The sequence below is a fragment of the Lacisediminihabitans sp. genome (assembly GCF_043726815.1).
Classification (GTDB): Bacteria; Actinomycetota; Actinomycetes; order Actinomycetales; family Microbacteriaceae; genus Lacisediminihabitans.
This window is the reverse complement of record NZ_JAYSJZ010000046.1, coordinates 1-55732: the sequence shown is the minus strand read 5'-3', so window position 1 is coordinate 55732 and position 55732 is coordinate 1. Positions and strand designations below refer to the sequence as shown.

General features: G+C 71.4%; 54 protein-coding genes (2 of these 54 running past the window's edge). 23 read left to right on the top strand and 31 right to left on the bottom strand.

Features of this window, described 5'->3' with window-relative positions; all coding sequences use genetic code 11:
• Positions 1-5: the start of a uroporphyrinogen-III synthase gene (locus tag ACHZD8_RS05480; RefSeq protein WP_394769156.1), read on the bottom strand. The gene continues 1231 nt to the left of window position 1, outside the view; only the first 5 of its 1236 coding nucleotides appear in the window; it begins with the start codon at positions 3-5; its stop codon lies beyond the left edge, outside the window.
• Positions 1-1029, bottom strand: the 5' portion of a protein-coding gene (gene cobA, locus ACHZD8_RS05475) for a uroporphyrinogen-III C-methyltransferase (RefSeq protein ID WP_394769155.1). It extends 45 nt beyond the left edge of the window; 1029 of the gene's 1074 nt are visible here — the first part of the coding sequence; its start codon is at positions 1027-1029; its stop codon lies off the left edge, out of view. The genes ACHZD8_RS05480 and cobA overlap by 50 nt, the downstream gene beginning before the upstream one ends.
• A gap of 2 nt (positions 1030-1031) precedes the next feature.
• Complete coding sequence (gene nirB / locus ACHZD8_RS05470) at positions 1032-3659, bottom strand: nitrite reductase large subunit NirB (protein WP_394769154.1); 2628 nt, start codon at positions 3657-3659, stop codon at positions 1032-1034.
• Between the two features lie 181 nt (positions 3660-3840).
• Between nirB and nirD the strand changes: the two genes are divergently transcribed.
• The 7 genes from nirD to ACHZD8_RS05435 all read left to right on the top strand — a co-directional run bounded on the left by nirD (position 3841) and on the right by ACHZD8_RS05435 (position 11546).
• The gene (gene nirD, locus ACHZD8_RS05465; RefSeq protein WP_394769153.1) at positions 3841-4182 is read left to right on the top strand and encodes a nitrite reductase small subunit NirD; all 342 of its coding nucleotides are present in this window, start codon (positions 3841-3843) and stop codon (positions 4180-4182) included.
• Positions 4179-4922, top strand: a complete 744-nt coding sequence (locus tag ACHZD8_RS05460) for a sirohydrochlorin chelatase (protein ID WP_394769152.1) — start codon at positions 4179-4181, stop codon at positions 4920-4922. The genes nirD and ACHZD8_RS05460 overlap by 4 nt, the downstream gene beginning before the upstream one ends.
• Before the next feature lie 132 nt (positions 4923-5054).
• Positions 5055-6464 (top strand): MFS transporter, encoded by a 1410-nt coding sequence (locus ACHZD8_RS05455; RefSeq protein ID WP_394769151.1) that lies wholly within the window; start codon positions 5055-5057, stop codon positions 6462-6464.
• 23 nt (positions 6465-6487) lie between these two features.
• Positions 6488-8590, top strand: coding sequence for a molybdopterin oxidoreductase family protein (locus ACHZD8_RS05450; RefSeq protein ID WP_394769150.1), 2103 nt, complete (start codon positions 6488-6490; stop codon positions 8588-8590).
• Positions 8583-10181 carry an FAD-dependent oxidoreductase gene (locus ACHZD8_RS05445; protein WP_394769149.1) on the top strand — a complete coding sequence of 533 codons (1599 nt, stop codon included), beginning with the start codon at positions 8583-8585 and terminating at the stop codon, positions 10179-10181. The genes ACHZD8_RS05450 and ACHZD8_RS05445 overlap by 8 nt, the downstream gene beginning before the upstream one ends.
• A 44-nt stretch (positions 10182-10225) precedes the next feature.
• Positions 10226-11308 (top strand): GTP 3',8-cyclase MoaA, encoded by a 1083-nt coding sequence (gene moaA / locus ACHZD8_RS05440; protein WP_394769148.1) that lies wholly within the window; start codon positions 10226-10228, stop codon positions 11306-11308.
• Complete coding sequence (locus ACHZD8_RS05435) at positions 11301-11546, top strand: MoaD/ThiS family protein (RefSeq protein ID WP_394769147.1); 246 nt, start codon at positions 11301-11303, stop codon at positions 11544-11546. The genes moaA and ACHZD8_RS05435 overlap by 8 nt, the downstream gene beginning before the upstream one ends.
• Before the next feature lie 485 nt (positions 11547-12031).
• Here the strand turns inward: ACHZD8_RS05435 and ACHZD8_RS05430 are convergent, their stop codons facing one another.
• The 4 genes from ACHZD8_RS05430 to ACHZD8_RS05415 are packed head-to-tail and all read right to left on the bottom strand — an operon-like array spanning position 12032 to position 15735.
• A complete protein-coding gene (locus tag ACHZD8_RS05430; protein ID WP_394769146.1) occupies positions 12032-12445 on the bottom strand; it encodes a molybdenum cofactor biosynthesis protein MoaE in 414 nt (137 codons plus the stop codon).
• Positions 12438-13421, bottom strand: a complete 984-nt coding sequence (gene moaCB, locus ACHZD8_RS05425) for a bifunctional molybdenum cofactor biosynthesis protein MoaC/MoaB (RefSeq protein ID WP_394769145.1) — start codon at positions 13419-13421, stop codon at positions 12438-12440. Before moaCB ends, ACHZD8_RS05430 begins: the two co-directional genes overlap by 8 nt.
• Positions 13418-14623 (bottom strand): gephyrin-like molybdotransferase Glp, encoded by a 1206-nt coding sequence (gene glp / locus ACHZD8_RS05420; RefSeq protein WP_394769144.1) that lies wholly within the window; start codon positions 14621-14623, stop codon positions 13418-13420. Before glp ends, moaCB begins: the two co-directional genes overlap by 4 nt.
• A 2-nt stretch (positions 14624-14625) precedes the next feature.
• Positions 14626-15735 (bottom strand): ThiF family adenylyltransferase, encoded by a 1110-nt coding sequence (locus tag ACHZD8_RS05415; RefSeq protein ID WP_394769142.1) that lies wholly within the window; start codon positions 15733-15735, stop codon positions 14626-14628.
• Between the two features lie 69 nt (positions 15736-15804).
• Between ACHZD8_RS05415 and ACHZD8_RS05410 the strand changes: the two genes are divergently transcribed.
• Genes ACHZD8_RS05410 through ACHZD8_RS05385 form a run of 6 tightly spaced genes read left to right on the top strand, consistent with a single transcriptional unit; the run spans position 15805 to position 21571 of the window.
• Positions 15805-16209, top strand: a complete 405-nt coding sequence (locus tag ACHZD8_RS05410; protein WP_394769141.1) for a molybdopterin-binding protein — start codon at positions 15805-15807, stop codon at positions 16207-16209.
• Position 16210: 1 nt separating this feature from the next.
• Positions 16211-17011 carry a molybdate ABC transporter substrate-binding protein gene (modA, locus tag ACHZD8_RS05405; protein WP_394769140.1) on the top strand — a complete coding sequence of 267 codons (801 nt, stop codon included), beginning with the start codon at positions 16211-16213 and terminating at the stop codon, positions 17009-17011.
• Positions 16998-17825, top strand: a complete 828-nt coding sequence (locus ACHZD8_RS05400) for an ABC transporter permease (protein WP_394769138.1) — start codon at positions 16998-17000, stop codon at positions 17823-17825. Before modA ends, ACHZD8_RS05400 begins: the two co-directional genes overlap by 14 nt.
• Entirely contained in the window at positions 17822-18886 is a 1065-nt protein-coding gene (locus tag ACHZD8_RS05395; protein ID WP_394769137.1) for a sulfate/molybdate ABC transporter ATP-binding protein, read from the top strand. Before ACHZD8_RS05400 ends, ACHZD8_RS05395 begins: the two co-directional genes overlap by 4 nt.
• Positions 18887-18930: 44 nt before the next feature.
• Complete coding sequence (locus ACHZD8_RS05390; protein ID WP_394769135.1) at positions 18931-20004, top strand: acetamidase/formamidase family protein; 1074 nt, start codon at positions 18931-18933, stop codon at positions 20002-20004.
• Positions 19997-21571 carry an AtzH-like domain-containing protein gene (locus ACHZD8_RS05385; RefSeq protein WP_394769134.1) on the top strand — a complete coding sequence of 525 codons (1575 nt, stop codon included), beginning with the start codon at positions 19997-19999 and terminating at the stop codon, positions 21569-21571. Before ACHZD8_RS05390 ends, ACHZD8_RS05385 begins: the two co-directional genes overlap by 8 nt.
• A gap of 235 nt (positions 21572-21806) precedes the next feature.
• Here the strand turns inward: ACHZD8_RS05385 and ACHZD8_RS05380 are convergent, their stop codons facing one another.
• Complete coding sequence (locus tag ACHZD8_RS05380; protein WP_394769133.1) at positions 21807-22235, bottom strand: YybH family protein; 429 nt, start codon at positions 22233-22235, stop codon at positions 21807-21809.
• A gap of 616 nt (positions 22236-22851) precedes the next feature.
• Here ACHZD8_RS05380 and ACHZD8_RS05375 point away from each other — a divergent pair.
• Genes ACHZD8_RS05375 through ACHZD8_RS05365 form a run of 3 tightly spaced genes read left to right on the top strand, consistent with a single transcriptional unit; the run spans position 22852 to position 26135 of the window.
• On the top strand, positions 22852-24057 hold the full coding sequence (locus tag ACHZD8_RS05375) for a pyridoxal-phosphate-dependent aminotransferase family protein (RefSeq protein ID WP_394769178.1): 1206 nt from the start codon (positions 22852-22854) through the stop codon (positions 24055-24057).
• A complete protein-coding gene (locus ACHZD8_RS05370; protein ID WP_394769132.1) occupies positions 24054-25292 on the top strand; it encodes an allantoate amidohydrolase in 1239 nt (412 codons plus the stop codon). Before ACHZD8_RS05375 ends, ACHZD8_RS05370 begins: the two co-directional genes overlap by 4 nt.
• Before the next feature lie 24 nt (positions 25293-25316).
• A complete protein-coding gene (locus tag ACHZD8_RS05365; RefSeq protein WP_394769131.1) occupies positions 25317-26135 on the top strand; it encodes a MurR/RpiR family transcriptional regulator in 819 nt (272 codons plus the stop codon).
• 49 nt (positions 26136-26184) lie between these two features.
• Here the strand turns inward: ACHZD8_RS05365 and ACHZD8_RS05360 are convergent, their stop codons facing one another.
• Positions 26185-26757, bottom strand: coding sequence for an NTP transferase domain-containing protein (locus ACHZD8_RS05360; protein WP_394769130.1), 573 nt, complete (start codon positions 26755-26757; stop codon positions 26185-26187).
• Positions 26758-26776: 19 nt separating this feature from the next.
• Between ACHZD8_RS05360 and uraD the strand changes: the two genes are divergently transcribed.
• Together uraD and uraH are read left to right on the top strand one after the other, a co-directional pair.
• Positions 26777-27268 carry a 2-oxo-4-hydroxy-4-carboxy-5-ureidoimidazoline decarboxylase gene (gene uraD, locus ACHZD8_RS05355; protein WP_394769129.1) on the top strand — a complete coding sequence of 164 codons (492 nt, stop codon included), beginning with the start codon at positions 26777-26779 and terminating at the stop codon, positions 27266-27268.
• On the top strand, positions 27265-27591 hold the full coding sequence (uraH, locus tag ACHZD8_RS05350; RefSeq protein ID WP_394769128.1) for a hydroxyisourate hydrolase: 327 nt from the start codon (positions 27265-27267) through the stop codon (positions 27589-27591). Before uraD ends, uraH begins: the two co-directional genes overlap by 4 nt.
• 6 nt (positions 27592-27597) lie before the next feature.
• On the opposite strand, the gene ACHZD8_RS05345 is transcribed toward uraH, so the two are convergent.
• From ACHZD8_RS05345 to allB, 4 genes are all read right to left on the bottom strand, one after another.
• A complete protein-coding gene (locus ACHZD8_RS05345) occupies positions 27598-27930 on the bottom strand; it encodes a cupin domain-containing protein (protein WP_394769127.1) in 333 nt (110 codons plus the stop codon).
• Between the two features lie 63 nt (positions 27931-27993).
• Positions 27994-28473 carry a nucleoside deaminase gene (locus tag ACHZD8_RS05340; protein WP_394769126.1) on the bottom strand — a complete coding sequence of 160 codons (480 nt, stop codon included), beginning with the start codon at positions 28471-28473 and terminating at the stop codon, positions 27994-27996.
• On the bottom strand, positions 28470-29363 hold the full coding sequence (gene pucL, locus ACHZD8_RS05335; protein ID WP_394769125.1) for a factor-independent urate hydroxylase: 894 nt from the start codon (positions 29361-29363) through the stop codon (positions 28470-28472). The genes ACHZD8_RS05340 and pucL overlap by 4 nt, the downstream gene beginning before the upstream one ends.
• A 56-nt stretch (positions 29364-29419) precedes the next feature.
• Positions 29420-30766: an allantoinase AllB gene (gene allB, locus ACHZD8_RS05330; RefSeq protein WP_394769124.1), complete on the bottom strand. Its 1347-nt coding sequence runs from the start codon at positions 30764-30766 to the stop codon at positions 29420-29422.
• Positions 30767-30916: 150 nt separating this feature from the next.
• Here allB and ACHZD8_RS05325 point away from each other — a divergent pair, with 150 nt between their 5' ends.
• The 3 genes from ACHZD8_RS05325 (at position 30917) to ACHZD8_RS05315 (ending at position 33529) form a co-directional block, all read left to right on the top strand.
• Entirely contained in the window at positions 30917-31759 is an 843-nt protein-coding gene (locus ACHZD8_RS05325) for an alpha/beta fold hydrolase (RefSeq protein ID WP_394769123.1), read from the top strand.
• Positions 31760-31886: 127 nt separating this feature from the next.
• Positions 31887-32909 carry a methylenetetrahydrofolate reductase C-terminal domain-containing protein gene (locus ACHZD8_RS05320; protein ID WP_394769122.1) on the top strand — a complete coding sequence of 341 codons (1023 nt, stop codon included), beginning with the start codon at positions 31887-31889 and terminating at the stop codon, positions 32907-32909.
• On the top strand, positions 32906-33529 hold the full coding sequence (locus ACHZD8_RS05315) for a class I SAM-dependent methyltransferase (RefSeq protein ID WP_394769121.1): 624 nt from the start codon (positions 32906-32908) through the stop codon (positions 33527-33529). Before ACHZD8_RS05320 ends, ACHZD8_RS05315 begins: the two co-directional genes overlap by 4 nt.
• Here ACHZD8_RS05315 and ACHZD8_RS05310 read toward each other — a convergent pair.
• From ACHZD8_RS05310 to ACHZD8_RS05275, 8 genes are all read right to left on the bottom strand, one after another.
• Positions 33526-34098, bottom strand: a complete 573-nt coding sequence (locus tag ACHZD8_RS05310; RefSeq protein ID WP_394769120.1) for a pyridoxamine 5'-phosphate oxidase family protein — start codon at positions 34096-34098, stop codon at positions 33526-33528. The genes ACHZD8_RS05315 and ACHZD8_RS05310 overlap by 4 nt on opposite strands.
• Positions 34095-34871 carry a creatininase family protein gene (locus ACHZD8_RS05305; RefSeq protein ID WP_394769119.1) on the bottom strand — a complete coding sequence of 259 codons (777 nt, stop codon included), beginning with the start codon at positions 34869-34871 and terminating at the stop codon, positions 34095-34097. Before ACHZD8_RS05305 ends, ACHZD8_RS05310 begins: the two co-directional genes overlap by 4 nt.
• Positions 34868-36187, bottom strand: a complete 1320-nt coding sequence (locus ACHZD8_RS05300) for an FAD-binding oxidoreductase (RefSeq protein WP_394769118.1) — start codon at positions 36185-36187, stop codon at positions 34868-34870. Before ACHZD8_RS05300 ends, ACHZD8_RS05305 begins: the two co-directional genes overlap by 4 nt.
• Positions 36188-36210: 23 nt before the next feature.
• Entirely contained in the window at positions 36211-36972 is a 762-nt protein-coding gene (locus ACHZD8_RS05295; RefSeq protein ID WP_394769117.1) for an SDR family NAD(P)-dependent oxidoreductase, read from the bottom strand.
• Between the two features lie 7 nt (positions 36973-36979).
• Positions 36980-38158, bottom strand: coding sequence for an ABC transporter substrate-binding protein (locus ACHZD8_RS05290; RefSeq protein WP_394769116.1), 1179 nt, complete (start codon positions 38156-38158; stop codon positions 36980-36982).
• Between the two features lie 64 nt (positions 38159-38222).
• Complete coding sequence (locus ACHZD8_RS05285) at positions 38223-39077, bottom strand: ABC transporter permease (RefSeq protein WP_394769115.1); 855 nt, start codon at positions 39075-39077, stop codon at positions 38223-38225.
• Positions 39077-39856, bottom strand: a complete 780-nt coding sequence (locus ACHZD8_RS05280; protein ID WP_394769114.1) for an ABC transporter ATP-binding protein — start codon at positions 39854-39856, stop codon at positions 39077-39079. Before ACHZD8_RS05280 ends, ACHZD8_RS05285 begins: the two co-directional genes overlap by 1 nt.
• On the bottom strand, positions 39857-41125 hold the full coding sequence (locus tag ACHZD8_RS05275; protein WP_394769113.1) for an amidohydrolase family protein: 1269 nt from the start codon (positions 41123-41125) through the stop codon (positions 39857-39859).
• A gap of 205 nt (positions 41126-41330) precedes the next feature.
• Here ACHZD8_RS05275 and ACHZD8_RS05270 point away from each other — a divergent pair, with 205 nt between their 5' ends.
• Both ACHZD8_RS05270 and ACHZD8_RS05265 read left to right on the top strand, forming a co-directional pair.
• Positions 41331-41984 carry a helix-turn-helix domain-containing protein gene (locus tag ACHZD8_RS05270; RefSeq protein ID WP_394769112.1) on the top strand — a complete coding sequence of 218 codons (654 nt, stop codon included), beginning with the start codon at positions 41331-41333 and terminating at the stop codon, positions 41982-41984.
• Entirely contained in the window at positions 41981-42931 is a 951-nt protein-coding gene (locus ACHZD8_RS05265) for a PDR/VanB family oxidoreductase (protein ID WP_394769111.1), read from the top strand. Before ACHZD8_RS05270 ends, ACHZD8_RS05265 begins: the two co-directional genes overlap by 4 nt.
• A 452-nt stretch (positions 42932-43383) precedes the next feature.
• Here ACHZD8_RS05265 and ACHZD8_RS05260 read toward each other — a convergent pair whose 3' ends face one another.
• The 10 genes from ACHZD8_RS05260 to ACHZD8_RS05215 all read right to left on the bottom strand — a co-directional run bounded on the left by ACHZD8_RS05260 (position 43384) and on the right by ACHZD8_RS05215 (position 55495).
• Complete coding sequence (locus tag ACHZD8_RS05260) at positions 43384-44673, bottom strand: amidohydrolase family protein (RefSeq protein WP_394769110.1); 1290 nt, start codon at positions 44671-44673, stop codon at positions 43384-43386.
• Between the two features lie 82 nt (positions 44674-44755).
• On the bottom strand, positions 44756-45859 hold the full coding sequence (locus ACHZD8_RS05255; RefSeq protein WP_394769109.1) for a MinD/ParA family protein: 1104 nt from the start codon (positions 45857-45859) through the stop codon (positions 44756-44758).
• A gap of 32 nt (positions 45860-45891) precedes the next feature.
• A complete protein-coding gene (locus ACHZD8_RS05250) occupies positions 45892-50229 on the bottom strand; it encodes an FtsK/SpoIIIE domain-containing protein (RefSeq protein ID WP_394769108.1) in 4338 nt (1445 codons plus the stop codon).
• Positions 50226-50873, bottom strand: coding sequence for a hypothetical protein (locus tag ACHZD8_RS05245; protein ID WP_394769107.1), 648 nt, complete (start codon positions 50871-50873; stop codon positions 50226-50228). The genes ACHZD8_RS05250 and ACHZD8_RS05245 overlap by 4 nt, the downstream gene beginning before the upstream one ends.
• Positions 50874-51054: 181 nt before the next feature.
• A complete protein-coding gene (locus ACHZD8_RS05240) occupies positions 51055-51741 on the bottom strand; it encodes a hypothetical protein (protein ID WP_394769106.1) in 687 nt (228 codons plus the stop codon).
• Positions 51738-52316, bottom strand: coding sequence for a hypothetical protein (locus tag ACHZD8_RS05235; protein ID WP_394769105.1), 579 nt, complete (start codon positions 52314-52316; stop codon positions 51738-51740). The genes ACHZD8_RS05240 and ACHZD8_RS05235 overlap by 4 nt, the downstream gene beginning before the upstream one ends.
• Positions 52317-52330: 14 nt before the next feature.
• Entirely contained in the window at positions 52331-53779 is a 1449-nt protein-coding gene (locus tag ACHZD8_RS05230) for a hypothetical protein (RefSeq protein WP_394769104.1), read from the bottom strand.
• 41 nt (positions 53780-53820) lie between these two features.
• Complete coding sequence (locus ACHZD8_RS05225; protein ID WP_394769103.1) at positions 53821-54117, bottom strand: hypothetical protein; 297 nt, start codon at positions 54115-54117, stop codon at positions 53821-53823.
• Between the two features lie 83 nt (positions 54118-54200).
• Positions 54201-54497, bottom strand: a complete 297-nt coding sequence (locus ACHZD8_RS05220; protein WP_394769102.1) for a WXG100 family type VII secretion target — start codon at positions 54495-54497, stop codon at positions 54201-54203.
• A gap of 143 nt (positions 54498-54640) precedes the next feature.
• On the bottom strand, positions 54641-55495 hold the full coding sequence (locus ACHZD8_RS05215) for a LuxR C-terminal-related transcriptional regulator (RefSeq protein WP_394769101.1): 855 nt from the start codon (positions 55493-55495) through the stop codon (positions 54641-54643).
• Between the last annotated feature and the right edge of the window lie 237 nt (positions 55496-55732).

Here is a 55732-nt window from a genome sequence, read left to right as displayed (position 1 = left end):
GACATCGGCGTCGTGCGCCAATCGTACGACCTCGCCGATCACGATGACAGCGGGGGAGCGGATGCCGGCCTGCGTCGAACTGGCGACCACCGTGCCGATCGAGGCGACGGTGGTGCGCTGGCTGTCGGTGAAGGCCCGCTCGATGATCGCCACCGGCATCGCGGCATCCATGCCATGTCTGGCGAGCCCCGCCGAGAGGTGTGGCAGGGTGCCGATGCCCATCAGCACGACGATCGTGCCGCCGAGACCGACGAGGTGGGCGAGTTGCTCCTCGGTGAACGGGGCGTGGCCCGAGACGACGGTGAACAGGCGGCTCACCTCGCGATGAGTCACCGGGATGCCCGCGATTCCCGGCGCCGCGATGGCGCTCGAGACTCCCGAGATGACGCTGACCGGCACGCCGGCCACCCGGCAGGCGAGCACCTCTTCCCCGCCTCGCCCGAACACGAAGGGATCTCCGCCCTTGAGCCGCACGACGGTCCGGCCGGCGAGGGCGCTGGCCACGATTGCCCGTTCGATCTCGGCCTGGGGCACGGTGTGGTGGCCCGGGAGTTTTCCGACGTCGACGAACTCGGCACCGGGCGCCCAGTCGGCGAGCCGATCGTGCGGCCCGAGGCGGTCGAAGTAGACGATGTCCGCGTCACGGAGGGCGCGCAGGGCGGCGACGGTCATGAGGCCCTCGTCCCCGGGTCCGCCGCCGACGAGGGTGACGTGCCCGACCGGTCCCGTCGCCGCCGCGCGCTCGCGGGTGAGCCAGACCCTCGACTCGGTCGCCAGCGCCGCGACCATGGCGTCGACGGCCGGCGTCGCGCCGACGAGAACGACGAGGTCCATCGTGCTGAGGAGTCCGCGCCAGCCGTCGGCCGACCGCGGCCATTCCACCGGTTTGGCAGCGGAGGGTGCCGGCGTCTCGGTCGCGAGGTGCACCGCCGCCCCGGCCGCCCGGTAGCGGGCGATCGATCGCCGGGAGGCGTGAGCGCCGCCGATGATGAGAATGCTGCGATGGGAGAGGTCGAGAGTGAGGTCCACGGTCAGCGTCCTTCTGTCGGGGCGGTGGCGGTCTGCCGGGGCGCCGCCGCACCCGGCCGGAGGGGAATGCTGAGACCGAGCGGAACCGCGGTGTCGCGTTCGTCGGCGCGGGCGGGGCGAGGTTGGCCGCGCTCGGTCACCTGCACCACGGCGGGGTCCGGGGTGGTCGGGGCGTTGACGAAGGAACGGAATCGGCGCAGTCGCTCCGGATCCTTGAGGGTGGCGGCCCACTCGTCCTCGTAGTTGCCCACGTGGGTGGCCATCGCCGCCTCGAGCTCCTCGGCGATGCCGAGGCTGTCGTCGCACACGACGTCGCGCACGTGGTCCAGCCCGCCCTCCAGCTCCTCCTGCCAGCGCGCGGTGCGCTGCAGCCGATCGGCCGTGCGGATGTAGTACATCAGGTAACGGTCGATGTAGCGGATCAGCGTCTCGTCGTCCAGGTCCTGGGCGAGGAGCTGGGCATGGGCGGGCTGGTAGCCGCCGTTGCCGCCGACATAGAGGTTCCAGCCCAGCTCCGAGGCGATGATGCCGATGTCCTTGCCGCGGGCCTCTGCGCACTCGCGGGCGCAGCCGGAGACTCCGAGCTTGAACTTGTGCGGCGAGCGCAGGCCGCGGTAGCGCAGCTCGAGCTGGATGGCCATGGCCACGGCATCCTGCACGCCGTAGCGGCACCAGGTCGACCCGACGCAGGACTTCACCGTGCGCAGGCTCTTGCCGTAGGCCTGCCCGGATTCGAAGCCGGCGTCGACGAGGATCTTCCAGATGTCGGGCAGCTGTTCCAGTCGCGCCCCGAACAGGTCGATGCGCTGGCCGCCGGTGATCTTCGTGTAGAGGTTGAAGTCGGCGGCGACCTCGGCGATCACCTTGAGTTTCTGCGGGGTGATCTCGCCTCCGGGGATGCGGGGGACCACCGAGTATGTGCCGTCCTTCTGCATGTTGGCGAGGGCGCGGTCGTTGGTGTCCTGCAGGGCCCCGCGTCCGGAGTCGAGGATGTACCCGGAGGTCTGGGTGGCGAGGATCGACGCGATCACCGGCTTGCAGATGTCGCAGCCGAGGCCGTGCCCGAAGCGCTCCATGATCGCGTCGAAGGAGGCGAGCTGGAGGATGCGCGCCGATTCGAAGAGTTCGCTTCGACTGAGCTCGATGTGCTCGCAGAGCGCCCGGGAGACCTCGACGCCCGCCTTGGTCAGCTCGGTCTCGAGGATCTTCTTGACCAGGGGCACGCACGACCCGCACTGGGTGCCGGCGCGGGTGCAGGCCTTGAGCGCGCCGAGCTCGGTGCAGGCCTCGTCGTGGTCGCCCCGCACGGCCGAGCGGACCGTGCCGACGGAGACGTTGTTGCACGAGCAGAGCTGCACGTCGTCCGGCAGCTCGCCGCCGGCCGGGGGCTCGGCGCCCGCCGCGGAGAGGTAGGCGCCCGGTTCGCCGGGCAGCTCTCGACCGAGCAGCGGTCGCAGGGAGGTGTACGGGGCGGCGTCGCCCACGAAGATGCCGCCGAGCAGGGTCTTGGCGTCGCCGGTCACCACGATCTTCTGGTACAGCCCTCGCGCCGGATCGGCGTAGACCACCTCGAGCGAGTGCTCGGTGACCGCGAGGGCGTCGCCGAAGCTCGCCACCTCGACCCCCGAGAGCTTGAGCTTGGTGGCGTCGTCGATGCCCGGGAAGACGGCCTCGCCGCCGTGGATGCGGTCGGCCGCCACCTCGGCCATGGCGTTGGCCGGCGCGACCAGGCCGACGCACAGTCCGCCGACGGCGGCGACCTCGCCGATGGCCCAGATGCCCGGATGCGAGCTCGAGCAGTCGTCGCCGATCGCGATGCCTCCGCGCGGCCCGATGTCGAGCCCTGCGTCCCTGGCGAGTTCGTCGCGCGGGGTGATGCCGATCGAGAACACGACGAGGTCGGCGTTGAGCTGGCGACCGTCGCCGAGCGCGACGCCCAGCACCCTGCCGGAGGGCGAGCAGAGGATCTCGCTCGGCCGCGTGCCGAGGGCGAGGGCGATGCCCTGGGCCTCGATCAGGCGACCGAGCGCCTGGCCGGCGCCCTCGTCGAGCTGCGCCGACATCAGCCAACGGCCCGAATGGACGATGGTGGAGTTTCCGCCGAGGCGCTGCAGGCCGCCGGCGGCCTCCAGGCCGAGGAGTCCGCCGCCCACGACGACGACGTTCGCCGGTCGCCTCAGGGCCACTCGAAGCCGGGCGACCTCGGCGACGAGGAAGTCGACGTCTTCGATCGTGCGATAGACGTAGCCCCGTTCGGCGCCGGGAATGGGAGGCACTGAGGCGGACGATCCGGTCGCGAAGACGAGCTCGTCCCAGGGCAGTCGCTCGCCGCCCTCGATGGTCACGGTCCTCGCCGCCGGGTCGATGGCGGTCGCACGCTGGGCCGACCGGTAGCGGATGCCCGGAGCGTCCCACAGGGAGCGGTCGCCGAGAGTGAGGTCTTCCGAGTCGACGAGGCGACGGGAGAGCGCGACGCGGTCGTACGGCAGGTGCGGTTCTTCGCCGAGGACGGTGACGACGAACCCGGGGTTCGCGGCGGAGCGCGCCGCCATCGCCTCGGTGAACCGGTGCGCGGCCGGGCCGCCGCCGATCACCACGACGTGGCGAGTGGTTGCGTCGGCCTCGGCCATGGCGGCACCTTTCGAGTGGGAGTGGCCCCAGCGTATGAGCCGGGCGTTTCCTCGCCGTTGCGCCCGCGTAACGATGTGTGACATCGACCTCACTCCGCGCGCCGAGTGGTGTGAGGTCTTCGTTACGCGATCGTCACGGCTTTCGCCTGCCCTCGAAATCCGGCCCTCGTACCGTGAGGCCATGACGAACGATGACTGGGTGCCGCTCTGCTCGCTCGACGAGCTCGAACCGCTCTGGGGCGAGGCCGCGCTCGTCGGCGACCGCCAGGTGGCGCTGTTCCTGCTTCCCGACGGCAGCCTGCACGCCGTGAGCAATCGGTGCCCGGCCACCGGCTCCTACGTGATGTCGCGGGGCATCGTCGGGTCGAAGGGGGCCCGCAGCACCATCGCGTCGCCCCTGCACAAGCAGGTCTACGACCTCGCGACCGGCGAGTGCCTGAGCTCGCCCGACTACCTCCTGCCCACCTATCCCGTGCGGGTGCAGGCCGGAATCGTGCAGGTCGTGCTGGCCGAGGCAGCGTGAGCGCACCCGTGCTGCTGGCCGCCTCGCACGGCACGAGCGACCCGGCCGGGCAGGCCGCGGTCGCGGCCCTCGTGCGCGCGGTGGCGGATGCGCGCCCGGACACCGCCGTGCGCGGCAGCTTCGTCGACGTGCAGCAGCCGAGCGTGCCGCGCACCCTCGACGCGCTCGCCGTCGGCGTGCCGGCTGTGGTGGTGCCCCTGCTCCTCTCGGCGGGGTACCACGTTCACGTCGACCTGGCGGATGCCGCCCGCGAGGCCCTGCCGAGGCGGGTGACGGTCACCGGCGCGCTGGGTCCCGACGCCCGGATCACCCGAGTGCTCGCCGACCGCCTGTACGAGGCCGGGCTGTGCGACGGTGACCGGATCGTGCTCGCCGCGGCGGGCTCGAGCGACGCGGACGCCGTGGCCGACTGCCACGCGGTGGGGCGCGAGCTGTCGGTGCTGCTCGGCCGACCGGTGACGGTGGCCTTCATCTCGGCCGCCCAGCCCCGGCTCTCCTGCGCGGTCGCGGGCGCCAGGATCTCCGCGGGCGGAGCGCGCGTCATCGTGGCGACCTACCTGCTCGCGCCCGGCTATTTCGCCGGTCTCGCGCGCACCGCCGGGGCCGACCTGGTGACGGCACCGCTTCTGGCCGCCGGGGAGCAACCCCCGGACGGGCTCGTCGAGACGGTCATCGATCTCTACGAACGAGCCGTGGGCGGGAGCGCGGTGCTTTGTGACGAGCAGGTTACGGCGGCCTAACACCGGCCGCGCTCGCCGGTGACGACGCGGTGACCGAACGGTAACCGCAACGGCGGTCTCCCCGAAACACGGCCTCGCTAGCGTCGGAATCACTCACCGTCCGAAGTATCCCCTCTCCCCAAGGAGCGATCGATGACCACGACCACCGCCGCAACTCCCACAGCGACCACCGGCCAGACCGGGGCATCCGCCCTCGTGCACCGGCCGGGGCGCTGGATCGACAACTGGAACCCCGAGAACACCGAACAGTGGAACTCGGTGGGCAAGGCGATCGCCTCCCGCAACCTCCGGTGGTCGATCTTCGCCGAGTTTCTCGGCTTCATCGTCTGGCAGCTCTGGAGCATCGTCGTCGTGCAGCTGCCCGCCGCCGGATTCACCTTCGACACCGGCCAGATCTTCTGGCTCATCTCCATCCCGAGCCTCGTCGGCGCCACGCTCCGCTTCCCGTACACCTTCATGGTGCCGAGGTTCGGCGGCCGCAACTGGACGATGATCTCGGCGGCCCTGCTGCTCATCCCCGCGATCGCCCTCGGCATCGCGGTGGGCAACCCGTCGACTCCGTTCCCCGTCATGCTGCTCATCGCCGCGCTCGGCGGCTTCGGCGGAGGCAACTTCGCCAGCTCGATGTCGAACATCACGTTCTTCTACCCCCAGCGGGAGAAGGGCTACGCTCTCGGCCTCAACGCGGCCGGCGGCAACCTGGGAGTCTCGGTCGCCCAGATCGTGGTTCCGCTCGCGATCACCCTCGGCGCGGTCGGCACACTGAACCTGCCGCTCGCGGGCTGGATCTGGATCCCGTTCATCCTGCTGGCCATCTTCGGCGCGTACAAGTACATGGACAACCTGTCGAACGCGAAGTCGGACTTCGCCGCCTCCCTCGCCGCCGTGCGGGAACCCCACCTCTGGATCCTCGCCCTGCTCTACATCGGCACGTTCGGCTCCTTCATCGGCTTCGCGAGCGTGTTCCCCAAGCTCATCGCCGACCAGTTCCCGGCTTACTCCGCCCTGCACGTGGGTGCAGCCGCCATCTCTCTCGCCTTCCTCGGAGCTCTCGTCGGCTCCGTCTCGCGCCCCTTCGGCGGCAAGCTCGCCGACCGCTTCGGCGGAGCCGTCGTCACGGTCGCCGCCTTCGGCGTGATGGCGGTCGGCGCGCTCGCCGTGGTGTGGGTGCTCCCGGTGGGCAACTTCTGGGCCTTCCTCGGGGCGTTCCTGGTGATCTTCGTCGCCACCGGCGTGGGCAACGGATCCACCTACCGCATGATCCCGAGCGTGTTCGCCGCCCGAAGCGGGGTGCGGGACGCCCACCGCAACTCCGGCAGCGTCGACACCCAGCGCAAGACGGCGGCGGCCCTCGGCATCATCTCGGCCGTGGGAGCCTACGGCGGGTTCATCATCCCGCAGGTGCTCGGGCTGTCGAAGACCTCCACGGGGGACTACTCCAGCGCGATCTTCGGCTTCGTCGTGGCCTACCTCGTGCTCATGTCCATCACGGCGTTCTTCTACCTGCGTCGCGGCTCGTCGGTCGCCGGCCAGCGCGTCTGACCCCGACCGAGAGAGACACCACCATGAGCATCGCCCCGGCCGAGACCGCCACCGCGTCGCACTGCCCGTACTGCGCCCTGCAGTGCGCGATGACGCTCACGGACACGGCCGGGGCCATCTCGGTGGGTGCTCGCGACTTTCCCACCAACCGGGGCGGACTGTGCAAGAAGGGCTGGACATCCGCCGAGTTGCTCTCCTCTCCCGACCGCATCGTCGAACCGATGCTGCGCCATCCGGACGGTGGATTCGCCGCGGCGTCGTGGGAGGACGCCCTCGACCTCGTGGCCGACCGCCTCGCCGCCCTGCGCGCCGAGCACGGGGCAGACTCGGTCGGGGTGTTCGGCGGCGGCGGTCTCACCAACGAGAAGGCGTATCAGCTCGGCAAGTTCACCCGCGTCGCCCTGGGCTCGTCGCGGATCGACTACAACGGCAGGTTCTGCATGTCCTCCGCCGCGGCCGCCGGCAACCGCGCGTTCGGCCTCGACCGAGGCCTGCCCTTCCGGGTGGAGGACCTCGGCGCCGCGGAGACGATCCTCCTGCTCGGCAGCAACGTCGCCCAGACCATGCCGCCGTTCGTCGCGCACCTTGAGGGGGCGCGTGCCGCCGGCGGCCTCATCGTGGTGGACCCGCGGAGATCCGCGACCGCCAGGCTCACCGAGGACGGGGCCGGGATGCACGTCCAGCCCGCTGCGGGCACCGACCTCGCGCTGCTGCTCGGGCTCACACATCTCGTGATCGCGGAGAGGCTCGCCGACCGCGAGTACCTGGCCGCGCGCACGATCGGATTCGAGGCCCTGCGCCGCAGCGTCGGCGAGTGGTGGCCGGAGCGCACGCAGGAGCACACGGGGGTGCCGGTGTGGCAGCTGCGCGAGATCGCCCGTCGGCTCGCCGCGGGTCGCGGCACCTACATCCTCACCGGCCGGGGCGTCGAACAGCACGAGGACGGAACCGACACGGCCACCGCCGCCATCAACCTGAGCCTCGCGCTCGGACTCGTCGGCACCGCCCGCTCCGGCTACGGCACCCTCACCGGCCAGGGCAACGGCCAGGGCGGCCGCGAGCACGGCCAGAAGTGCGACCAGCTACCCGGTTACCGCAAGATCACCGACGGGGCGGCGCGCGCGCACGTCGCCGCGGTCTGGGGTGTCGACGCGCAGTCGTTGCCGGGACCGGGGCTTCCCGCGGTCGAGCTGCTCTCGTCCATGGGGCGGCCGGGCGGCATCCGTTGTCTGCTCGTGCACGGGTCGAACGTGGTCGTCTCCGCCCCCAACGCCTCCCGGGTGCGGGAGGGGCTCGCCGCGCTCGACTTCCTCGTGGTCTGCGACTTCTTCTTCTCCGAGACCGCGCAGTTCGCGGATGTCGTGCTTCCGGTCACCCAGTGGGCCGAGGAGGAGGGCACCATGACCTCCCTCGAGGGTCGCGTCATCCGCCGGCGCCGCGCGATCGACCCGCCGCCCGGGGTGCGTAGCGAACTCTGGATCTTCCGGGAACTGGCGAGGCGACTGGGTTCGCCGTCCACGTTCAGCGACGATCCGGCCGTCGTCTTCGACGAGCTGTGTCGCGCGTCGGAGGGGGGAATCGCCGACTACTCGGGCCTCAGCCACGAGCTTCTCGACTCCGGGGTTGCCGCCTACTGGCCGTATCCCACGGGGTCGGGCGGCACTCCGCGGCTGTTCCTCGATCGCTTCGCGCACGCCGACGGGCTGGCCAGGATCGTCGCGGTTCGCTCGCGATCCTCGGCGCGGCCGGAACCCGGCACCCTCACGCTGGTGACCGGACGGCTGCTCGAGCACTACCAGTCCGGGGCTCAGACCAGGCGCGTGCTGGAGCTCGCCGCCGCGCAGCCCGCCGCCCGGGTGCAGCTTCACCCGGCGACCGCCGACCGGCTCGCGATCATCGACGGGTCGGAGGTGGAACTGGCGAACGTCCGCGGCACCGTGCGCTGCGTCGCCGAGGTGACGCCCGACATCCGACCGGACACCGTGTTCCTGCCCTTCCATTTCGCCGGCGACGAGTGCGCCAACCTGCTCACGAGCGACGCGACCGACCCCGTCTCGGGGATGCCGGAGTTCAAGAAGACCATCGTCACGGTTCGCGCCGTGCAGAGGGAGTTGTCGAATGCCTGAACGCGTGGTGCTGGTGGGGTACGGGCCGGTCGGCGCGCGCTTCGTGGAGGAGCTGCTGCCCGCGGTGCGGGCGGGCGCGATCGACCTCACCGTCGTCGGGGCCGAGAGTTGTGAGGCCTACAACCGGGTGCTTGTGGCCGAGTTCGCCGTCGGACACACCGACCGCGAGTCGCTGGAGATCACCGACCCGCAAGAGGCACGCGACGCCGGGGTGCGGATCCTCACCGGGACGAGTGTCACGGCGATCAACCGCACCCGACAGACGGTGACCCTGGGCGCGGGCGACCAGCTGCCGTACGACCGGCTGGTGCTGGCCACCGGCGCCCGCGCGAACATCCCGACGCTCGACGGCGTCACCCGGCTTCGCCGCGACCGCACCAGGCCAGGCGCCGACCCGCAGACCCTCGATTCGGCCGACGCCCCGCTGCCGGGCGGGGTCACCGCCCTCCGGGACCTCGCCGACGCCGAGACGGTGCTGGCCGCCGTGCGGGCCGGGCAGCGCATCGTCGTGCTCGGGGCCGGGGTGCTCGGCATGGAGATCGCCCTGGCCGCGGCTCGGGCCGGAGCCGAGACCTGCGTCGTCTACCACGGCGAGACCCCGATGGCCAGAAGCCTCGACCGCGGAGCGGGCGCCACCCTCGCGCGGAGCGCCCGCCGAGCCGGCGTCGCCATGATCGATCATTCGAGGGCGGAGGGCATCCTGTTCCGCACGGCCGACGATGGGACGCAGCGCTTCGACGCCCTCCTCTGCGCCGACGGCAAGCAGATCGGCGGTGACCTGCTGCTGCTCTCCTGCGGTGTCGGCGCCCGCACCGAACTCGCCGCCCTCGCCGGGCTCGACGTGTCCGCCGGCATCCTCGTCGACGACACCCTGCAGAGCTGGGCCGATCCGCGGGTCTTCGCGATCGGCGACTGCGCCCACGTCGTCGCCCGTCCCCGGGAGGGTGCCGCGGCCGGAACGCCGGCGGGCGCGCCGTCCGGGTTGATCGGTCCGGGCTGGCGGCAGGCCGACTGGCTCGCCGCGCGGTTCCGCGACGAGGCGTCGCTGGCGCCGCTCGCCGAACGGGCCGCCTCCGTCGTGATGCTCAAGGCCGAGGGCGTGGATGTCGCGGCCGCCGGCGACGTTCGACGCGACCCGTGGGACACCGACACCGACCCCGGCGGGCGCGCCCACGCCGACGGCTGCGCGACATCGAGCGTGGCCCAATGGGCGGACCCCGAGCACGGGCGCTACGTGAAGATGGTGACGGTGGCCGGAATCCTCACCGGGTTCGTCTGTGTGGGGATGCCGCGCACGGCCGCCGAGCTCACCCTGCTCTTCGAGCGCGGAGGCGAGCTGCCCGCCGACCGCTCGGTGCTGCTGAGGTTCGACGGTCCTGACTACGTTCCGGCGAGCGGGGCGGACGCCTTCGCCCTGGACGCCACCGTCTGCTGGTGCAACGGAGTGACGGTGGGGGCCATTGCGGGCGCGGCGGAGGAGGGCAACACGACGGTGGCCTGCATTGGCTCGGCCACCCGCGCCGGCACCGGCTGCGGCGGCTGCAAGGGCAGAATCGGGGAGGTTCTGGAGCGCTTCGCGCCGGTGGGATGAGCCGGCGAGATGTCAACGCCGCACGAAGCGCCTAGGGTGAAAGCGTGACGCGACTCGAACTCGGCATTCCGGGCATTCGGCGCGATCCGGCGCGCATGCCGCCGACCCTCGGGCGACCGGATGTTCCCGGCCTGATCGACACCTTCGGCCGCGTCGCGCGCGACCTGCGCATCTCCATCACCGAGAAGTGTTCGCTGCGCTGCACGTACTGCATGCCGGAGCAGGGACTCCCGGCGATCGCCCGCGAAGACCTCCTCAGCGCGGTCGAGATCGCCCGCCTCGTCGGCATAGCGGTGCGCGACCTGGGAGTGCACGACATCCGCTTCACCGGCGGCGAACCGCTGATGCGCGCGGACCTGGTGGACATCATCCGGCTGTCGTCCGCCGTCGCCGGCGACGCCTCCATCTCGATGACGACCAACGGCATCGGGCTCGACCATCGCGTGCGCCAGCTCGTCGCCGCCGGCCTCACCAGACTGAACATCTCCCTCGACACGGTGGACCGCGACCACTTCGCCCGGCTGACCAGGCGCGACCGCCTCCCCGCGGTGTTCGCGGGCATCCAGGCGGCCAAGGAGGCGGGAGTCACCCCGCTCAAGATCAACGCGGTGCTCATGCGGGACACCCTCGCCGGTGCAGCCGACCTGCTCGAGTGGTCGCTCGCCAACGGGGTGCGGCTGCGCTTCATCGAGCAGATGCCGCTCGACGCCGACGAGGCCTGGGCCCGGGACAACATGGTGGATGCCGCGGAGCTGCTCGACGTGCTCGGCGCCCGGTTCTCCCTCAGCCAGCCGCATCGGGAGGACCCATCGGCCCCCGCCGAGGAGTGGATCGTCGACGGCTATTCACTGAACGGCGGGCCGGCCACCGTGGGCATCATAGCCTCCGTCACCCGCTCGTTCTGCGAGGCCTGCGACCGCACGCGCGTCACCGCGGAGGGCACCGTGCGGTCCTGCCTCTTCGGCGACGACGAGACGGACCTGCGCGGCCTGCTCCGCGACGGGTCGAGCGACCAGACGATCGCCGACTGGTGGCGTGCCGCCATGTGGGGCAAGCAGGCCGGGCACGGCATCAACGCGGCTGACTTCATCCGGCCCCTGCGCAGCATGGGAGCCATCGGTGGCTGACGGCGTGCGCGTTCGCTACTTCGCGGCGGCCGCGGAGGCCGCGGGGCGCGAGGAGGAGACCCTCGACGCCGTGCCGACGGTGGGGGAGCTGCGCGCGGTGTTGCTTGCGCGCTATGGCGACGCGATGTCGCGGGTGCTCGCGTCCGGGTCGTTCCTCGTCGACGGGGTCGTGAGCCGGGACGACTCCCGCACCCTGGGCGCTCGGGTGGACGTGCTGCCCCCCTTCGCCGGCGGCTGACCGGACCTCGCCGAGGCACCTTCTCCCGCCCTCCCCTTCCGAAATCCATGCGATCCGGGCGACAGGCCGCTCAACTTCGCATCCCGCTGGCGTGTCGCCGAGAAATGCATGGATTTCGGAAGGGTACGGAGGAGGGCTGCCCCGGTGGGTCCCTCGTGATCAGCGCCTCGGCGCGGGACGACGTTGGCCGGGCCGGCGGCGGTCTGGCGCCGGTCTGTGCCCCAGGAACGTGCATAACTCCTGCATTTAGCCGGCGCGAGCAACTGGAAGGCCCGGACCCGCTGGGCCAGAGGCGAGTCCGCGCGCGAATTGCCGGAGTTGTGCAGGCACGGCGGCAGCGAGCCCTCCAACCGTTCGCACCTTTGAGCTGCCGGGTGCGGTCTTCCGAAATCCATGCGATCCGGGCGACAGGCCGCTCAACTTTGCATCCCGCTGGCGTGTCGCCGAGAAATGCATGGATTTCGGAAGGGGGGGCGGGGCGAGGGCTAGAGGCCCACCCATTCCGTGGCGCCGTCGGCGAGGTGCTGGCGCTTCCAGATGGGCACCGTTGCCTTGATCAGCTCCACGAGCCGCTCGCAGGCCGCGAAGGCCTCGGCGCGGTGCGGGGCGGCGACCGCGGCGACGAGCGCGACGTCGCCGATGGCGAGGTGCCCCACCCGGTGGGCGGCCGCGACGGGAAGACCCGTCTCCGCCGACACGGTGCGGCAGCAGTCCTCGAGGAAGCGGGCGGCATCCGGATGTGCCTGGTATTCGAGCGAGGAGACCGAGAGCCCGTGGTCGTGGTCGCGCACGACGCCGCGGAAGGTCACCAGCGCTCCGTTCGCGTCCGAGAGAACGGAGTCCTCGATCGCGGCCGCGTCGAGCGGCTCGGCCGAGATGAGCGCCACGGCCTCAGGCATGCTGCCCACCGCCGGCGATCTGCGCGACGAGGTGGTCGAGCAGCCCATGGAGCACGGAGAGTCCGTCGCGCACGCCCCCGGGGGAGCCGGGGAGATTGACGATGACCGTGCCGTTTGCCGTGCCGGCGAGCCCGCGGCTGAGGGCCGCCGTGGGCGTGACGGCGAGTCCGGCGGCGCGGATGGCCTCGGCGACTCCCGGCAACTCGCGGTCGAGAAGCGCGCCGGTGGCCTCCGGCGTCTGGTCGGTGGGGCTGGCCCCGGTGCCGCCGGTGGTGATGATCACGCTGGGGGCGGTGGCGAGCACGCGGGAGAGCTCGGCAGCGATGCCCGCGTCGGGCACCACGGTCACCGCGTCGAGCGAATAGCCGTGCGCCTCGAGCCACGCCCCGATCACGGGCCCGGTCGTGTCGTCGCGAGTACCGGCGGCGCCGCCCGTCGACGCCACGACCACCGCTGCGGTGCCCGGCCGGAGAAGAGCGGCGCCGAGGGGAACCACGCCAGCGGACCCGTCGCGCGTCCAGTGCCCGCGCTTGCCGCCGGTCTTGTCCTCAAGCCGCACCTCACTGAGCACGGCCGCCGGATCCACGGCCTTCACCATGTCGTGCAGCGTGAGGCCCGCGATCGCCACGGCGGTGAGCGCCTCCATCTCGACCCCGGTCTGCCCGGTGGTCTTCGCCGTGGCGGTGATCAGGATGGCGTCCGCCGCGAACTCGAAGTCCACCGTCACCGAGGAGAGCGGCACCTGGTGACAGAGCGGGATGAGCTCACTGGTCTTCTTCGCCCCAGAGATGCCGGCGATGCGCGCGGTCGCCAGCACGTCCGCCTTGGGCAGGTCGTCCGCCCGCACCAGTGCCACGACGTCCGGGCGCACGATGAGTCGGCCGGTGGCCGTCGCCGTGCGCGCGGTCACCGCCTTCGCCCCGACATCCACCATGCGGGCGCGCCCGTCGGAGTCGACGTGGCTGAGTGAGCTCACAGCGTCCAGGTCTCGACGGAGTCGCCGTCGCCCAGCTCCGTGGTGTCCGCCGGAACGTCGATGAGCACGTCAGAGGCGGCGAGACCGGCGACGAGGTGCGAGCCCGGCCCGGCGACGACCTCGACGCGATCGCCGTCGACGACCTTGCCACGCAGGAACTGGCGCTTGCCCTCCACCGAGCTCACGTCCCCGACGAGAGTGAGCATGCGCTTCTGCGCGGCAGGCAGCAGGGAGGCCTCGCGCAGGAGCGGGGCGATGAAGACCTCGAACGAGATCTGGGTGCTCACCGGGTTGCCCGGGAAGCCGATCACCGGGATGCCGGCGATGTCCGCCGTGGCCTGCGGTCCACCCGGCTGCATGGCGATCTCGCCGACGGTGCCGCGGAGGAATCCGAGCAGTTCGCGCACCACCTCGTACTCGCCCTTGGAGATTCCGCCCGAGGTGATGATGATGTCGGAGGTGCTCGCGGCGTCCTGCAGGGCGGCGAGCAGGGCGTCGACGTCGTCGCCGACACGGGTCGCGATCGTCACCTCGGCCCCAACCGACCGCAGCGCGGCGGAGAGGGCGACGAGGTTGGAGTCGTAGATCTCGCCGAGCTCGACCTCGCGACCGGGGCGCACGAGTTCGGCACCCGTGGTGACGACGGCGACTCGCGGTCGAACGACCACGTCGACGCTGGAGAGTCCGGCAGCGGCGAGGGCGGCGAGGTGTCGCGGGGCGAGGCGGATGCCGGCCGGCAGCAGTTGGTCGCCCTCGTGGAGGTCGCTTCCGCGTTCGCGCACGTACTCGCCGGCGTCGCGGGAGTGGGCGACGGTGACCGAGTCGCCCTCGCCGTCGGTGTCTTCGAGGGGCACCACGGCATCCGCGCCCTCCGGCACGACCGCTCCGGTCATGATCCGAACGACGGTGCCCGGCTCGAGGGCGCCCGGCGTGGTGGCGCGGGCGGCGATCTCGCCGACCACCGGCAGGGTCACGGGCACGGTCGCGACATCCGAGGACAGCACGGCGAAGCCGTCCATCTGGGCGTTGCGGAAGAGGGGGAGGTCGACCGGGGAGAGCACGACGGCCGCCGTGATCCGGTCGAGGGCATCCGCGAGAAGCACGGTCTCCGTGCCGCGCTTGGCGAGGGCCGGCTCGAGAAGGGCGCGCACCAGCTCCGCGTGTTCGTCGACCGTTGTTGCGAGCAGTTCTTGCGTGTTCATGATCAGTACCGTCTCATATCGGGGTCGATTAGTCGCGACCATGCATCGATTCCGCCGTCGAGGTGGCGCGCGGTGGTGAAGCCATTGTTCTTCAGGATCTCGAGCGCTCGGGCGGATCGGGCACCGAGGTGACAGTAGATTACGACGGATTCGGCCGAGCGCAAGTCGCGGATCGCACTCTCGAGCGATCCGAGAGGAACGAGGAGCGATCCGGGCAGGCTCGCGATGTCGGCCTCCCACGGTTCGCGCACGTCGAGCAGGGTGACGGCCGCCCCCGCCTCGAGCTCGGCGGCGAGCTCGGCGACCGTGATGGTGTCCGGCGTCGGCGCCGTGCCGCAGAACAGCTCGTAGTCGATGAGGGCGTCGATGGATGCGCCGCTCGGATCCCGGGCGTAGGCCAGCTCGCGGAAGCCGCCGGTGAGCGCGTCGAAGGTGGTGACCCGGCCGATCAGGGGCGTGCCGATGCCCGTGATGATCTTGATCGCCTCGGTTGCCATGATCGACCCGATCATCGAGCACACGGTGGGCAGCACGCCGCCGGCCTCGCAGGAGAGCACGGATCCGGGCGGCGGAGGGCTGGGAAAGAGGTCGCGGTACTGCGGCCCCTTCTCGGCCCAGGCGACCCCCGCCTGGCCGGCGTACTGCGAGACGGCGCCCCAGACGAGCGGGATGCCGCTGATGGCCGCGGCGTCGTTGGCGAGATACCTCGTGGCGAAGTTGTCGCTGCCGTCGATCACGAGGTCGACGTCGGCGAAGAGGGCGAGGGCGTTCGCCGCCGTGAGGCGCACCTCGTGCACACCGACGGCGACGGAGGGGTCGACGGCGGCGACCGCGTCGGCCGCGGAGCGTGCCTTGGGGCGTCCGACATCCGCGAGGCCGTGGATGTGCTGGCGGTGCAGGTTGCTGAGTTCGACGGTGTCGTCGTCGACGATCACGAGAGTGCCGACTCCGGCGGCGGCGAGGGCGGGGATCACCGAGCTGCCGAGGCCCCCGGCGCCGATCACCAGAACTCGGGCCGCGCGCAGGCGTTCCTGCGACGTTCGGCCGAATCCCGGGAGCGCGATCTGCCGGGCGTAGCGCGTCGCCGAGGTTTCCACGAGCGATTCCTGCATACCCCCGATTCTGTCAGGTGCCGCGGGACGCCGATGAAAATACGCAAAAGCGGGGATAAGCTGGCGTCTGTGTCTCAAATACGGATAAAAGACGCCGCGCAGTTTCTCGCGGTGAGCGACGACACCGTGCGTCGCTGGATCGACGCCGGCACCCTCGAAAGCGGCAAGGACGACTCGGGGCGCACCGTGGTCGACGGACTCTCCCTCGCCACGCTGGCCCGGGAGAACGCGGTGCTCGCCGCCGACACCTCCGGAATCGGGCGCTCCGCGCGCAACCGCTTCGTGGGCCTCGTGACCAAGGTGACCATGGACACGGTGATGGCGCAGGTCGAGATCCAGTGCGGACCGCACCGAGTCGTCTCCCTGCTCAGCAGCGAGGCGGTGCGCGAACTCGGGCTCGAGCCGGGAAGCGTCGCGATCGCCGTCGTCAAGGCGACGAGCGTGATCGTGGAGACCCCGACGGCGAAGGCCTGACATGACAACCCGAACCCGCAGCATCCTCGCGGCCATCGTCGCGGCCACCGTGATCCTCGGAGCCTCCGCGTGCTCCGCGTCGACCCCCGCCGCCCCGGCCACCAGCACCAACACCTCCCCGCCGCTCAGCGGCTCGATCACGGTCTTCGCCGCGGCCTCGCTCAAGGGCACCTTCACCGAGCTCGCGAATCGCTTCAAGGCGAAGCACCCCGGCACGACCGTGAGCCTGAGCTTCGCCGGTTCCTCCGATCTGGCCACCCAGATCACCGCGGGCGCCCCGGCCGACGTCTTCGCCTCGGCCGACACCAAGAACATGGCGAAGCTCACGGCCGCGGGCCTCGTCGACGGCGAGCCCGTCGACTTCGCCACGAACACCCTCGAGATCGCCGTGCCCCCGGCCAACCCGGCCGCGATCGCGAGCCTCGCCGACCTGGCCAGGCCCGGGGTCAAGACCGTGGTCTGCCAGGCACAGGTGCCGTGCGGATCGACGACCGTCGCCGTGGAGAAGGCCGCCGGCGTGACGATCAGACCGGTGAGCGAGGAGCTCTCGGTGACCGACGTGCTGGGCAAGGTGTCATCGGGGGAGGCGGATGCCGGACTCGTCTACGTCACGGACGTGAAGGCGGCCGGGGCGAGCGTCACGGGCATCCCGTTTCCCGAGTCTGCGAAGGCCGTGAACACCTACCCGATCGCGGCGCTCACCGCCGGCGCGAGGCCCGCGGTGGCCGCGGCCTTCGTGCAGTTCGTGGTCGGCACGACCGGACGCTTGGTGCTCGCGGCGGCCGGCTTTGGCTCGCCCTAGCGCGGCCGGGCGGCGCGGCCGCCCGGGGTTCGACACGATCCCGCGCTGGGTGGTCGCGGTCGCGGCGGTCGGCGCGCTCTTCGTGCTCCTGCCCCTCGTCGCGATGGCCACCCGGGTGGACTGGGCGAACTTCCTCGCCCTGGTCACCTCCGAGTCATCCGTCGCGGCGCTGCTGCTGAGCCTGCGCACCTCGGTCGCGGCGACGGCGCTCTGCGTGCTGCTCGGCGTTCCGATGGCGCTCGTGCTCGCCCGCACGACCTTCCGTGGGCAGCGCCTCCTGCGCACCCTCGTGCTGCTGCCCCTCGTGCTGCCTCCCGTGATCGGCGGAATCGCGCTGCTCGCCGCGTTCGGCCGGCAGGGGCTGCTGGGCCACACCCTGGAGCTGGTCGGCATCCGGATCGCCTTCTCCACGACCGCCGTCGTGCTCGCCCAGACCTTCGTGGCGCTTCCCTTCCTCGTGCTGAGTCTCGAGGGAGCCCTGCGCGTCGCCGGCACCCGCTACGAGGCCGTGGCAGCCACCCTGGGCGCGCGGCCGACCACGGTGCTGCGGCGCATCACCCTTCCGCTCGTGCTGCCCGCCCTGCTCTCCGGCGCCGTGCTCTCCTTCGCGCGGGCGCTCGGCGAGTTCGGGGCCACCCTCACCTTCGCCGGGAGCCTGCAGGGAGTGACCCGCACCCTGCCGCTCGAGATCTACCTGCAGCGGGAGACCGATCCGAACGCCGCCGTCGCGCTCTCCCTCGTGCTGGTCGTGGTGTCGGTCGTCGTCGTGGCGCTGACCCTGCGCACCGTGCCCGGGCGCGCGGGTGCGTCGTGACCCTCGCCTTCAGCGCCACGCTCGCGGCCCGCGGATTCGACGTGACGCTCGACGTGGCGCGGGGTGAGACGGTGGCGATCCTCGGTCCGAACGGTGCAGGCAAGTCGACGGCGCTCCAGATCATCGCGGGCCTGCTGCGGCCGGACTCCGGCCACGCCGAGTGGGACGGCACCGCGCTGTTCCGCCTCGACGGCGGGCCGCGCGGAGCCTGGCTGCCGCCGCACCGCCGCGGCGTCTCGCTCCTCGCCCAGGACGCGCTCCTCTTTCCCCACCTGTCGGCGCTGGACAACGTCGCGTTCGGGCCGAGGAGCGCCGGGGCGGGATCGGATGCCGCGAGGGCCACGGCCAGAACCTGGCTCGCCGAGGTGGAGGCCTCCGATCTCGCCGCGGTGCGCCCGGGCAGGCTCTCCGGCGGGCAGGCCCAGCGCGTGGCCATCGCCCGGGCGCTCGCCGCCGACCCGAACCTGCTGCTGCTCGACGAGCCGCTCGCTGCCCTGGACGCCGCCGTCGCGCCGACGATCCGGCGGATGCTGCGCCGGGTGCTGGCGGGTCGCACCGCGATCGTGGTGACCCACGAGGTGCTCGATGCACTCACCCTCGCCGACCGGGTGGTGGTGATGAACCGCGGCGTGGTGGTCGAGACGGGCCAGACCCGCGAGGTGCTCGAACGCCCGCGTCATCCGTTCACCGCCGAGCTTGCCGGGCTCAATCTCGTTGTCGGCAGCCGCACGGCCGGGGGGCTGGCGGCCGACTGGGGCGAGCTCGTCGCCCCCGCGGCCCCGATGGTGCGGGGCGACGCGGTCTCGGCCGCCATCCGGCCCTCGGCGATCGACGTCTCGCGGCACGGCCAGCCCGGCCGGGACAACAGCGTTCCGGTGACCGTGATCGACCTCGAGCCGCGCGGCGACTCGATCCGGGTTCGTGCAGACTCGCTCTCGGCCGACGTGTCGCCCGGGCGGGCGGCGGCCCTCGATCTCGCCCCGGGGGACCGGGTGTTTTTCGGCTTCGACGGCCAAGACGTGAGCCTTTATGCCTCGGAGCGGCCCACGACCCTTCGGTAGTCTGTGCTGCACGCAGGTTCTAGGCCTCGAAGGGACGGTGGGCAATGCCGCACACGCTGGCGCTCCAGCCCGGCCAGGGACCGATCCGATCGGCGACCTACCTGCCGGCCGACCCGTCGGCGGTGCTCTGGGGACGCCTCCCGTGCGCGACGGACAGCCCGGTGCTGACGATCGACCCCGGCACCGAGGTGACGATCGACACCATCAGCCACGAGGGCGTGCTCGAAGACCAGGGGCGGGATCCGGTCGCCTTCTTCGGGGGATTCGGCGTGCGGCGCGAGGACGTGCTCCTGGACGCGATCGCGCTCGCCGCCTCCGATCATCCGCGGGATCCGGCGATCGACGGCCCGCATGTGGTGACCGGCCCCATCCACGTGCGCGGAGCCGTGCCGGGGGACCTGCTCGCGATCACCGTGCTCGAGACCCTGCCGCGCGTGCCGTACGGCGTGGTGTCGAACCGGCACGGCCGGGGAGCCCTGCCCGGCGAGTACCCGCTCGCCGCCGGCACGGTCAGCGTGTTCGCCGCGGTCGACGGCGAGCACGGCACCCTGCCGCGGGTTCACGGCGGGGCGCACTCGGTGCGGTTTCCGCTCGCGCCCTTCCTCGGCATCATGGGAGTGGCGGTGGCCGGGGGCTCGCGACCGCACTCGGTGCCGCCGGGCGCGCACGGCGGCAACATCGACATCAACCTGCTCACCGTGGGCAGCACTCTCTACCTGCCCGTGCAGGTGGCCGGGGCTCTCGCCTACGTGGGAGACCCGCACTTCGCGCAGGGCGACGGCGAGGTGGCGCTCACCGCGATGGAGGCGTCGCTGCGGGCAACACTGCGGTTCGACGTGCTCTCCGAGGCCGACGCGCTCGAACGGTTCGGCCGCCAGGTGGGCCCGCTCGCCGAAACGGCCGATTTGCTGATACCGACGGGTCTAAGCCCCGATCTGGACGAAGCGGTGCAGAATTGCGTGCGGGCCGCCATCGGCCTGCTGCAGGCGCGATACGGCATGGATGCTGCCCACGCCTACGCCTACCTGAGTGCAGCAACCGACTTCAACATTTCCCAAGTGGTCGATCTCGTCAAGGGTGCGCACGCGCGCATCAGAAAGGGAGATTTTCATGACTGACGTGCGAGTTTCCATCCCCAGCGACGCCGAGGAGCCGAGCGGTCTGCTCGACGCCTTCTGGGACTACGAGCGAGCCCTCACCGAAAACGACGTCGACGCTCTCGACGCGCTCTTCGCCCCCGGTCCCGACACCCTGCGCGGCGATGCCGGAGGCTTGCTCGTCGGGCACGACGCGATCGCCGCCTTCCGTCGTGGACGGGCGGCCGCCCCGAAGCGGCAGATCCTGGAGGTGCGCGTGCTGCCGGTCGGCGACGACGCCGCCCTCGTCGTGGCCGTCACGGCCCCGGCCGACGGCGGCCGAGGCCAGCAGACCCAGTTGTGGACGCGCGCGGATGGCGAGTGGCTCATCCAGGCGGCCCAGGTCAGCGTGCCCGCGCCGGCGATCGCCGCCACCACCTGGCGGATCGTCGGCGACCCGCTCGTCGAGGGTGCGGCATCCGGTCCGCTCTCCGGCCACCGGGTGGCCGTCAAGGACCTCTTCGACGTCGTCGGCTTCCCCGTGGGCGCCGGCGTGCCCCAGTACCTCGCCGAGAGCCCCCGCGTCGTCACGAACGCGACGGCCGTGACCGCGCTCCTGGCCGCCGGGGCGAGCGTGCAGGGCATCGCCCGCACCGACGAATTCGCCTACAGCCTGTCCGGACTCAACGCGCACTACGGCGCCCCGCAGAACCCCGCGGTCGTCGGGGCGATCCCCGGCGGCTCGTCGAGCGGCCCGGCCACCGCGGTCTCGAACGGCCAGTCCTCAATCGGCCTCGGCACAGACACGGGCGGCTCGATTCGGGTGCCCGCCTCCTACCAGGGCCTCTGGGGCCTGCGCACCACCCACGGCTCGGTGAGCCGCGACGGCCTGCTCGGCCTGTCGCCCACGTTCGACACCGTCGGCTGGCTCACCAGCGACGGAGCGACGCTTCGGGCCGCCGCCTCCGCGTCGCTCGCCGGCGCGCCGCGCGTCTCGGCCGAGTCGCGCTTCGCGGTGGCCCCGAGGCTGACCGCCGTCGCGGGCGACGAGGTGCGCTCGGCGTTCGAGGACGCGCTCGCCGCGCTCGCCGCCGCCGACTTCACCGACGACATCCTCTCGATCGAGCTGCCGGACTCCGACGACCTGCTCGAGATCTTCCGCACCGTGCAGGCCGCAGAGGCCTGGCACACCCACGGCGCGTGGATCGAGGCGCACCCTGGCGCTCTCGGCGACGACGTGGCCGAACGATTCGCCTTCGCGAAGTCGATCGACGCCGAGACCGAGGAATTCGCCCGCCAGGCCCTCGGGCTCGCGCGGGAGCGCATCGACTCCGTGCTCGGCGACCGCATCCTGCTCCTGCCGTCCGCGTCATCCGCCGCCCCGCTCGTGGACGCGGGCGCCGAGGAGCTCGAGCGGGCCAGGTCGAGCACGCTCCGCCTCACCTGCATCGCCGGTCTCGCCGGGCGTCCGGCGCTGAGCGTGCCGGTGCTCTCCGTGGCATCACCGACGTCGTGCGCCGCGCCCGTGGGGTTCGGCCTCGTCGGCCCGGTGCACAGCGATCTCTCGCTGATCGACGTGGGGGTCGCGCTCGCGCTCAGCCTCGGCTAGCTGCACTGCCCAGGGACTCCGATGGTGGTGCCCCGCGGACTGCAGTTGTGCAGGTCGGGTTGTGCAGGACGGCGCCGCCGTCCACGGGTGCACGCCCCGCAGACTCCCGTTGTGCAGGACACCGCCGACCGACGAGGGCGGCACAGCAGAGGGCCCGCCGCGGCCATACGCGAACATCCGTGACGGTGTCTGGAGTCACAGCTGCGTCAGCGTGGGACACGAGCACCTCGCTCAACTAGCGGGAGAAGATCGCCGAACCGCTCTCCATGTCGATCGGCAGCGAGGTGTGCTCGTGCACGACCCTCCAGGCGCCGTCCGTGCGCCGCAGACCGATGCTCAGGCGGTTGGTCATGGCGCGCTGGCGCTCGCCGGTCGCGGAGATGCCCGTGAAGGTCACCGCCGCGTGCCCGAACGCCACGTCGTCCCCGACGGTCGACCGCAGATCGGCGAAGCCGACCTCGACAGTCTCGTCGCCGAGCGACTCGAACCAGCCGGTGGCCATCGCGCGCCACTCGTCGATTCCGGAGTACTGCCACTGGCCCCAGGAATCGAAGATGTGCACATCGTCGTCGTAGATCGCGGCGAACGCGTCGACGTCCTTGGCGTTGACCGCTGCGGCATAGGCGGCCAGTGCTCGGCCGACCGGGGTGTCTTCGAGGCTCATGCGGACACCATACTCCGGGGCCGCCCGTCGCGAGAAAACGTCGCGTAGCGAGCGATCGGTCGGCCGCTTGCGCCGGATCCGATCGTAGTGGCGAAGGCCATCGGCCGGGCGGTGCAGAGCGGGAGGCCGCGCACCGGGTAGGCGGTCGGCGGCGCCGGCCCCATCATCCTGGTGAGGCGGATGCTCGGCGACCGCGGATTCGACCGGTCATCGCGCGCACGCTCGCGAACGGCTGACCGGGCCTCCCGCCCGGCCGCAAGCCTCGCCGTCTCGCGTGAGGTGCCTACTCTTGTCGCCTCGGCTACGTTCTTTGCGACAAGATTGGGCACTTCACGCCCGCCGGAGGCCGGACCGCCCCCTCAACTCACCCAATCACCCCGCGACACCCATCCACCGCACGCACTTCGCCGTCTCGCGTGAGGTGCCCACTTTTGGCGCTTCGGCTACGTTCTTTGCGGCAAAACTGGGCATTTCACGCCCGCCAGGGCGCCGGGACGCCGGGGGCCGAAACCCGGCTGAAACATCCGTTCCGTAGAATCTGAGCCTGAAACATCTGACTCACGTTGCGGAAGGACCCACAGTGTCGCACCAGATCAACCCCCCGCAGCGGCTGCTCATGGGGCCGGGCCCGATCAACGCCGATCCGCGAGTTCTGCGCGCCATGTCCGCGCAGCTCGTCGGGCAGTACGACCCGGCGATGACCGCGTACATGAACGAGACGATGGAGCTCTACCGGGGCGTCTTCCGCACCGCCAACGCCGCCACGCTCGTGGTCGACGGCACCTCCCGGGCCGGCATCGAGGCCGCCCTGGTCTCGCTCATCGAGCCGGGCGACCGGGTGCTCGTGCCCGTGTTCGGGCGATTCGGGCACCTGCTGCGCGAGATCGCCGAGAGGTGCGGCGCGGAGGTTCACGTGGTCGAACGGGAGTGGGGCACGGTGTTCACCCCAGCCGAGATCGAGCGGGCGATCGTCGAGACGAGGCCGAAGCTCGTCGCGATCGTGCACGGAGACACCTCGACGACGCTCGCCCAGCCGCTCGACGAGCTCGGAGCGATCTGCGCGAAGCACGGGGCGATCCTGTACACGGATGCCACGGCATCCCTCGGCGGCAACGCCTTCGAGGGGGATGCCTGGGGCATCGACGTGGCCACGGCCGGGCTGCAGAAGTGCCTCGCCGGTCCGTCCGGCAGCGCCCCGATCACCCTGTCGGAGCGCGCGGTCGAGGTGGTGAACGCGCGAAAGAGCATCGAGGCGGGCATCCGCTCGGCCGGGGACGCCGTGAGCGCGAGCCCCATCCGCTCCAACTACTTCGACCTCGCGATGATCCTCGACTACTGGGGGCCCAAGCGGCTCAACCACCACACGGAGGCCACCACGATGCTCTACGGCGCGCGCGAGTGCGCCCGGCTGCTCGTGGAGGAGGGGCTGCCCGCGGCGGTGGAGCGCCATCGGCTGCACGGCTCGGCGATGGTCGCCGGGCTGGTGGGGCTCGGGCTCGAGCTCTTCGGCGACCAGGGGGTGCGGATGAACAACGTGGTCGGCGTGGAGATCCCGGCCGGCATCGACGGTGACGCGGCCCGGGCCGCCCTGCTCGCCGACTATGGCATCGAGATCGGCACCTCGTTCGGGCCGCTGCACGGGCGGGTCTGGCGCATCGGCACCATGGGGTACAACGCGCGCCGGGACACGGTGCTCACCACCCTCGCGGCGCTGGAGCAGGTTCTGCGCCGCGGCGGCGTGCCGGTGACGGCCGGCGGCGGCGTCGGAGCGGCGATCGACTTCTACGGCGACGTCTCCCGCGACTTCAACGGCGAGCGATGACGCTCACCACCGCCCAGCTCGCAACGGCCAGGGTGATCCTCGAGCGCTGCGACGAGCTCGCGACCCACAGCTCCCGCGAGTCCGGCATCGAACGGGTCTACCTCTCCGCCGAGCATCGTGCGGTGAACGAGCTCGCGGCCGAGTGGATGCGCGAGGCCGGTCTCACCCCCTGTCAGGACGCGGCGGGCAACCTCTGCGGCCGGATCGAGGGCTCGAGTCCTGGACTGCCCGCGCTGCTGCTCGGCTCCCACCTCGACACCGTGCCGGGCGCCGGGCGCTACGACGGCATCCTCGGCGTGCTCGCGGCGATCGCCGTGGCCTCGCGGGTGCCGGCCGGCGAACTGCCATTCGCGCTCGAGGTCGTGGCGTTCGGCGACGAGGAGGGCACCCGCTTCGGCGCCACCCTGCTCGGCTCCCGCGCCCTCGCGGGCACTTGGCGCCCGGAGTGGGCCGACCTCGTGGACAAGGACGGCATCAGCCTCGGCGACGCGGCGACCGCGTTCGGGCTCGACCCCGAGCTCATCGGCGATGCGGCCCGCGACCCGGCCTCGCTCGTCGGCTACCTCGAGGCGCACATCGAGCAGGGGCCGCTGCTCGAGGACGCCGGGCGAGCCCTCGGAGTCGTCACCTCGATCACGGCCGCGCGCCGCCTGCTCGTGACCCTCACCGGCGAGGCCCGGCACTGCGCGACCCCGTGGAACCTTCGGCACGACGCGCTGCTCGGGGCGAGCGAGGCGATCCTCGCCATCGAGCGGATCGCGCGTGAACAGGGTAGCCCGGCCACGGTCGGGCACATCTCCGTGCAACCGGATGCCGTGAACGTGATCCCGGGCACCGCCGAGTTCAGCCTCGACCTGCGCGACGAGACGGCCGCGGGCCGGGACCACACCTGGCGCGCCATCCTGGCCGAGATCGAGCGCATCGTCGCCGACCGCGGACTGGGCGTCTCCGTCGCCGAGACCCACACGGCCCCGGCGGTGCAGTGCTCTTCCGAGTTGCGCGAGGTGATCCGGGCCGGCATCCGCTGGACGGGGGACGCCGACCCTCTCGAGCTGCACAGCATCGCCGGTCACGACGCGATGGCGATCGCCGCCGTCACGGCGGTCGGCATGCTCTTCGTGCGCTGCCGGGGAGGCATCAGCCACCACGCCGACGAGTCCGTGCTGCTCGAGGATGTGGCCCGTGCCGTGGACGCGCTGCACGCCGCGGTTCTCGCGCGGGCGGCCCAATCGTGACGGCCCAATCGTGACGGCCCAATCGTGACGGCGGGACTCCTCGCCCGAATCGAGCAGGGCTACGGCGGGCTCTCCCCGCAAGAGCAGCGGGCGGCCGACTTCCTGCGCGACCACCTCGCCGACCTCGCCTTCTACAACGCCACCGAGGTCGCGCGCCTCAGCGGGGTGTCGAAGGCCACCGTCAGCCGGCTGTACCGCCGACTCGGGTTCGGCAGTGCCGAGGAGCTGCGGGACCACGTGCGCGGCCTGCGCGCGGCCGGCACGCCCATCGCGCCGGACGCTCCGCCGAGCCTCACCGCCCACATCGACCGGGAGGTGGCCAACCTGCGCGCGGCGCTCGCCTCGCCGCAGCTCGAGCCGGTGGCGGCGCTCATCGCCTCCGCACGGCGGGTGCTCGTGATCGGCCTCCGAAACAGCTACCCGGTGGCCCTGCACCTGCGCCAGCAGCTCGCCCAGGCGCGGGACCGCGTGGAGCTCGCGCCGCTGCCCGGCCAGTCGCTCGGCGAGGAACTCGTGGCCCTGGCGTCGGAGGACGTGGTCGTGCTCGTGGGTTTCCGCCGTCGGCCAGATTCGTTCGCCCGGCTCGTCGCGGCGGTGTCCGCTGCGCCGGCCCGCGCGGTGCTGCTCACGGACTCCACCGGCCGCCGATTCGCCTCCGAGGTCGATCACCTCCTGGAGTGCCCGGTCGACAGCGTCTCGGCCTTCGACAGCTACGCCGCGGCGGCGAGCCTCGTGAGCGTGCTCTCCGCCGCCGTGCTCGCCGCCCGGCCGCGCGAGGGTCGCGACCGGATCGCCGGAATCGGCGCGGCCTACGATCGGCTCGCCGAGCTCGAAGGGGTGTGACCGGGCTCCAACCGGGCACCCTGCCGGGGGAGGTGGGGCGTGAGCGCGGTCAGGCGCGGTCGATGTCGCGGCCGTCGAAGAGGTCGCCGCACTCGACCTCGGTCGCGTCGTGCGCCACGAGGTAGGTGCGCGCGCCCCGGTCGCCGGTGACCTCGGCGCTCACGGCGGCCCAGTGTGCGCGGCCGATGAGCACCGGATGGCCAGGCCGGCCGTCGAAGACGGCCTGGCGCAGCGTCGAGGCGTCCGCATCCTCGCCCAGAACCCGGAGGGCGACGACGAGCGGCAGGTCGGGCAGGTCCACGAGGGTGATGAGCGCGGCCACGGCGCCCGTCTCCGCGGCGGCGGCGAGGCCCACACGCAGCGACTCCGCCATCCCGTCCGCCCAGCGATCCGCCACGACCACCTCGGCCCAGGAGGGCGCGAGCGGCGCCGCCTCGGCCGCGCGGGCGCCGAGCACCGCGATCACCGGGTCACAGCCCGCCGCACGCAGCAGGGTGGCCGCCCGCGCGAGCCACGGCTCGCCGTCCGCGGTGCGCAGCAGCGCCTTGGGGCTGCCGATGCGCGTGCCGGCACCGGCGGCGAGGATGACGCCCGCGATGTCGGGTACTCCGGTCTCGGCCATGGGTAATGTTAGGCAGACCATGATGGAAATCCCCCTGAGTGAACTCCGCGAGAATCTCGCCGCCTGCCTCTCCGTTCAGCGCTGGATCGACGATGTCGTGCGCGAGGCGCCATTCGACGACGTCGCCCAGCTGCTCGCCGCGGCCTACGATGCCGCCACGCCGCTGAGTCCGTCCGAGATCGACGAGGCCATCGCGCATCATCCGCGCATCGGCGAGAAGCCGGAGGGCGAGGGGGCCGCTCAGGCCTTCAGCCGCGGCGAACAGGCCGCCCTGGGCGACGACGAGGGCGAGCTCGCCGCGGCGATCGCCGCGGGCAACCGGGCATACGAGGATCGCTTCGGGCGCGTCTTCATCATCCGTGCGGCCGGACGCACGCGCGCCGAGATTCTCGAAGAACTCGAGCGGCGCCTCGAACTTCCCAACAGCACGGAGCTCGAGATCGTGGGCGAGCAGCTCCGGGAGATCGCCCTCATCCGGCTCGAGAAGATCTACGGGCGGGAGCTCCCGTGAGCCAGGTCACCACCCACGTCCTCGACGCGGCGCTCGGCCGACCGGCCTCGGGGGTGGCCGTGTCGCTGGAGAGCGAGGGCGGCAGCCCGCTCGGCTCCGCGGTGACCGGCGCCGACGGGCGGGCGGGGGAGCTCGCACCGGATGCCCTGCCGGCCGGCCGGTACCGTCTCGTCTTCGACACGGCGGCCTACTTCGCCGCGACGGCCACGCCCACCTTCTACCCGCGAGTGACCATCGACTTCGACCTCGCCGACGCCTCGGCGCACTATCACGTTCCGCTGCTGCTCAGCCCGTTCGGCTACTCGACCTACCGGGGCAGCTGACCTCGGTCACCGCCTTTTCACCACCGTGAGGAGCATGACGGAGTCCTCGACGGCGTCCACCGAGTGTCGCCCGTCCGGCATGATCATCAGGTCGCCGACGGAGCCGTTCCAGGAGACCTCCCCGGAGCGCAGCAGCACCCGACCGACGAGCACCTGCAGGGTCGCCTCTCCCGGGTTCTCATGCTCGGCGAGGCTCTCGCCCGCCCGCAGGGCGATGAGCGTCTGACGGAGCTGATGCTCGTGCCCGCCGAACACAGTGCTCGAGCTTCGCCCGCTCGGGGCATCGAGAGCCTGCGCCAGCTCGTGCCTCGCGAGGGCAATGAGTGAGGACTTCTGCATGTGGTCGCTCCGTTCGCCGGGTGACGCCGGAACGTCACGTTCCCAGTGTGCTCCTCCCGCGGCTCAGTAGTCGGTGCGCGAGTCCTGGGCGAGCCAGGCGTCGAACGGCTCCGGGGCGTTGTCCGGTCGCACGGCCACGACCGGCATCGGCCAGCTCGACCGGTCCCGGCTGAACAGCTCGTAGAATTCGAGGTCGTCGAATCCGCCGCGCGCCGCGTCGTGGCGGTCGGCCGCGAACACGACCCGGTCCACGCGGGCCCAGAGCGCGGCCGAGAGGCAGAGCGGGCACGGCTCGCACGAGGTGTAGAGCGTCGCGCCGGCGAGCGAGAAGTCGCCGACGGCGAGGCACGCGGCGCGGATGGCCACCACCTCCGCGTGAGCGGTCGGGTCGAGCGTGGCGGTCACCCGGTTCTGGCCCTCGGCCAGCAGCACGCCGTCCCTCACGATCAGGGCACCGAACGGACCGCCGCCGTTCGCCACGTTCTCGGTGGCGAGCTCGATCGTGCGGGCCAGCCACGCGGCGTCGGTCTGCGCCGCGGTCATGCGAGACCCGCGGATGCTCGCCAGGCCTCATGCGCATCCGGGGCATCGTCGCGCAGCACGGTCGCCTCGATGAGCCCGTACGGCCGGTCGGCGGCGAAGAACACCTCGCCGGGGTTCTCGAGTCCGAAGGGGGAGAGGTCGACCACGAAGTGGTGCTTGTTGGGCGCGGTCAGCCGCACCTCGGCGATCGAGGGGAAGGCCTCGAGCACGGCCTTGCCCATGTGCCAGAGGGTCTGCTGGAGCGCGAGGGACTGCAGCATGGCGAACTCCCTGATCATGATCGCCTTGACGCCGACGTACACCTCGTCCCACGGCACATCGGTGCTGGTGAACCGCCACTTGGCCACGAGGGAGGTCGCCATCACGCGGTCGTGGGTCTCCGGCAGGGTCGTGTACTCGTTGGTGAGGAAGCCGGCGAACTCGGAGCCGGTGGACTTGAGCAGCACCAGGTCCTTGAAGCCGCCGATCACGTACTCGCCGGTCGCATCGACGGTGACCGCCGCCGTTCGCACCTCCTGCCCGCTGCGGGTCCAGGTGTGGTCGTGCTCGACGCCGTCCACGATCGCACGCTGCCAGGCGTACTCCTCGATCTCGATGCGGGCGCCCTCCACCGGCCCGATGTCGGTCACGAAGTGCCGGGCCAGGTCCAGGCCGAAGTGCTCCATCGAGGAGACCCCCTTCGACCGCGCGAAGGCGTACGCCGTGTTCTTCTGCGTGTCGGTCGGCAGCACACCGGACTGGTCGCCGACGAGGTAGGCCGGATCGAACGGCCCGCGAAGCGCCGTCGTCACGTTGAGGTCGCGGATCTCGTGTCGCGGCCTGTCGCGGTAGATGCGAACGAGCCGCGATTCGGCCTTTCCGTACTGGTGGTCGCCCAGGATTATTGCCATGCCCGATTGTGCCAAATCAATGTGACGGCGATGTTTCCTCAGCGTGCCGACGGGGCTCATCGGCCGGCCTCGATCAGGCGCCCGCCGGGCGCGGCGTCCGGAGCCGTGGACACCGGGTTGCCGGCGAGCCAGGTGCGCCGCACGACACCGTGCAGGCTCGCGCCGTCGTACGCGCTCACCGCGTTCCGGTGCTGCAGGGCCTCGGCGTGCACCGTGAAGGCCTCGTTCGGCGCGAAGGCGACGAGGTCGGCGGCGGCCCCCACGGCGATGCGGCCCTTGCCGGGCAGGCCGACGAGATCCGCCGGACCGGTGGACATCCAGCCGAGCACACGCTCGAGGGGGATGCCGCGGGCCTGTGCCTCGGTCCAGACCGCCGCGAGTCCCACCTGGAGGCCGGCGATGCCGCCCCAGGCGAGGCCGAAGTCGCCGCCGTGGGCGAACTTGAGCGCCGCGGTGCTTGGACTGTGGTCGGTGACGACGATGTTGATGTCGCCGTCGAGCAGGGCCTGCCAGAGCGCGTCGCGGTTGGCGTCGGACCGGATGGGCGGGCAGCACTTGAACTGGGTCGCGGCATCCGGGATCTGCTCGGCCGCGAACGCCAGGTAGTGCGGGCAGGTCTCCACGGTGATCGGCAGCCCCTCGGCACGGGCGGCGCGCAGGGCGGGAAGGGCCAGCGCCGAGGAGAGGTGCAGGATGTGGGCGCGCGCCCCGGTGCGCCGCACCCCGGCGATCACCCGGTCGATCGCCGTGGTCTCCGCCTCGTCCGGGCGGGAGTCGACGAACCGGCCGTAGCCGACCCCTCCCGAGTTGGCGTGCGCGTCGAGCACGGCCGGGTCCTCGGCGTGCACGATGAGCAGGCCGCCGAACTCCGCGATCTCCTCGAGCGCCCTCTCGAGCTGGGCGGCGTCGAGGTGCTCGAACTCGTCGACGCCCGAGGGGGCGAGGAAGGCCTTGAAGCCGAACACTCCGGCGTCGTGCAGGCCCCGGAGGGTTCCGAGGTTCTGTGGAACCGCGCCACCCCAGAAGCCGACGTCCACGATCGCCTGGGGCGCGGCCGAGGCCCGCTTGGTCGCGAGCGCCTCGACCGTGACGGTGGCCGGGATGCTGTTGAGCGGCATGTCGATGATCGTCGTGACGCCGCCGGCGGCCGCGGCCCTCGTGGCCGAGGCGAAGCCCTCCCACTCGGTGCGTCCCGGTTCGTTGACGTGCACGTGCGAGTCGACGAGCCCGGGGATGAGCACCTCGTCGTCGGCGAGGGTGACGACGTCGACGCCCTCGAGCGGAGACTCGCTGATCGCGGCGATCCGGCCGCCGGAGACGCCCACGTCCGCGGGGCGGAACCGCCCGTCGACGAGCACGGTGGTGGACCGCAGGACCAGGTCGAATCGGGGCGCCGAGGGCATCGTCTCATTATCCCGGACTCGGCCGCCCGGCCGGTTCAACCGACGTTCACGATCCGTTCCGCTGTTCGCCTTGCATCGAGAACCAGCGTTCTCTAAGATGGGACAACCAGCTGAGAACGGGCGTTCTCAGGCCTCTACGAAGGGAAGAAAATGTCGTACATCACCGTCGGCCAGGAGAACTCCACGGACATCGAGCTGTACTACGAGGACCACGGATCCGGACAGCCGGTCGTGCTCATCCACGGCTATCCGCTCGACGGGCACTCCTGGGAGCGCCAGACGAAGGCACTTCTCGACGCCGGCTACCGAGTGATCGCCTATGACCGGCGCGGCTTCGGCCAGTCCAGCCAGCCGACCGTGGGCTACGACTACGACACCTTCGCCGCCGACCTCGACGCCGTGCTGACGACCCTCGACCTCACGGATGTCGTGCTCGTCGGATTCTCGATGGGCACCGGAGAGCTGGCCCGCTACGTGGCCAACCACGGCGCCGACCGGGTGGCGAAGCTCGCCTTCCTCGCCTCCCTCGAGCCGTTCCTGCTGCAGACCGACGACAACCCGACCGGCGTTCCCGGCGACGTCTTCGACGGCATCGCCGAGGCGGCATCCGCCGACCGCTTCGCCTGGTTCACCGGCTTCTACCAGAACTTCTACAACCTCGACGAGAACCTCGGCAGCCGCATCAGCGAGGAGGCCGTGCGCAACAGTTGGAACGTCGCGGCGTCGAGCGCGGCCATCGTCGCCGCCGGGGTGGTGCCGAGCTGGATCGAGGACTTCCGCGGCGACGTGGCGAAGGTGCGCGCCTCGGGCACGCCCAGCCTCATCCTGCATGGGACGAGCGACCGGATTCTGCCGATCGACGCGTCGGGACGCGAGTTCCACCGCGTCTTCCCCGAGGCCGAGTACGTGGAGCTGGAGGGCGCCCCGCACGGCCTGCTCTGGACCCACGCCGACGAGGTGAACGCCGCGCTGCTGGCCTTCCTCGCCCAGTAGCTCGTCGCCCCATCCCTCGCGGCGGGGGAAGGCGGCTCGCGGAGGGGGTTACGACGCCCGCCGCGAGACCGTTTCCCCGCCGCCGGGTGCGCTTTCTCCCTCCGCGAGGGCGGCCTAGGCTGGGGCAATGACCCTGCTGGAGTGCCCGAAGCTCATGGAGTACGGCCCGTGCGGCGGGGTCAGGCTCGACGGCAGCTGCGAGGTTTCGCCGCACCCGTGCGTGTTCCTCGAGACGCCGACCGTGCGCTGGCACGGGGGCGCGGAACCCGGTGGGGCGGCGCAACAGTCCGAGGGCGCCGTGCGGATGCGCGGGCTGCTCTCCACCCGCCAGATCGTGGTCGCGGACTTCCCGGCGCGGGCGCTGGATGCCGCCTCGATCGCCGAATGCGCGTCCGCGCTGACCGGCCGGGTGGATGCCGTGCTCGCCGGGGACGCCGGAACCGCGCGCGTGCAGTATTCGCCCTCGTATCGCGCCCACCTCATCCGGAGCGCCGGACTCGACGTCTGGACCGGCCTCAACTGCCGGGACCGCAACGGGGTGGCGATGGAGGGCGAACTCGCCGGCCTCGCCCACGTCGGCGTGTCCGGCGTGCACTGCGTCACCGGCGACCACACCCTCACCGGGTCGCGGCCGGACGCCCGGCCGGTGTTCGACCTCGACTCCACGGAGGCGGCCGCGCTCGCCCGGGCGAGCGGGCACCTCGTGTCGGTCGCGGAGTCGCCGGCCGCCCCGCCGGTGGCCCGCCGCCCGTCCCGGCTTCTCGAGAAGCAGCACGCGGGGGCGGAGCTCTGCTTCGTCAACCACTGCGGAGGCGCGGCGGCCGTCGCGGCGTTCGTCGGGGCCGCGCGGGGCGTCGGCGTCACGATGCGGTTCATCCCCTGCGTACCGATCGTCGTCGACCGGGCCAGCGCGGAACTGCTGCGGAGCTTCACGACGCTCGTGCTCCCCGAGGGCTACCTCGACCGCATCCTCGCCGCCCGCGACCCGTTCGCGCAGGGGGTGGCCTCCGCCGCCGATCTCGCACGATCCCTCCTCGCGATCGACGGAGTGGCGGGGGTGAACCTGTCCGGCGGGGCGGGGCAGGGCCGCGAGGCCTGGTTCGCCGAGGCGCTCGCGCGGATTTCGGATGAGTTGGAGCTGGTGCAATGAGCAACGCGATGTGGGACGAGCGCTACACCGAGGCCGCGGCGGCCGGGTCGACGGTGTGGTCGAAGGGGCCGAACGCCTGGGTCGAGTCGACGGTCGGCGCGCTGCCGCCGGGCAGGGCGGTGGATCTCGCGGCGGGCGAGGGCAGGAACTCCCTGTGGCTCGCCTCCCTCGGCTGGTCGGTGACGGCCGTGGACTTCTCGGCGGCCGGGCTCGCCATCGGCAGGGCGCGGGCCGCGGAGCTCGGCGCGCACGGCGGTGACGGCACCGACATCGACTGGGTGGTCGCCGACGCGACCGAGTGGGTCGCGCCGGAGCCGGTCGACCTCGTGGTGATCGCCTACCTTCAGCTCCCCGCCGCGCAGCTCGCCCGGGCGGTCGCCAACGCGGCGGCGTCGCTCCGGCCGGGCGGCACCCTGTCCATGATCGGCCACGATCGCGAGAATCTCAGCCGAGGCATCGGCGGCCCGCAGAACCCGCTGATCCTGCACGATGTCGCCGAGTTGCGCGCCGCGGCGGCGGGCACCGACCTCGAGGTCGTCGAATGCCGCCAGGTCGAGCGACCGGTGGATGGCGGGGTCGCCATCGACGCCATCCTGCTCGCTCGCAGGCCGTCGGCCTAGCCCGGGAGGTGCGCGACCGTCCAGCCGCCCGAGGTGGCCCGGTACTCGAGGCGTCGGCTCGCCGCCTCCTGGTCACACGTCCAGAAGGTCATCCGGCTCGGACGCACGAGAAAGCCGATCCAGTTGTCCGGCTGCTCGAAGCCCGAGGTGTGGGACTCGGCGAAGGCCGCCCAGCGGGCTCGGCGCTCCTCATCCGGCGCCTGCGCGTACTCGAAGGTGTTGAGCCAGGCGAGCTGCTGCAGGTAGGGCGAACGCGACCGGTAGGCCGCGGCGATCTCCGCCGCCGGAGCCACCTCGGCCCGGCCCTGCACCACGAGCTGGCGGCTGAAGCCCGGCCAGAGGAAGGACAGCGCCACGGCGGGATTGGCGACGATGCTCGCGGCCTTGCGGGACAGCGCGTCGGTGTGGAAGTAGAAGCCCTGCCCGTCGAATTCGGTCAGCAGCACCGTGCGGGCGTCCGGTTCCCCGGACGCCCGCACTGTCGCGAGCGTCATCTGCGGCCGCTCTGGGTCGTCGTTTGCCGGCAGCCACTCGGCCACGAGGGCCCACGGCTCGCTCGGCTCGCTCATGGCTGGTGCCTGAACCCGGCGATCTCGGCGAGGGCCGCGACCCCGTTGGCCACCGCCCGGTCGAAGATTCGCTTTCCCGCCTCCGCGTTCGCGCCGCGCGCATCGCCGATCACGCCCACCGGACCGAAGTCGTTGCTCAGCCAGCCGAAGCTCACCGGGCCGCCGTTGAACTTGATGTGCTCGAGGTCGGCCATGTGATCTGGCACCCAGCGATCGGCCCGCGTCATGTCCACCAGGTCGGGCCGCAGGTGCAGGATCATCGACGTCTCGCCGTGACCGCCGTGGATGCCGAAGCCGCGTTCGTCCGGACCGTCGAAGCCGTCGCCGGCGGTGATCCCGGTGCCCATGAGGAAGGTGCGCAGGCCGAACCGGCGGCGCAGCTCGCGCAATGCCACCTGCAGCAGCGCGATGTTGCCGCCGTGCCCGTTGTAGAACACGAGGGTCTTCGCGGGGGTGGCGGCGACCGAGCGGCCGATGTCCACGACCGTCTGCATGAGCGTGTCCCAGGTGAGCCACACCGTGCCGGGCGCCCAGTGGTGCTCGTCCGACTTCGTGTAGGCGAGGGACGGCAGCAGCCAGACGTCCTGCCCGGCGGACGCCGCGGTCTCGACCACGACGCGGCCGATCATGTCGGCCATGAGGTAGTCGGTCGACAGTGGCAGGTGCGGGCCGTGGTGCTCGATCGCCCCGGTGGGGAGCACGAGGATCGAGTCGGCCGTGAGGGCGGCGGCGGCCGCCGGCCCGGAGAGGTTGACCAGGTCGCGAGAGCTCATGAGACCTTGTCTCCCGTCGCGACGGTGGGAACGCGCAGCTTGCCGGGATTCAACAGGCGCTGCGGGTCGGTCGTCTCGGCAAGCCGAGCCGTGCGCTCGGGCTCGAAGTCCACGAACCACTGGTGCGGATTGTGATACCCGACACCCAGCTCGGTGAGCCTCTCGAAGCCGGCGTACACCTCCTCGGCGCTCGAATATTCTCCGGCGAGCATGCCGATCGGACGGCCGTGCTGGGCCTCGATGTGGAGCATCCCTCCCGGGTACACGGCGTGCACCTCGTCGATGCGGTCGACGAGGGCGTCCCCGCTCACCTCGACGTGGAAGTAGCGGTCGGGGTAGGCCTTCTGCAGCCACTCGATCGGGTGGTTGTACGACATCATGCTGATCTTCATGGTGCTCTGGGCACCCTCGCGGATGTCATCGACGCGACCACCGGCGGCCTCGACGAGCGCGGTCGCGGCCGCCACCGTGCTGAGGTCGAGGATCGCCCGGAGGCTCGCGCGGTCGGCCGGGATTCCCGGGTCCGGCGGGAGCGCGTTGGCAAGCGTCGGGAGGTCGGCCGAGACCAGTCGCGGGGTGGGCTCGAGGCGGCCGATCTCGCGGATCACCGAGAGGGCCTGCTCGAAGGTGTCGAAGCTCGCGAAGAATCCGCGCCAGTCCTGCAGCGGCTCGGTGACGACGGTCGCCCGGGCGATGATGCCCGCGGTGCCGTAGTTGTGCACGTAGGGCTGTGCTGCCTCGCCGGCGACGTGCACGAGCGCGGCGTCGGCCACGGCGTGCACGACGTCGAGCGCCGCGACGAAACCCTGGCTGTTCGAGCCGTGTTTGATCGAGCCGGTGCCGCCCGAGCCGCCGGAGAGGAAGCCGCCGATCGACGAGTTGGCGGTGGACGGGTACATCAGGATCTGCTGGCCGGCCTTGTTCGCGGCCTGCTCGAGCGCCGCCATCGACGCGCCGGCCTCGGCGGTGATGAATCCGTCGCCCACCTCGACGATGGCGCGGGCCCGCGACATGTCCAGCACGAGGCCGTCGGCCATCGGGATGGCCTGGCCGTAGTTGCCGGTGCCCTTGCCCCGCGGGGTGATCGGCACGTCATGGCGAACCGCGGCGGCGACGACCTCGGCGATCTGTTCCGCGCTCGCCGGGTAGGCCACGAGTTCGGCGAGGCCGAGGGGCAGCTGTTCCTTGATGATCGGTGAGAGGTAGGCGCCGTCGGTCGAGGCACGCGCACGCGCCGCCGGCTCGGTGCTCACTCCGCGATCGCCGAGCAGCTCGCGCAGCTCCGCTTCGAGGGACGCAATGGGGGTGTCATTCATGGGGATTTCCTTTGGATCGGGCATCAGTGCATGACCATGCCGCCGGTGACGTTTATCGCCTGGCCGGTGAGGTAGTCGGCGTCCTGGGACGCGAGGAACAGGGCGTCGCCCGCCACATCGGACGGCTCGCCCAGGCGGCCGAGCGGTGAGTACGACGACCAGGTCTTCACGTCGTCGTCGGTGCGCGTGGCGGCGCCCATGTCGGTGAGAACGTAGCCGGGGCAGAGCGAGTTCGCGACGATGCCGTGCTCGCCCCACTCCAGTGCGGCGACGCGGGTGAGGGCGACGACGGCCGCCTTCGAGGCGGCGTAGTGGCCCTCGCCGGCCCCGCCCTTCTTCGCCGCCATGCTCGCGAGGTTGATGATCTTGCCGCCGTCGCCGGCCGCGATCATCCACCGCGCGGCGACCTGCATGGTGCTGAGCATGGCCCGGGTGTTGATGGAGAACATCTCGTTCCAGTCGGCCACGGTCACCTCGAGCAGCGGCCGGCAGCGCAGGATGCCGGCGCTGTTGACGAGGATGTCGATGCCGCCGAGTCCGGCGATCGCCGCCTCGGTGGCGGCCGTCGTGTCCACCGGGTCGACGAGGTCGACGGCGTGGAAGCTGCCGCCGAGTTCGACGGCGAGACGCGATCCCTCGTCGACGAGCCGGTCGAGGATCGCCACGCTGGCGCCCTCCGATGCGAACCGGCCGGCGATCGCGGCGCCGATGCCCCGTGCCCCACCGGTGACGACGACGCGCTTGCCCGTGAGCCGCCCGGTCGCCGTCACCAGTGGGTCATTCATGAGGGGGTCAGAATCCGATCGTCTTGTCGATGAATTCGTTGGTGAAGAGGTCGGTCGCCTTGAGACCGGCCTTCGGGGCCGACCCCGTCTTCGTGAACAGCGGGGTGTCGATGTCGATGACCTTCTGCACCCGCGCCTCGTCGAAGTCTCCGATGTAGGCGTTGTCGCCGTTCGTGGCGATCTTGAGCTTCTTCATCTGGCTGACGCCGAAGTCCGCGACCTTCTCCGAGTAGACCCAGCCGTTGTTGTAGGCCGTGACGAGGTCGGCGACGAGCTTGTTGGTGGCCGCCGGCTTCGAGATGTAGTCCACATCGGCCTGCTGCAGCACCGGAACGAGCTTCTTGAGGCAGGGGCTGAGCTTCTCGAGGTCACCGCTGCGCACCGAGACGGCCTCCGGGTAGATCGGGTAGCCCGTGTCGTTGATGAGCTGGAAGTTCACCGGCTTGCCCCACGCGCTCACCTCGTTCTGGTAGATGTACGGCTCGGCCGTGGCGAAGCCCTGCTGGCCGTCCTTGCCCTTGGCCGTGACGAACTTGGCCGGGGTGCCGTCGTACGCACCATCAGTCTGCGCCTCCGGGAGGATCCCCGAGCCCTGCAGGTAGCCCATGTACGCGGCGCCCTGGAAGTAGCGAACGACTCCGCCGTCCGCCTTGAGCGCCTCGCCGAGGTCCTTGATGGTCTTGACCTTGGGATAGGTGGACGGGTCCCACATGATCACCTGCGGGGAGATGTTGTTCTCGGCGAACACCGCGGTGGTCGGCAGGGTCGCCGACAACTGAACGGCCTCGTCGGTGGAGACGTAGGCGAGGGTGATGTCCTTGTCCTTGTAGAGCTCCGAACTCACGGTGGAGTAGCCGATCGCCGGGCCGCCCGAGCGCACCTCGACCTTGACCCCGGTGGACTTGCCTCCGGAGTAGAGGTCGCCGCTCACCGACTTCTTGTCGGCATTGATCACGGGATTCGGTCCGAGAAGCTGGTAGAGGTGGCCGTGGTCGGCCTCCGGGTTCCAGTCGGTCTGGATGGTGACGGTGGCCGGGCAGACACCCGACAGGTCGACGGCGCCTGCTGCGGCGGTCGGTGCCGAACTGCTGCTGCTGGACGGGCTGCTCGCGCAACCGGCGAGGGCGATTCCCGCCGCGAACACCATGCCGACGGCGATGGTGGAGCGGACTGCTGTTCTGTGCATTGCTACTCCTCTTGGTGGTGGGGGTGCGAAGGGTGGTGCGGGTGAAAACTGTGCAAACCGGGGATCAGCCGAAGTCGTACCACTTTCCGACGACCAGGCGGCCGAGCAGTCCGAAGACGAGGAAGACGACGACGCCGAGCGCCGACGCGGTGAGTATGGCGGCGTAGGTGCCCGCGCCGTTCAGCCTCGAGGTGGAGACCTGGATGAGCACGCCGAGGCCCGGGGTGCCGCGCTGGAAGAACTGGTCGCCCACGATCGCGCCGATCACCGAGAGGCCGGCCGCCGTGCGCAGCCCGACGAAGATCGACGGCAGCGCGGCCGGAAACTGCAGCTTGGTGAGGGTGGTCCAGCGACCGGCGCCCTGGAGGGTGAAGAGTTCGCGCTGCGCCCGATCCACCGACTGCAGGCCGAAGAGGGTGTTCGAGACCATGGGGAAGATCGAGATCATCACCGTGACGATCACCCGGGAGAGGAACTCGTAGCCGAAGAGGGCGCCGATGAGCGGCACGAGGGCCAGGATCGGGATGCACTGAAGGATCACCGCGTACGGGTAGAGGGAACGCTCGATCCACTTCGCCTGAGACATCAGGATCGCCCACGCCACGCCGATGACGATCGCCACGACGAGGCCGGTGAGCGCCACCTGGGTCGAGTTGCCGAGGTCCTGCACCAGCTGCGGCGAGAACAGCGGATCGGCGAACGCGGCCTTGAGCACGAGATGCGGGTATGGCACCAGGAAGGCGAGGCCCTGCACCCTGTCGTAGTAGGTGGCGACGAGGTACCAGAGGCCCACCAGCAGCGCCAGCACCGCGATCGGCGGCCACCACTGGGCGCTTCGCCGGGCGTAGATCCGCCGGATTCGGGCGTCCCGGGCGGCCACCCGACCGGTCGCGACGCCGAGCTGGTCGACGGACGCCATCAGCTGTGCCCCTCTCGGAGCGCGTGCGAGACTTCGCCGACGAGGGCGCCGAACTCCGGGGTGAAGCGGATGTCCGGGTCCCGCGGCATGGGAAAAGGCACGTCGAAGGTGCCCACGATCGACCCGGGCCGGCCCGACATCACCACCACCTTGGTCGACAGGTAGACCGCCTCGGAGACGGAGTGGGTGATGAACAGCCCGGCGAACTGCTTCTCCACGAAGAGCCGGAGCAGTTCGTCGTTGAGGCGCTCGCGGGTGATCTCGTCGAGGGCGCCGAACGGCTCGTCGAAGAGGAACAGCTCCGGTTCGAGGGTGAGCGAGCGGGCGAGCGAGGTGCGCATCTTCATGCCCCCGGACAGCTGCTTCGGCAGGTTCTTCTCGAAGCCGCCGAGGCCGACCAGGTCGATGGCCTCCTGCGCCTTCGCCCGGCGTTCCTTCGCCTTCATGCCGTTCAGCTCGGCGAGCAGCTCCACGTTGTCGGCGACGGATCGCCAGGGCAGCAGCGTCGCGTCCTGGAAGACGTAGCCGATGCGATCGGTGTCCACGACGACGCTGCCCTCCGATGACACCTCGAGGCCGGAGGCGATGCGCAGGAGCGTCGACTTGCCGCAGCCCGACGGCCCGACCACGGTGACGAATTCGCCCCGGTTCACGGTGAGGTCGACGCCGCGGAGGGCGACGGTGCCGTTGGGGAAGGTCATCTCCACGTTGGTGAAGTCGAGCAGGGTTCCGGCGGACCGGGACGCGGCGTCGGGCCGCACGGGAGCTGTCGCGGACATCTACAGCATCACCTCTCTTCTGGTTAGTTGTGCGGGGGAGGGCGCGGCCACCTCGTAGGTCACCCGGCTCTGGGCGACGAGGCTGCCGGCGTGGATCACGAAACGGTCGGCCGAGGCGTTCGCCACGACATCCGAGAGGGAGGCGCCGCGCACGGCGAGCAGCTCAGCCCGCGCACCCACCTCGACGCCGGCGAGGGGGAGGGACATCACCGAGCGCGCCCCGGTGCTCACCGCGGCGTACGCCTCGTCGAGCGTGAGGTGGCCGGCGGTCACGAGCAGCGACGCCGTCTCGAGAGCGTCGCTTCGCCCCACCGGGTTGAACGGGTCGCGCACGTTGTCGGCGCCGGCCCCCACCCGCACCCCGGCATCCAGCAGGGCGCGCAGGGCGGTGAGGCCGCGCGGCGTGGACACCTCGTGCTGCCAGCCCTGCAGGTAGAGGTTGGTGATCGGCAGCGAGATGATGCCGATGTCGCTCGCGAGAACCTCGGTGATCACCGCCTGCAGCGCATCCGGCTCGAGGGTGCCGAGGCGCACACAGTGACCGGCCGAGACGGGCCGGGTGGCCGGCCAGTCCCGCACGATCCTGGCGAATTCGACGATCGTGGGCTCGCCGGACAGGCCCTCGTCGGTGTGGATGTCGACGCCGACGTCCCGGCGCTCGGCGATCGCGAGCAGACGGCCCAGGTCGTCGTGCGGCTCCGGGGCGAGATGAGGGGCGCCGCCCACGAGTTCCACGCCGAGGTCGAGCGCCTGCTCGATGGTGGAGTCAGCCGTGTTCCAGCCGGCGAGGGCGACGAGCTCGATGTCCATGAGGCCGGCGAGCTCGTCGCGCACCCGGCAGAGCGCGTGCACGCCGCGCAGCGGGTCGTCCCCGGTGAGCATGTCCACGTGGCTGCGCACCGCGGTCGTGCCCTGCCGCAGCATGAGCAGCGCGGCCTCCCTGGCCCGATCGGCGATGCTCTCCACCGTCATCACGGAGGAGTAGTCCTTCCAGGAGGCGATCGCCTGCCCCAGGTCACCCATGGGCGGGTTGATCAGGTCCCAGGACAGGGCCTTGTCGAGGTGGGCGTGCGGTTCGGCCGGCGCGGTGAGCAGCAGGAAGCCGCCGAGGTCGAGGGAGGCGCCAGGCAGATGCGCGGTGGCCGGTCGACCGGTGCCGGCCGGGGAGACGGTGCACACGGTGTCGCCGTCGAGTTCGACGTCGACCAGCGAGCCGTCGGGGAGCATGGCGTTTGTCAGCAGGGTCAGCCGACGGGGAAGCGAGGGCATGGGGCCTCCCTAAGAATCCAAGGGGTGTGCAGCCACCGCAGCGCTGAGCCGGTTACACGCGAATGTTGATAACCTCAACATTGTCGAGGCTAGGCACCGCGCGTTTCCGGCGTGTAACGGCCCCGTTTCGACGTGTAAATTGCCGGGAAAACACCGCCGCCGATGCCGTCGGCCCGGCGATAGTGGACACCGGGCCCCGCCGGAGGTGGGGCCGACCGTAGACCAGGAGGACAACGTCAGCTCGCTCGACACCGCGCTCGACTCCGCGCTCGACTCCGCGCTCGAGACCGCGCTCGACCAGCAGGCCTCGGCGATCGGCGGCCGCATCCGCGCCCTGCGCCGCACCCGCGGGCTCACGCTCGTGCAGCTGGCGGCAATGGCCCGGCTGTCGCATCCGTTCCTCAGCCAGCTCGAGCGCGGCCGCGCCCGCCCCAGCATGGTCTCGCTCGAGAAGATCGCGAGAGCCCTCGGGTCGAGCCAGCTCGAGCTGATGGCGGCGGCCGAGGACGAGGCGGAGCCGATGGAGTCCCCGACCGTGCTCGTGCGCGCCGACGAGGGCACCCGCGGACCGTACGGCGGCGGCAGCGGGCGGCTGCTCGTGCACGGCAGGCGCAAGTTCCACCCCATGGAGTTCACCGGCGACAATCTCGACGCCGGCGAGTACTTCGTGCACGCCGAGGACGAGTTCGTGCACGTGGTGACCGGCACGGTGGTGATCGACCTCGCGGAGCACGGCACGTCCACCCTGCGCGAGGGCGACTCGCTCTACTACGTGGGCGGAACGCCGCACCGCTGGAGCGCCGTCGACGCCGACGGCTATCGGCTCTTCGTGGTGAAAGAGAAGCCGGTACGGCTGTGACGGACCACCACGAGACCGAACTGGACACGGTCGTCGTCGGCCGCAGCCGGGCGTCGGACGAGGTCGACATCTTCGAGCTGCGCGCCCCGGACGGCGCGGCGCTGCCCGCCTGGAGCCCCGGCGCGCACATCGACGTGATCCTGCCCGGCATCGGCGAACGGCAGTACTCGCTGTTGCCGGCCACCGCCGGATCGTGGCGCATCGGCGTGCTTCGCGAGCCGACCGGTCGGGGAGGCTCGGCCTGGCTGCACTCCGCGCTGGAGGTCGGCTCGGCCCTGCGCGTGCGCGGGCCCCGCAACCACTTCGCCTTCGAGCCGCAGGCCGGCACCCGCTACCTGTTCCTGGCCGGCGGAGTGGGGATAACGCCGATCGCGGCGATGGTCGACGCGGCCGCGTCGGCCGGCGTCGACTTCACCCTGCACTACTCCGGCCGGTCCCGCGGCTCGATGGCGCTGGTGGATGAGCTCACCGCCGCGCACCCGGGCCGCGTGGTCGTGCACGCCTCCGACGAGGGGGACCGACTCGACCTCGATGCCCTCTTCGCTGACCTCGATCCGGACTACGTGGTCTACTGCTGCGGTCCGGCCCACTACATCGACGCGGTCGAGACCGCCGCGGCGGGCAGGCCGCTGCACGTCGAGCGCTTCGAGGCGAAGACCCTCGGCCCGCCCGTGCTCGACGAGGCATTCGAGGTGGAGCTCGTGGGCACGGGAGTGACGGTGACCGTGCCGCCGGAGCGCAGCATCCTCGATCTCGCGGAGGAGGCGGGGGCCTTCGTGCTGTCGAGCTGCCGCGAGGGAACCTGCGGAACCTGCGAGACGGTGGTGCTGGAGGGCGAGGTCGACCACCGGGACTCGATTCTCACGCCGGACGAGCAGGCGGAAAACACGGTGATGTACATCTGCGTCTCCCGCGCCGCCGGACCGCGGCTCGTGCTCGACCTGTAGTCGGGCTAGCGGTGCCACTCTGCGGCACTCCCTTGCCCGTGGCACGGGTTGTGCAGGACGGCTTGTGCAGGACGCGTTGTGCAGGACGGTGCCGCCGCCCACGGGTGCCCGCCCCGCAGACTCCAGTTCTGCAGGACGGCTTGTGCAGGACGTCTCCGGTGGATAGCAGGACGAGAGGTGCAGAATCGACGGGAGCGTCCTGCAGACCGGGACCGTTCGGTTCGCCACACCCCTGCCGTGTCCTGCACAAAAAATGCTGCCCAAGCTGTCCTGTACACGCTGTCGTGCCGAAGGTGTCCTGCAGAAGGTGTCCTGCAGAAGGTGTCCTGCCGAAGGTGTCCTGCAGAACTGGAGTCTGTGGGGTAGGCACCCACACCTCCGGGGCCCGTCCTGCAAAACCGTCCTGCAAAACCGTCCTGCAGAACGCGGCCCGATCGACGCAGGCAGCACGGCTAGCGGTCGATCCGCTCCCGGAGGGCCGTGACGAGCTCCCGCTCGTCCTCGTGCACGAGCTCGTAGTCGCGCACGACGACCCGCCCGGCCACGACCACGTGTCGGGGGCGGCGGCCGGGGTTCGCCCAGAGCAGGCCGGCCACCGGGTCGGCGACCCCGGCATCCGCGGCTCCCGACACGTCCCAGACGCAGAGATCGGCGGCCGCGCCCGCGCGCAGATGCCCGAGCTCCAGTCTGCCGAGTCCGGCGGCGGAGCCGGCCGTCGCCATGGCGAGCACGGAGCGGGCATCGATCGGCGGACCGACGAGCGGGGCCACCTGCATGGCGAGCCGGGCATCCGCGAGCAGGTGGCCGGCGTCGTTGCTGCCGCCCCCGCTGGTGCCGAGGCCCACGGTGATGCCGGCGGCGCGCAACGCGGCCACCGGGGCGATCCCCCAGCCCATCGGCAGGTCGCAGCCCGGCGCGTGGGTGGCGGTGATGCCGGAGGAGGCGAGCCGCGCGATCTCGTCGCCGGTCACGTCGCAGAGGTGGGCGAGCGTCACGTCCGCGGCCAGCCAGCCCCACTCCTCGAGCAGGTCGATCGGGCGGCGGCCGTACCTCTCGAGCGCGATCGCCACATCCACCTGTTCGTTCGCCTGGGTGCGACGGCGCAGCCCGTGCCGCGCGGCGACCTCGCCGAGCAACTCGAAGGTCTCGCGGGAGTCGCTGTGCACCCCGGCCGGTCCCACGGCGAGCTGGAGCATCCCGTCGGTGCTCACTCCGCCGTCAGCGCCGGGCAGCAGCGCCGCGACGATGGCCTCCGCGGAGGCCGCCGCCTCCTGCGGGTCGTCGCGGGCGGAGCCGCGCACGAAGGCGAGCCGGGCGCCGAGGCCGCGCACCGCGCCCGCCGTCGCCCTCGCGATGGCGACGGTGTCGGCCCCGGCCGGCCACGTGAGGTGGTGGTCGGCGACGGTTGTCACGCCGTTCAGCAGGCCCTCGGCGACGCCGACCGACGCCGCAGCGTGGGCGAGCTCGGCATCCACCCCCACCCGGGCGTAGGCATCGGCCATCGTCGGCAGCCAGTCGGCCATCGGCACGCCGCGGGTGCCCGGCAGGGTGCGGAAGGCGGTCTGCAGCAGGTGGTGGTGCGCGTTGATGAGCCCGGGGGTGAGCACGCAGCCCGACACGTCGATTGTCTCGCCGCCCGTGCGCGCCGCCTCCGTGACCACCCCCTCGTCGACGACGAGATCGCCCTCGCGCTCGGTGGTCTCGTCGATGACGATGCGGAGGGCGCCGGAAAGAGTGAGCATGGTCAGTTCCTAGCACGTCGATGTGTCGGGCTCATGTCGTGCCGGTGCCTCCGCGGCCGCCGCGCCCCCGCCGGGCCGCGGCTCAGTCGGTCGCGGGGATGGATCGCACGATGCTCGCCGCGGCCGCGGCGAACACCCGGTAGGTGGCGGGGTCGAGCGAGGCGAGGGTGAGCTGCCCCCGCTCGGCAATGTGGGCGTCGTACGGCACGGCGAACACCTGGGCGGCCCCGGCCCCCTCGATGATCCGATTGATGCGCTCGAGCACCTGGGGGTGCTCTGGGCGTCCGTCGGTGAGCCGCAGGATCACCGCGCGACCGGCGAGCGCCGCCGCCCGTCCGCCCCGGGAGCGCAGACGCTCGAGCAGGGCGAGCGCCTCGAAGACGGACTCGCCGGCGTTCAGCACCGGGATGACCAGCGCGTCCGCGGTCTCGACGGCACCATCGAAGGCGTCCGAGCTCGACTGGTTGCCGCTGTCCATCACCCGGATGCCGTAGTACTCGTCGATCACGGCCGCCACGGCGATCACGTCGTCGCGACCGAGCCGATCCCGCTCGCGCACGGACCCGATCACGGAGGCGAACGAGGTCTGCGGGGCCGTATAGCCGGCGAGCTGCCCGGCGCTCGTGACCGTGGCCACATCGCGCACCAGTTCGCCGAGGCCTAGGGCGGGGCTTCCCTCCGCCCGGAAGGTGAGGGCGCCCGGGTCATCCGACACCTCCACGACGCAGACCGATCCGCCGCGCACGGAGGCGAGGGTGCCGCCGAGCAGCAGCGACACCGGCGTCTTGCCCACGCCGCCCTTGCGGTTGGCGACGAGCACGCTCACGGCGCGGGTCCAGGTGGTCTGCCGGATGGTCTCCTCGTCGCGCCGCAGCCGCTCCGCCGACTGAGTGAGCGCCTGCTCGGCCGCACCGGGCGCCAGTCGGATGCCGAACCGGCCGAGCACTCCGCGCACGCCCCGAGTGGCGATGACCGGCTCGGTGACCGTCGCAATCGACGCGAGGTCGTCGGCGGCAGGCGGGGAGTCGGCCGGAATCCGCGCAGCCGTCGCCGGCACGGGGGCGGGCGCCCACCGGTTCTCGGCCGCGGGCTGCCGTTCGCCAGGCCCGGTCACGCGGGAGGCGACCGAGAAGGCGACGGGGGGCTCCGCGCGGGCGGACGTGAGGTCGATCAGGTTGTCGGTCATCTGGTTCCCATTTCTGCGGAGGGTGGTGGACGTCAGGTCACGATGGCTGGCGCGGGAATCTGCAGTGTCACGAGCTCGCCCGAGCCGAGGTGCGCGACCGCCCGCCCCGGAACGACCTTGGGCGACACCGCGGAACGGGCGAGGCGCACGCCGAGGAGGTCGCCGTCGATGGTGTTCTGCGGTGACAGCAGCGCGCCCCGACGGTTCTTCTTCACGTCGACCTGCCAGCCGGAGAAGCCGGCGCACAGCTCGGCCGAATTGCCGCCCAGGATGAGGCCGCGGCGATTGTCGCCCGCCGCGCGGATGAAGCCCCGCAGCCAGGCCTTCGCCGGGGCATCCATCAGCATCTCGCCGTCGTCGACGATCAACACGACGGGTGTTCCGTCCGGGTCGAGGTGCGGCGCGAGGTCGGCCTCGGTGAGCTCGGTGTGGGTGAACAGCGCGCGCACCCCCGGCGTACCAGCGAGCTCCCGCAGCGGACTCGACCGCGGGCAGGCGAGCACGAGTTGGCTGCCGGCGCGTAGCAGCGAGTTCGCCATCACGGCGAGCAGCGAGCTGCGGCCCGAGCGCGACGGCCCGGCCACGATGAAGGTCGGCGCGTCGTGCTCCAGATCGATGCCGTGGGCCAGCAGCCGGTCCCCGCCCACGCCGACGAGCGCCCACATCGGCCCCGGGGTCTCATCGGTGAGCAGGAGTGCCTGTTCGAGATCGAGGATCGACGGCAGGTCGTCCACCCGGAAGGGCAGCGACGCCACGGGCACGGCCGCCTTCGCCGCGAGTTCCCGGCCGAGGCTTCGCACGGCCTCGCTCTGGGCCTGGCCGGACGGGTCGTCCCCGACCAGGGCGATCTGCAGCTCGATGCCGCTCCCCGAGCGGAATCCGCGGCCCGGCGGCACCTCGGTCGGGAGTGTCTTGTGGTTGAGGTCGGCGAGGCTGTAGTCGAGCCGGTCGGTGAGCCGCAGGATCACCTTGTCGTCGCACAGCACGCTCATCCGGCTCGTGAGCAGGCTGCGGTCGCCGGCGATGACGAGGTGCACCCCGGCGCTCGCGCCATCGCGCAGCAAAGAGTGGATGCTGTCGGTGAGGGCACCTCCGTCGAGCTCGCCCAGGGTGCTCACGAAATTCTCCCAGCGGTCGATGAGCACGAGGATGTGGGGGAGCCGCTGCCCGGGCTCGGCCGAGAGCCGCTGCTCGGCGATGTTCGCGTGGCTGCCGGCGCCGAGCAGCTCGTGCCGACGCAACACCTCGGCCTCGAGCCGCTGGATAAGTCGCGCCGCCCGTTCGGCCTGGTTGCGCTGGGCGACCGCGCCGCAGTGCGGCAGCGCGGCGAGGGAGGAGAGGGCGCCGTTGCCGCAGTCGATGCCGTAGAGGTGCAGGTCGGCCACACTCGCGCTCGCCGCGGCGCTGGCGGCGATCGTGCGCAGCGCGCCGGACCGCCCGGAGCCCGGCGCCCCCACGACGTACAGGTGGCCGAAACGGTCGAGGTCGATCGCGGCGTTCTGCTGGCGTTGCGCCGACGGGATGTCTTCCCTGGCCCAGTCGATTCCGGCCCCGGACGGTGTCTGGTGGAGCGTCTCGAGCGACACCGTCTCGGGCAGCGGGGCCAGCCACGGGCTGTGCTGTGGTTCGATCGCGAGCAGCTCCGTGGCCTCGCGGATCGCCGCCACCAGCAGGGAGAGTTCCGTGGTGGTGGTCGCCGCCGCGTCCGCCCGCGGCGCCCGCGGCACCGGCGCCGAGAACAGTTCACGGGAGAGCCGCGCCACGAACGGCGCCCTCGTGGCGGCCTCGGCCGTCTCGATCCTCGCCGTGCCGCCCACGCGCGCGGCCTGGAACGGGATGATCGACGCGTGGCCGAGGCGGGCATACGCCCTGCCCGGGATGGCCTTGGAGATGCGGGCGGCATCCGGGATGTCGATCACGTCCGAGCTCTCGCCGGCGTCCGTCATGCGAAGCGCGACCCGGAGGTTCGTGTTCGCACGGATCTCGGGGGAGATCACGCCGCTCGGCCGCTGGGTCGCCATCACGAGGTGCACCCCGAGCGAGCGCCCGCGTTGGGCGATGCCGACGAGCCCCGCCACGAAGTCGGGCAGCTCCTTCGCCATCGCAGCGAACTCGTCGATGACGATGGCGAGGCGGGGAAGGTTCTCGCCTCGGCCGCCGAGGGAGAGGTGGGCGTAGTAGGTCTCGAGGTCCTTCGCGCCGACCGCGCCGAGGATCTCCTCCCGTCGGATGAGCTCCGCCCGGAGCGACCCGAGCGCGCGCTGCACGAGATGGGTGTCGAGGTCGGTGACCAGGCCCACGGTGTGCGGTAGGTCCGCACACTCGCTGAAGGCCGCGCCGCCCTTGTAGTCGATGAGCACGAAGGTCATGGCGTCCGGACGATTGGCGGCAGCAAGGGACGCGACGAGGGTCTGCAGGAACTCGGACTTGCCCGAGCCGGTCGTGCCGGCGACGAGCCCGTGCGGCCCGTCCCGCACCAGGTCGATCGCGAACGGCCCATCGAGGGAGATTCCGATCACCGCCTCGGTGGTTCGGCCTCCGCGCGACCAGCGCTCGGCCACCGCGCGGCCCGTCGGAGTGCCGAGTCCGAGCACCTCGAGCAGGTTCGCCGAGGTGGGAAGCAGACTGTCCGAATCCGAGGGGCTCACGTCCCGCATCGGGGCGAGCGATCGCGCCATCGCCTCGAACCAGTCGTCGGAGACCACGTCGGCCAGCACGCCGTCGATGTCGTCGGCATTGTGCTGCTTGAGCAGCAGGGTGCCCTCCGAGCGTTCGACGATCACCGCCGTGCACTCCTCCGGCAGCTGCCGCTCCTCCTCCTCGAGGCAGAGGAGGTGAACGCCGACCCCGGGGCCGTCGCGCAGGAGGGTCACGATCCCCGGCATCGCCCGCAGGCGGCGGGCGCCGTCGAGCACGACCAGAACGTCGGGCGCATGGCGCGCCGAGGCTGAGCCGGCCGCCGAGGAAGCCTTCGTGCGCTCGGCCACCAGTTGGCCGAGCTCCGCGACCCGGCGGCCGAGGGAGTCGGAGTCGGCGCCGGTGAGCGCGAGGGCGTCCTGGCCGAGGGCGGGCCGAAGGTGCGGTAGCCAGAGGGCCCAGTCCCACGCGCCGAGCGTGTCGGGCGACGCGAGGATGCAGAGCTGCAGGTCTCGAGGGCTCTGCAGCACCGCGAGCTGGCCGATCATCCACTTGCCGACCGCACGCGCCCAGTCCTCCCGGCCCGCGATGCCGATGACGCCGGCCTCGGAGATCGACAGCGTGGCCGGCACCGCCCGGTTCATTCCGGTGGACAGCCGCCGATGCTCGAGCTCCGCCATGTCCTCGAGCTGCACGGTGCTCGGCAGGTCGGCGCTGCCCACCCGCACGAGGAGGTGGTCGGGGTCGGTGTTGCGTCTCTCCCACAGTCGCCGGGTCGGCGCGGTGGCCGCGAGCAGCAGCTCGGCCGCATCCGGAGTCGTCCGTCGGCGCCGGCGCTGTTCGGCCGCCACGGCCTCGGCCACCTCCTCGGCGATCGACTCCATGGTCTTCTTGTGCTCGGCGAGCAGCCGTCGGTGGCTCTTCTTGCCGTTGCGCCGGGAGGAGAGGTTGGAGCCGATCATCATCACGGGCGACATGAGGGCGAAGAGCAGGTAGAACGGCTGGCGGAGCATCACCGCCATGGAGACCCCGAGCAGGGCGGGGATCATGGCGGTGATCCACGGCAGCGAGTTCTTGGTGGGCGCGACCGGGGGCGCCGGATAGCGGAACCGGTTGGCGGGAACGGGCGGCAGCAGGCGCGGTGGGCGGTTGTAATCGAGCCAGCCCTCGTCCGGCGAGCGGATGAGTTCAGCGTCGCCGAGGGTCGGCGGATGCGCCGTGAGCACCGACCTGCCGACCTGCAACTGCGCGCCGGCGAGCCAGACCACCGGTTCCGAGCCCAGTTCGGCCTGCTCGAGGAGGAGGGCATCCTCGCCCGTGGCACGGATGATGACCGTGCCGTCGAGGCCGAGCAGCACCGAGGCCAGCGCCGACCCGGTGATCTGCACACCGAAGACCGCGCCGCCCTGCTCGTCGATGCCGATGGTGGTGTGCCCGACGGTGAGCCGGCGGATTCGCCCGCTGCCGGGTCCGGCAACGAACCGCAGCTCGACGAGGCCCTCCTGGGGTGGGGATGCGTGGCTCTCGCCGATGGTGAGCACCGCGCCGTCCATCAGTCCGCTCTCGGCAAAGGTCGCGCCAGAGTGGTCGTCAGCCGTCTGCCCCTCGCCGCCGCCGAGGCGGGACCGGATCGCGCGCACGATCTGCGTCAGGGGAGTGCCGGGCTCGGCGTCCACGAGCACGTCGGTGGACGCGCGGGCGAGGGCGTCCCGCACCGTGATGATGACCCTCACGCGGCGGCGCCGATGGGGTGCTGCAGGAGCGCGTCGTTCCCCACGGTGCCGTCAGCACCGACGGTGAACCTCCAGCGGGCGCGCGGGGATCCGCCGAGAAGGATCACGGGCCAGCGGCAGTCGGGGTGCTCCAGCGCGCGCAGGAGTTCCGCGCCGAGTTCGCCGGACGGATGCTCGGCCAGGACGGCGAAACCGGTGGCGCCCGCGGCGACCCCGGCCACGACATCCTCGATCGTCGCCGTGGAGACGGTGGCGCTGCCGGCGAGCTCGTCGAGCCCGACGAGCACGATGGGCGCGCCGGTCGACCACGGATTGTGGGCGAGCTCGTCGATCCAGCGGCGCACGGTGGGCTCCGCCTCTCCCTCGATCGAGATCAGGCCGTGCGCCTGGCGGAGGTCGACGAATCTGCGTTCGGTCGACCCGCCGATGCCGATGAGCCCGCCGAACGGCATGTCGGGGGCGCCGATCGACCCGTCGAGACCGCCGAGGGTACGGCTCCACTCGGTGCCGCCTCGAGCGGCGACCCACGGTGCCGGCGACTCCGGTGCCGGCGACGACAGGTGCAGGCGGATCGACACCGGGCCGACGACCGCCACGACGACACCGGGCACCGGGAGCCGTTCGCGGCGGCACGCGTCAATCATTGCCGCGAGGGCACCGTGCAGGACGAGTGCGGGTCGGGGGTCGTACCCGGGTTCCGGCGCCGGGCGGCGCCCGCGTCTGACCAGGGTGGTGAGCAGGGTCGCCACGCCGAGACCGAACAGGGCGATGCCGAGGATCAGGACGAGGAGCGGAACGAGGTCGATGGGGGTGCCTTTCCGGGTGCTAGCGCGAGGCGATCTCGGCGAGGCGCGACTCGAGATCGCTGGGGTCGACGCCGGGAACATCGGTCCAGCGGAACGTGGTCATGAGGGCGTCGAAGAGCAGCACGAGGGCGTCCGAGAGATCCTGGCTCGGGTTGTCGCCCGACACGGCCGAGAACGACATCACGACCCAGCGGCCCTCGCGATGCGGCACCTCGATCGTGTACACGACCTGCCGGGTGGCGACCTCTGGCCAGTCGCCCGATTGCTGCACGCGAGTTGTCGTGGTGTCGGTGCGCAGCGCGGACGCGCCATCCACCGTCGCCTCCGTCGCGTCGATGTGAGGGTCGCTGAGAACCGCCGCGATCACCTCGGCCGGCGAGGCCAGGCCGTCGTCCTCCACCTCGGTCTCGATCAACGAGGCCGGCGCGGTGAAGCCATCGACGGGCCGGGTGGGCAGGTAGACGGCAGTGGCCCCGGCATCCCGGGCCTCGAGTGCCGCCCCGGTGAGTCTCTTGCGCAGCTCGCCCCGCCACGGCTCCGCGCTGTCCCGGGGGAGGGAGGCCGGCAGGGCGTCCGCCACGATCTCCTCGATCAGAGCCAGGAGCAGGGGACGCTCCCGCTCCCGCACCGGCAGGCGCGACCAGCCGGGCGGAAGGGCCATGACGAAGGATGCCTGGGGTGCGACCAGTGCATCCGGCTCGCTCACGAGTCGCCTCCGATGCGCACGCAGCCGAGCAGCTCCTCGAGGTCGGCCGAGAACAGCGGCACGAGGTCGAGATCCATCGTGCGCCAGGTGAGCACGGTGTCTGCGCCGCCGCCGCGCCGAGCGCAGCTGACCGTGGCCCAGAGGTTGCCGTCGTCATCCAGATCGAAGCGGGTCACGCGGATGCCGTCGCCGAGGCTGTCCGGCAGGTACTCGACCGTCGGCAGTTCGACGGCTTGCCCGCCGGTGGCCCCCGCCGCCTCCAGCAGGTCCCCGGGGTCTTCGCCCGTCGCCGTCACCGAGACGATGACGGGAAGCGGCCAGCGTCCGGGAATGGTCAGCCCGGCCACGAGCTGGCGATCGTCGGCCAGCGCGTTCGAGAACTCGAGGAGGAGATCGATCGCCTCCCCGATCTGAAGCGGTGTGCCGCCGGCCGCCACCGAGGTGTCGAGTTGTGAATCGATGCCCTCGAGAAACTCGAACACGCGGCCCACGTCGCTCCGCCAGAGTTCCGAGTCGAAGGGCGCCGTGGGCACTTCGAGCCAGTCGGGAAGGCTCAACTCGAGCGACCACGTCACTGCCGAGACCTCGTTCATATCTTGGCGGTGGTGAGGTCGGCCTTCGTGCCGGAGACCGCGTCGTTGTATGGGCTCGGCGGATAGGAACCAACCTTGTGCACGAGCAGCCCCCATCCGGCGACGACGCGTCCACCATTGGCGTAGTGCCACAGGGGCTGCGACTTGCTGACGATGCCCAGGTTGGCGTTGGCCACGCCCTGCAGCTCCTTGTACTTCAGCGCCTTGTCGACCGAGAGCAGGCGATCCCACTTGTAGTCGTGCTTCACGACCACGTCCTTGATCTTGCCCCAGTCGTTCTTCAAATAGTCGGGGTGGCGCGTGTTCCAGAACTGCGGCTTGATCTTGAAGTCCTTGTTGATCACCTTGGAGATGGAGTTGAAGCGGAGGTTGCGCAGTCCCTTGTCCAGCGCCATGGTGCGGATGTTCCCCTGGGAGATCGCCACCGGCCCCTTGGCATTGGCGAACACGCGAAGCCGGTCCGCCTTCACCGCGCTGACCACCTTCTGCACCTTCGGCAGCTCGTCGATGACCTTCGACATCGCCTGGGTCGGCGTGCCCTTGCCTCCCGCGGATCCGACCTTCGCCAGCAGGCCGATGTGGGAATTCTGCACGATCTTGGCGATCAGCGCGCCGGCACCGAGCATGAGCACGCTCACCGCGCCGAGGATCACATCGAGCCAGGATCCCTCGCCCATTGCCGCGAGGGCCGTGGAGGCGGCGAGCGAGACCACCGCGACGATGGCACCCGCAATGGCCAGCACGGCGAGCCCGGGAATGAAGAAGGCGAGCACCGCGAGCGCCACCCCGATCCACATCAGCACCTTCACCAGCACCTTGAGGAGCTTGATGAAGAACTGCTTGATCTTGTAGGCGAGGGTATCGGTGAGGCCGTCGTGCCAGGCCGCCTTGATCACGGTGGACGCGCGCTGGCCGGCATCGTCCAGGGCCGCAAGGGCGTTGTCGAGTCGCGTCCTGGCGGCGGCCGCGGCGTCGCTCGCGCTGCCGATGGCCGTCGCGCGCCTGGCGACGTCCTGGGTCTCCTGGTCTGTCAGGGGAGGGGCGTCCTTAGGGCGGTCGGCGCTCGGGTCGGCCATCGCGTTGGAGGAGGCGCGTGCCGCGTCCGCCGCTTCGGCGTCGACGAGCGCCTTGGCGGACTCGCTCCGAACCTGGTCGAGCTCGGGCGCATAGACCCTGAGGGCCTCGCCCACCGCGGCGTAGCGGCCGGAGGCCTGGGCGAGGGACTCTCCCACGTCATGGCTGCGCTTGCGCAGGGCGTCCGCCGACTCGCCCTTGAGCTCGGTGGTGTCACCGTTGCCGATCTTCTTCAGCGTCGCCGCCTCACTGCTGATGGTCTCCGCCATCGTCTTGTAGTACTGGGTGAGCTCGGCGAGTCGAGCCGGATCCCCGCCGACAGGGTCGGTGGAGTGGTTGAGGAGTTGCCAGTTGCCAGGGCGAGCGGACATGGACGGACCTTTCGGATCACGCGTAAAGAAGAGGGAACGGGTCAGGCCGTCTCGGTCGAGGTCTCGAGACTCTCCGAGAGTTGCTTCTCGGTGTCGGTGAAGGCGGCGGTCATTTCCTCGAGCTTCTTCTGGAGGCCGCCGACGGCCTCCGAGATCTTGCCGCGGTGGATCTTCCAGTCGCCGGAGAACTTGCCCATGGCCGACGTGAGGGCGGACTGCCCCCAGATGCTGTCGTCGGCATGGGAGTGGTCGTCGACGTGATCGAACTCGGTCTTGATCGACGTGAGCTTCGCGGTGGACTCCTCGAGCACCGCCGCCGTCACGATGAGATTTGCCATGGGTGCCAGTCCGTTCCGATTGAGAGTGGGGGCCGGCGCCGGACCGCCTGGGCCGGTCCGGCGCCGATCCGGGGCGAGGCTGACTACTTGGAGAGCGCCTTGGCGAGCTCGGAGTCGGTGCTCTCGAGCGCGTCGGCCGCGGCGGTGAGGTACTGGCTCATGCCCTCGAGGCCCTGGATGGTCTTCGTCGCCCCGTCGTTGAACTCCTGGTACGAGGAGCCGAACGCGACGGAGGACTTGTCGGTGACGTAGCCTCCGGCGATGAGCCCGTCGACGAGGGTCTTGAGTTCGCGAAGCTTGGACTCGATGTCCTGCTCGCCGTTGTTCAGCCGGGTCGCGGAGTCGCGCATGTCGCCGTAGGTGACGTTCAAGTTGGGCATGGTCTGCTCCTTCTGTGAGGGATGAGCTTCCGAGTCGTGTGGAAGACGTGGGCAACCCTATGAGCGTCCGTGCCCCTCGAACGGGGGAAGACAGGGACGTTAGCCGATCGGTCAATCGGTCGCCGCCACGTGGTGCGGCCGTGCTACAAGCCGTCGGTCTCGAGCGGTTCCTGGGCGCCCGGGCGGGTTCGTCGGGGAATCAGCACGCCCCGCACCAGCGCAACCGAGACGAGGGCGGCGCGGTTGTCGACCTTCCACGAGCGCATCACCCGGGCGAGGTGCCACTTCACGGCCTGCTGGCTGTAGTCGGTTGCCTCGGCGATCTGTTCGTTCGACTGGCCGGCCGCCACGAGGGCGAGCATCTCCAGCGCCGGGCTCTCCACGGTGCCGGCCACCGGCACCAGGTCGAGGCTGTCGCCGTCCGTGACGGCAGCGCGGGCATCCGCGATCCCGCGCGAGTCCGCCCACGATTCGGCCCAGCACGCGCCGAGCTCCCCGGCGATCAGCGCGGCCCGGCCCATGAGCACCGTCAGGTCGCGCGCGTTCAGCCCGGTCTCGCTCGCGTGGATGAAGGCGCTGAAGACCCGCAGGGCCGGAATGCTGCCGCGAAGCACCACCGAGAGGGGCACGTTCGCGTCCCTCATGGCGAGCGCCGAGCTGCGGATCACGGCGAGGCTCGCCGGTTCGAGCCGCGATCCCGTCTCCATGCAGCGCAGGGCGTCCGGCAGAACCGGCGGCAGGATCTCCCGATAGCGCTCCTTCAGCCAGTCGCCGTGGGCCCCGGCGGAGCCGAAGTGGTTGCCCGCCAGCATCGCGGCGGAGAGCTCATCGCTCCGCTCGCTCAGACCGAGGGCCAGCACCCTCTTGGGCAGGGGCGCCGAGACGCCCGGCTCGGCGGGGTCTTCCGGTCGCCGCCCGAAGCGGGAACGGAAGAATGTCTCCTCGGCGGCCGGGCCGGCGGCGCTCAGGCCGGCTCTCGCTGCACCAGCTTCTGCCACCGGCGCCTCCAATCTCGGTCGGCCGCCCGGTCGACTGCTCTCCACCGGTCGCCGCAACGTCCTCGGCTCATCCCCGGGTCGCCCAGCATCATGAGGAAGACTTTGCAACCATAACCGCGGCGAGGCCCTCAAACGGGGGATGTGGCCGATATTCACGACACGTTAATGAGAAGTCGTCGATCCTGTCCGCCCTTTGGGGGACGGCGCGAAACCGGGGTGGCGCGCGCCGCTCGCGCC

Excerpts from the sequence above, each read along its gene's own strand:
- nirB (WP_394769154.1), bottom strand. The coding sequence starts at position 3,659 with ATGGCCGAGGCCGACGCAACCACTCGCCACGTCGTGGTGATCGGCGGC.
- nirD (WP_394769153.1), top strand. The coding sequence starts at position 3,841 with ATGACGAACGATGACTGGGTGCCGCTCTGCTCGCTCGACGAGCTCGAA.
- ACHZD8_RS05455 (WP_394769151.1), top strand. The coding sequence starts at position 5,055 with ATGACCACGACCACCGCCGCAACTCCCACAGCGACCACCGGCCAGACC.
- ACHZD8_RS05450 (WP_394769150.1), top strand. The coding sequence starts at position 6,488 with ATGAGCATCGCCCCGGCCGAGACCGCCACCGCGTCGCACTGCCCGTAC.
- ACHZD8_RS05445 (WP_394769149.1), top strand. The coding sequence starts at position 8,583 with ATGCCTGAACGCGTGGTGCTGGTGGGGTACGGGCCGGTCGGCGCGCGC.
- ACHZD8_RS05430 (WP_394769146.1), bottom strand. The coding sequence starts at position 12,445 with ATGCCTGAGGCCGTGGCGCTCATCTCGGCCGAGCCGCTCGACGCGGCC.
- glp (WP_394769144.1), bottom strand. The coding sequence starts at position 14,623 with ATGAACACGCAAGAACTGCTCGCAACAACGGTCGACGAACACGCGGAG.
- ACHZD8_RS05415 (WP_394769142.1), bottom strand. The coding sequence starts at position 15,735 with ATGCAGGAATCGCTCGTGGAAACCTCGGCGACGCGCTACGCCCGGCAG.
- modA (WP_394769140.1), top strand. The coding sequence starts at position 16,211 with ATGACAACCCGAACCCGCAGCATCCTCGCGGCCATCGTCGCGGCCACC.
- ACHZD8_RS05390 (WP_394769135.1), top strand. The coding sequence starts at position 18,931 with ATGCCGCACACGCTGGCGCTCCAGCCCGGCCAGGGACCGATCCGATCG.
- ACHZD8_RS05385 (WP_394769134.1), top strand. The coding sequence starts at position 19,997 with ATGACTGACGTGCGAGTTTCCATCCCCAGCGACGCCGAGGAGCCGAGC.
- ACHZD8_RS05380 (WP_394769133.1), bottom strand. The coding sequence starts at position 22,235 with ATGAGCCTCGAAGACACCCCGGTCGGCCGAGCACTGGCCGCCTATGCC.
- ACHZD8_RS05375 (WP_394769178.1), top strand. The coding sequence starts at position 22,852 with ATGGGGCCGGGCCCGATCAACGCCGATCCGCGAGTTCTGCGCGCCATG.
- ACHZD8_RS05370 (WP_394769132.1), top strand. The coding sequence starts at position 24,054 with ATGACGCTCACCACCGCCCAGCTCGCAACGGCCAGGGTGATCCTCGAG.
- ACHZD8_RS05360 (WP_394769130.1), bottom strand. The coding sequence starts at position 26,757 with ATGGCCGAGACCGGAGTACCCGACATCGCGGGCGTCATCCTCGCCGCC.
- uraD (WP_394769129.1), top strand. The coding sequence starts at position 26,777 with ATGATGGAAATCCCCCTGAGTGAACTCCGCGAGAATCTCGCCGCCTGC.
- ACHZD8_RS05345 (WP_394769127.1), bottom strand. The coding sequence starts at position 27,930 with ATGCAGAAGTCCTCACTCATTGCCCTCGCGAGGCACGAGCTGGCGCAG.
- ACHZD8_RS05340 (WP_394769126.1), bottom strand. The coding sequence starts at position 28,473 with ATGACCGCGGCGCAGACCGACGCCGCGTGGCTGGCCCGCACGATCGAG.
- pucL (WP_394769125.1), bottom strand. The coding sequence starts at position 29,363 with ATGGCAATAATCCTGGGCGACCACCAGTACGGAAAGGCCGAATCGCGG.
- allB (WP_394769124.1), bottom strand. The coding sequence starts at position 30,766 with ATGCCCTCGGCGCCCCGATTCGACCTGGTCCTGCGGTCCACCACCGTG.
- ACHZD8_RS05325 (WP_394769123.1), top strand. The coding sequence starts at position 30,917 with ATGTCGTACATCACCGTCGGCCAGGAGAACTCCACGGACATCGAGCTG.
- ACHZD8_RS05320 (WP_394769122.1), top strand. The coding sequence starts at position 31,887 with ATGACCCTGCTGGAGTGCCCGAAGCTCATGGAGTACGGCCCGTGCGGC.
- ACHZD8_RS05315 (WP_394769121.1), top strand. The coding sequence starts at position 32,906 with ATGAGCAACGCGATGTGGGACGAGCGCTACACCGAGGCCGCGGCGGCC.
- ACHZD8_RS05310 (WP_394769120.1), bottom strand. The coding sequence starts at position 34,098 with ATGAGCGAGCCGAGCGAGCCGTGGGCCCTCGTGGCCGAGTGGCTGCCG.
- ACHZD8_RS05305 (WP_394769119.1), bottom strand. The coding sequence starts at position 34,871 with ATGAGCTCTCGCGACCTGGTCAACCTCTCCGGGCCGGCGGCCGCCGCC.
- ACHZD8_RS05300 (WP_394769118.1), bottom strand. The coding sequence starts at position 36,187 with ATGAATGACACCCCCATTGCGTCCCTCGAAGCGGAGCTGCGCGAGCTG.
- ACHZD8_RS05295 (WP_394769117.1), bottom strand. The coding sequence starts at position 36,972 with ATGAATGACCCACTGGTGACGGCGACCGGGCGGCTCACGGGCAAGCGC.
- ACHZD8_RS05290 (WP_394769116.1), bottom strand. The coding sequence starts at position 38,158 with ATGCACAGAACAGCAGTCCGCTCCACCATCGCCGTCGGCATGGTGTTC.
- ACHZD8_RS05285 (WP_394769115.1), bottom strand. The coding sequence starts at position 39,077 with ATGGCGTCCGTCGACCAGCTCGGCGTCGCGACCGGTCGGGTGGCCGCC.
- ACHZD8_RS05280 (WP_394769114.1), bottom strand. The coding sequence starts at position 39,856 with ATGTCCGCGACAGCTCCCGTGCGGCCCGACGCCGCGTCCCGGTCCGCC.
- ACHZD8_RS05275 (WP_394769113.1), bottom strand. The coding sequence starts at position 41,125 with ATGCCCTCGCTTCCCCGTCGGCTGACCCTGCTGACAAACGCCATGCTC.
- ACHZD8_RS05260 (WP_394769110.1), bottom strand. The coding sequence starts at position 44,673 with ATGCTCACTCTTTCCGGCGCCCTCCGCATCGTCATCGACGAGACCACC.
- ACHZD8_RS05255 (WP_394769109.1), bottom strand. The coding sequence starts at position 45,859 with ATGACCGACAACCTGATCGACCTCACGTCCGCCCGCGCGGAGCCCCCC.
- ACHZD8_RS05245 (WP_394769107.1), bottom strand. The coding sequence starts at position 50,873 with ATGATTGACGCGTGCCGCCGCGAACGGCTCCCGGTGCCCGGTGTCGTC.
- ACHZD8_RS05230 (WP_394769104.1), bottom strand. The coding sequence starts at position 53,779 with ATGTCCGCTCGCCCTGGCAACTGGCAACTCCTCAACCACTCCACCGAC.
- ACHZD8_RS05225 (WP_394769103.1), bottom strand. The coding sequence starts at position 54,117 with ATGGCAAATCTCATCGTGACGGCGGCGGTGCTCGAGGAGTCCACCGCG.
- ACHZD8_RS05220 (WP_394769102.1), bottom strand. The coding sequence starts at position 54,497 with ATGCCCAACTTGAACGTCACCTACGGCGACATGCGCGACTCCGCGACC.